Source organism: Sphingopyxis witflariensis, assembly GCF_002205635.1.
Taxonomy (GTDB): domain Bacteria; phylum Pseudomonadota; class Alphaproteobacteria; order Sphingomonadales; family Sphingomonadaceae; genus Sphingopyxis; species Sphingopyxis witflariensis.
Map to the genome: position 1 here is coordinate 1 of NZ_NISJ01000016.1, position 48,983 is coordinate 48,983.

Sequence of the window (48,983 nt, forward strand, 5' to 3'; positions counted from 1 at the left end):
GCGCCGGAGGCCGTTCCCTCGCCAGTGTTGCCCTCCGGTTCCGCTTCGCTCCACCTACGGCCAACACTGGCGAGGGAGGCGTCAATGCACTAACAATCCACCCGGACCACTCGGTGGGGGCCGGTCATCAGGACGATGGCCGCATCAAGCCCGTCAGCGCGCAATTCATAAACGGTGGCAGACAGGGTCTGCTGGACACCGGTCATGTCATCATAGGTGATCGTCGTGACGGAATTGACCGGTGCAAACGGAAGCCGCGCCAAATCGGTAAAACTGTCGCAACGCGCCACCAGCGTCCGCTCTGCGAATGCCGCGCCGCAATAGGCCTCGGCGTGCGCCCGTGCCGAGGCGATGTACAGATCAAGCGCGTCGTCTTCGTCTGTGCCAATGACCCGGCATTGTAATTTGGCATCAGCAAGACTGACCGGCTCGACCGCAGGCGCAACGGGAACCACCGGATACCAGCTCATGGTATCGTCTTCTTCCTGGCACCGGCACGCAGCTCGGGCACCGACTTCACCGCCCGCTCGACCTTGGGCGCGACGTCCGGCACCGCGAACCCGGCAGCGATCAAGCTGCAGGCTTCCTCGTCGCTACATTCATATGCGTCGCCCGCGCTCCATGCGCCGTTTGCGCCGGACAGGCTGGCAGTGAGTTTGACCTTCATCGGATGCTCCTTTTTCAAAAGGGCGCGGACACGCAGCTCCAGAAAAGGGCGGAGCCGGAGCCCCGCCCGATCCCGTTACGATGCTTTGGTGATGAGGTGCTTGACCGCAGCGGTGTCGCCCAACTCGCCATCGAAGCGGATCAGGCCTGCGATGCCCATGTCGGGCCAGAAGCGTTCACGAAGCACGCCGATGACCGGCGCGCCGACCTTGCGAACAAAATACTTCGAGAAGTCGCCGAACAGCGCGACCTTAGTCGCCGCCGCCACAGCGGGGATCGAGCCGACTGAGTCGTTGATGTGGTAATTATACCCGAGCAGGGCGCCGGGCGTGCCCAACTGGACGTTGCCCATCTGCCAGAGATAATTGCCTTCGCCGTCCTTCAGTTTGCGGAGCACTTTCAGGGTGGTGTCGTTGAACATGAAGCCGACCTTGGGGCCGGTGCGATAGGCGCGATTGACCGAATGGACGAGATCGATCAGTTCGTCGGCCGTGATCGCGGTGGCCGAAGCCGACGTGATCCCGAGCGAAGAGGCGGTGACGATGCCGTTCGGATCGTCGGTGCCGTCGCCAATGGTCAGTTCCTGATTGGCGATGCGGCCCAGGCGCTCGCCCAGCAACTGGCCCAGCAGCGACTCCATGTTGAAGATGCTGTCGGCGTCCAGTTCCCACGACCAGCGGATGAACTCGGTGTCATAGGCATAGGCATCGAGCGACTTCTGCCCGAACACCACGTCCTTGCCGCCATCGTCGGTGAGCGCGGTGGCCTCGGTGTGCTTCCCTGCCGTCGAGGCCGTGTCATCGACGGTCGGGATTTTGATCGGATTGCCGCTCGACGTGACCATTTCGGTGGTGACGCCGGGGTCATACATCGGGCCATAGGCGAGCATCGACTTGATGATCTGGTTCGCCAGTTCGGTCGGGACGGTGAAACCACCGGCCGTGGTGGTGCCTGCCGTCTGGGCGCGGAACTCGGCGCGATGCGTGTTCAGCACGGCGCGCTCTTCCTGCGTCAGATCTTCGAGCGGGCCGCAGATGGCCTTGGCGAAGGCGGTACGATATTCGACGCCCTCGACCTCATCAACGCCGCGCGCTTCACTGTCCTTGGGGTGCGGGCGCTGCCTGGCGCGCGCTTCATCGGCGCGGGCCTCGGCGGCTGCGGTGCGCTCTTCGCGGGCGATTTCCACTTCCACCTTGTCGAAGTCGGCCATGATCATGTCGTGGCGCGCCTCCAGTTCAGCGGTGCGGTTTTCGTCGGTGTTGGCCTTGATCTCGTCGAGGGCTTCGCGGGCCTGGGTAACGAGGCGGCCGCGTTTGTCGTTCAATTCAGTGGTCATGAGAATATTCCTTAAAGCAAAAAGGCCGCCAACACGGCGACCTCGATGCCTTTCCCAAGGGCAGGCGATGGGCTCCGCGTTGACGCGCGGGAATCTCGTTAAATCTTGCGGAATCTCTGTTCGGCAGCGGCCTTGCGCTCAGCAATGCGGGCCTCGGCGCGCTTGCGGTTATGGTCCGCGCGGGCTTGTCCGGCCGCCGTCCGCGCGGATTCAAGCGAGCGGAGCGCAAGGGACGTATCGTCATAGGCGGGGAAGGCGACGGCACTGACCTCGCGCAGATCGACGGCCTGGATAGTGCGGACCGGGATATCGCCGGTCTCGTCCCATAGCTGGCGGGTGACGATGAACCCGAACGACATGCCCGAGATGTCACCGCGGGCAATCAGCGTGGCAAGGTCGCGGCCATCCTGGGTGTCGGGCAGATCGATCTCGACCGCGAGGCCTACATCGTCTTCGGCGAGCCGCAACGTGCCCGCCGTGGTACGGCCGATCACGCGCCCGCTATCATGGTCTATCAGCGCGCGCACGTCACCGGCGATCGTGCCCCGGAAAGCCCCGGGCGCAATGATCTCCCGGAACTGCCCGCCAATGTCGGCGGCGCTACCGAACACCGCCGCATAGCCGGCGATGGTGGGGCCATCACCGGCCGATCGGACATCAAGGGGACGCACCAGCGCGCGTCGTTCCATCGTCATACGGTATCTCCATTGGGTACGGCAGCGGCGTCGCCGGCGCTGGCCGCATTGCTGCCGAGCGGCACGGTCGCGCCCTGGATGTAGAGCTGGTCCCCTTGCGGGCGCGGCGGCCGGTTCTCCAGCGCCCGGGCTTCATCGGGGGTAAGGATCGCATTCTGGATTCCCTGGGCGAGCCCGGCCATGCGGGCGGCAAAATCGCCGCGCATCAGGCCGTCGAGATTATGCTCGACATAGCGTGCACCGCCGCGGGGCCCGAACAGCTTGAGATTGAGCTCCTCCTCGAACGCCTTGGCCCATTGCGCGATGAGGTGTTTGACCAGGTGGAGGTCCTGCTGCTCGGTGTTGGAAAATGTGCCATGGGTCAGATCCTGCAGGAATACCGGCGGCAAATTATAGACCCGGGCAATCTCCTCGACCTGAAAGCGGCGCGCCTCGGTCATCTGCCCCTTGGCGGGATCGAACCCGACCTGTTTGAGCTCGTGGCCGGGCGGCATCGGAAACACCGGCTTGCGGCTGGCCTTGGCCGCCTCGATGGCGCGGTGGATATCGCCCATCGCCCGCTTCATTGCGTCCGCGCCCTGTGGCAGCGGACCCGACAGCGCGAGTGGCGGAACCCCGCCGCCCGCGAAGAAATCCCCGGCATAGTCGCCCATGGCCAGCGCTAGCGCGATCGCCTTGGCGCCGTTGATGATCGGGCTGTAGGAACCAAGCTGGTCGCGCTTCAAGAGGTACGGAATGTCGATGACGTCGGCGGCCGGATAGGCTGCCGCCTTGCCGGCAACGGCATAGAATTTGCGGCCTTCGACCCGCTTTACCGTGGTGGCAGCCGGATCCATCGGCCAGATACCGACGATATTGGCGCCGCTGCGCTCGATCCACGACACGCCGCGCCCACCGGTGAACACCTGCTGCCACATATATTTGCGCCAGCCGAAGCTGGTCCATTCCGGATTGGGGGCTTCATTGAGCAGCCGCTGGATGCCACTGCGGATCCGCTCTGCCCCGTCGCCCTTGGTGCGATAGGCATGGAGCGGCAGGTTCGCCATGCTCGACGACAGGAAGGTGACCGCCGCCGAGACCGCCGGCACGGTGAGCGCGCTATCGATGGTGACAGCTGGCAGATTGCCCGACTGGACACCGAAGAAGGCGAGGAAGTTTTCGGAACTTACCGGGATGGTCGGGTTCTCGATCGAAGCCCGCGTCTCGCGCCCGAGCCAGTCACGCCAGCCCATCACGCCACCAACCGGAAATTGGGGTCGTCCCATGGGGAGACGGGAATGGCGGCGACGCTGCCCATGGCCGCGCCCAGCGCCATGCATAGCGCCACCGCGCAATCGATCTTGTTCACGGCTCTCTCCTTGGCCAGCCAGTGGTTGCCCCAGCGGTCTTCATCGGTGACGGCCGACATGATGGCCGAGACAAGGACGGGACTGCGTCTGAGGCGCAGGCGCCGCTCGAGCAGCGCTTCCTCGACGAGCCGGACCGAGCCCGGCATCCACAGCCCCTCGCTCATCCCCTCGGCGGGCTTGCCGCGCCGGGTGCCGCCCTGGGGGTGCTCAACGAAAGGCAGGGCAAGCCCCAGTTCGGCGACTTCTTCCTCGAGCCTTCTGAACGCATAACGGTCGTAGGCGGCGACGCTGATGGCGAACATCCGGTCATAGTCGGCGAGTGCCTGGGCGACCTGCCGCAGGCTGATATTCTCGCCTCTGGGTGCATGCAGGAATCCGTCCCGCACCCATGTTGCGTAGGGCGCCTTGTCGCGCAGCTCGCGCGCGGCAAGTGTGTCGCCCGGCGTCCAGGCCTCCACCCAGCCATCGAACAGCGGTTTGCCGGCGTGCTCGCCAGTCTCCACCACGCCCGTTTGCACGATGGCAGCCAGAGCGGTGATATCCCTGTTCTGCGACAGGTCGATCCCCAGCGCCGCACGGGCGCCGGCGTGATCGGAAATCTCGAAGTCCGCGAGCGCGGGCTCCACCGTCGCCCGGGTCATCCAGGCGGTCTCGGCGTCGGTCCACACGCAGAAGTGGAGCCGCAGAATGCCGTTGAGTTGTCCCGGAATCGCCTTGGCCTGTGCGACCGTCTCGGTGAGATACTCCGCTGTGATGGTAACGCCGAGCAGCGGGTTGGCCTTGATCCAGCAGGTGGGATCGGTGAGCGGGTCATCGCCCTCGTCAAGCGCGCAGACGTAGCTGAAGGTCGTATCGTCGATGACCTCGCCGAGATAGGTGGGATCGGTCACGGCATCGATATTGCCCGCCGCGACCTTGATCGCGTGCTCATGCTCTTCCCACGCTACCGAATTGCGGTTGGAGCCCGAGTTGGTGATCATGAACAGCAGCGGGTCGCGGCGGAATTTGAAGCCGCGTTCCAGCATCTCGATGATTGAGCGGTCGGGCAGCTCGTGGATCTCATCGGCCAGCACGAAATAGGGCCGCGGCCCCGAGCCGGTCCTGCCGGTATCGCGCGACACCGGACGGAAGAAAGAGCCCGAGCCGTGGTGCGCGATGTTGAACTCGCGGCCCGCGCCGCCGGAAAACGCCAGACGCTTGGCAAGGGCAGGGGATTGACGCACCATCTTGACCGCGTCGGCAAACAGGATGCCGGCCTGTTCGCGTTTCGCCGCTGCGGCATAGATCTGGGCGCCAGCCTCATTGCAGGCAGTCATGCCGTAAAGGCCGATGCCGCCGGCGACCGGGCTTTTGCCATTGCCCTTGCCCTGTTCGATATAGGCCCGGCGAAAGCGGCGACGTCCGTCCGCACGCTTCCAGCCGAAGACCGAGCCGATGATGAAAGCCTGGCTCGGTTCGAGCCGGAAGGGTTGACCGTCGAACTGACCTTCGGACAGTTTGAGCACCTCCTCGAAAAAGCCAAAGGCGTGGGCTGCGGCCTCCGGGTCGAAGCGGATCCCATCGGTGCGGTTCAGGTCATCGAGATGCCGACGACAGGCGTTGCGGACATGCGGACCGGCGATAAACTCGCCGGCAATGACGGCCCGGGCGTAATCGGTGGTGCGATCAGCTGAAGAAGCGGTCGGCGGGATCTTCGCTTTGCGTCGGCGCTTCGGCTGCGATGCGGGTTCTGGCACTGGGCGTCATCCCGAATTCCGCAGCGTACGCATCCTGTCCGCCCAAAATCACAATATTGGGCGATATCCCCGACGTTCCGCTCCACCGATGATTAACAAATCGCCGATATATCGGCGGCATGAACGACATGCCCCGAGACTTACTGCCGCCTGAGCCGGCCAGCCGCGAGAAGGCGCTTCAGTCCGCGCATATCTTCCGAAGCAAATTGATCGAACGTTGCGCACAGGTCGAACGATGGATTGCCCAGATGATGGCCAGCATTACACCTGCGACATCCGGGAAAAGTCGTCCGGCGCTCGTCCTGCTTGGAAACAGGTTAGATGAAATCCGTGACTTGGCGCGCAAGAGCCCCGAACGATTCAAAAACCCTGGACGGATCATCGAAAAGATGGACCAGTTCCAGCCCTACGCGGAACTCCGCAGTGAACTTGCCCATGCGATGACTGATGCGCTCGTTTTGGAGGACGGAACAGTCCAGATCCAGTTTGATAATGCAGGTCTCGTACATCCCCTGATCGAACGACGGATTATATTGGGCGAAGAAAAAATGCGGGAAATCGCAAACGACTTGGCAAATCTGGTCAACCAGATCAGGCAGCTTGAACTGAAATAATCACCGTTTGATCCACCCGCCGATCAGCCGAAGAAGCGCTCGGCGGGATCCTCGCTTTCCGCCGGCGCTTCGGCTGCAATCCTGGTTCTGGCACTGGGCGTCATCCCGAATTCTGCGGCGTAACGCATCATGTCCGCGGCGGCCTTGTTGGCAGTTCCGACGAGCGGGTTCTGGATGGCGTTGCCGTTGGTGGTTTTGATCATCAGGCCGCCGGTGAGCTGGTCCTTCTCGGCCATTTTGGCGATGGCACGTTCTGCCTGGACCCAGCGGCCGTAAGCCTGGGCGTAGGCAGCAAGGGCGGCGCGATCGACCTCAGACAGGAGCCCGATACGGTGTAGCCAATGGGCGACCCGGTTCCATTCTTCGAGCGCATCGGCGGTGAGATGCGGCGGCGGCGTCGGCAATGCTGTGACGGTGCGGGGTTCCTTGGCGTTAAGCGGCCGCTTGCCGCGGTTGCCCTCGATCAGCTTCAGCTGGGTCGGTTTGGGTTTGGTGCCGGGTTTCACTGGGACGGTCCTTCAACTATGCGTCGTGACCAGCCTGCTCCCACCACCAACACCAAGGTCATGACGATTTTCAATTTTCTGCTGTTTGCCGTTGCGGCCGTCGCGCCCTCTGGGGAAACCTTCACCTGCACGCCGACCCGGGTGTGGGACGGCGACGGGCCGATCTGGTGCGCCGAAGGCCCGCGCATCCGCCTGTCCGGCATCGCAGCGCGCGAGGCAGACGGCAGCTGCCGGCCCGGTCAACCGTGCCCCGACGCATCGGCTGAGCAGGCGCGCGATGCGCTGGTAGGCCTGATCGGCCGCCCGACCGGCGCGTCCCGGGAGGGACATATACTGGTGACCGGTCCGGCACTGCGGTGCCGCTCCGTAGGTGGCGCTGGTGGTTCGCGGACTGCGGCCTGGTGCGTATCCCCGAAATCCGGCGACCTGTCCTGCGCAATGGTCAGGGGTGGCTGGGCGCTGCGATGGGATCGGTACTGGCGGAATCATCGATGCTAACGATAACGCCGATTGCATTAAAGTTCGTCTGGTACCTTCGAGGGTAGCGGCCTGGCCGGTGAAGCCCTGCTAATGTCAGTTCTCACCCAGCAGCGAACTATCGCTGCACCAATCTCCCATCTGCCGTCACCCACATTCCATCGCTCAGGTACGCGTCCTCCCCGGTATAATCGGTAGAAAATTCATTATGGACCGCCTTCATTTCTCGAAGCGCAAGGACCGAGATATCTTCGAAGCCTAATCGATCGAGAACCGTAGTGGCGACATGGACAAGATCTTTGGCGTCATTGAAAACCTCAGTCTCGAGGTACTGCCTACCAGCGTGGTCTTCTTTCAGAACGCTTTCCATATCTAAGTCAGCGAAGACGCTGAGCGTGGAATCCAGAAGACGCTTTTGGTCGTCGAAAGCGCGGTACTCGCCTGTATCCTCAGAAGCGGTAGCAGTCATGAGCCTGCACCTATTTTCGCCGACGATAACGCGAAAGAAAACGAACGATCCGGAGCAGACGCGGTACTCTTCTTGATCCGAGGACAGTTTGTGGGAGGTTTCAATAATGGGCATGATGCATTCCAATTGCTTCATCTGCAGCATACGCCTTTGTATTTCTGGATCAATATCCTTCAACCGTCCTCATCAAAGAATGCAGTGGGCTCCAGGCCGGCGTGGCCGGGATATCGCTGCCACGGCAGAGGAGGCTGGCAGCGGCCGTTCACGTCATTACTGCTACTGTTCGCTGAGTTCGGCGAAGGTCCGCCCGTCTCCATCAAGGGTGACGGCTTGGCCGGTGAAGTCTTGCCAACGCTTGATAGTCACGTCGACATAGGCCGGATTCAGCTCGATCGCGTGAACCGCACGCCCGGTCATCTCGCCGGCGATAATCGTGGTGCCAGACCCCGAGAATGGCTCGTAGATGGCCTGGCCCGCGCTGGAATTATTCTCGATCGGACGCTTCATGCATTCGACGGGCTTCTGGGTGCCGTGCCCGGTCTCGTTCTTCTTGGGCTTGGGAATATGCCAGATGGTGGTCTGCTTCCGGTCGCCGGCCCAATGGCCTTTGGCGCCCTTTTTGACGGCATACCAGCAAGGCTCATGCTCCCAGTGATAGTCGCCGCGGGATAGAACGAGCTGGCCCTTGTCCCAGATGATCTGGGAACGGAGTTGGAAGTCGCAGGCCGCAAGGCTGTCCCCAACGACACCGGCAAACAGGCCAGCGTGCCAGACATAGGCAACGTCACCCGGGAACAAAGCCCAAGCCTCGCGCCAATCTGCCTTGTCGTCGTTCAGCACCTTGCCTTTGGCGGAACCGCTAGCCGCGACGCCGGCCTGCTCGCGCCATGCCGGATCATATTCGACGCCGTAGGGCGGATCGGTGACCATCAAATGTGGGATGACCCCGTCCAGCGCTTTGGCGACGGTGTCGGCATCGGTGCTGTCGCCGCAGACCAGACGATGTTTGCCGAGAATCCACACATCGCCGGGCTTGGCAACCGGGTCGGCTGGCACCTCGGGAATCCCGTCGGGATCGGTCAGACCCTCGGTCTTGTCGGCGGTCAGCGCCGCGAGTTCGTCATCGGAGAAGCCGGTGAGCCCCAGATCGAAATCGAAGGCCTGCAAGTCCGTCAGCTCGAGCGCGAGCAGTGCGGCGTCCCAGCCGGCGTTCAGCGCTAGCTTGTTGTCGGCCAGTACATAGGCCCGCTTCTGGGCCTCGGTCCAACCGGCTGCGACCATGACGGGGATGTCGGCAATGCCCAGTTTGCGCGCAGCAAGCACCCGTCCGTGCCCGGCGATCAGACCGCCATCTTCGTCAACGAGCACCGGCACAGTCCAGCCCCATTCACGGATCGAGGCGGCGATCTGCGCCACCTGGTCCTCGCTGTGGGTGCGGGCATTTCGGGCATAGGGCACCAATGCCGAAACGCTCCTGCGTTCGACCTTATCTGCCGGCCAATTCATCATGTGACCCCCGGTCGTTAACTCGCGGCTGCGTGAAGTTCTGATCCCCGGCGGTTTCCCTACCGAGAGCGACTGAGAGCGAACCGCCCCCCCGGGGTCAGGCGCAGGGCCAACCGTCGGCATTGACCTCGATCCGCCTGCGATATCCAAACTGCTCGGCGGTGCGGACCTGGTGGCAGTCAGCACAAAGACAGCGGATATTATTGTCGTCGTCGCCGCCGCCCTGGGTGAGCGGGACGATGTGATCGGGCACGGTCGCTGCTGTGATGATGCCCTTGGCTTTACAATCGCGGCAGAGTGGTTCGGAACGGAGACGGCGCAGGCGCTGGGCAACCGCGCGGCGTCCACGCAATCGGTCTGTCATATCGCCATCCTTGCGTCAGGAAGCGGCCCGTAACTCGCCCAGGGCCAGCATGATCTTGGTCGCTACGACCTCTTCCGCACTTTGGCGCACCGAGGGATCACGCGACGCCAGATCGGCGCGCACGAGATCGGGAAGCTTTTGCACCACTTCCTCAATGACTTTCCTGAGGTCCTCGTCGGTCATGCCATTCCCATGTTGCAGGGCTGGACATCACGCAACCCGGAAACGAAACAACGCCCGGAAGCTGGGGGGCTCCGGGCGCAGTTCTTAACTCTCTATTTCGGAAGGTCTACGGCATCTGGCAAGATTGGTCAATGGAAAACGACAAATAATATAGTAGATTCAGTTTGTTACTGAACTTGGTAGGGGAGGGGACCCATCACGAACTGTCTCTGCGGTCCCCGAACAAACGCACCAGCGCATCAAGACCGTGGCCAAGGTTGACGATATCAGCCGCAGGCCAGTTCGCTGCGTCCACCTCATGACAAACCACCGCATGCACGAGGGTGCTGGGCTTGCGATCGACGGCGCCAGGCGCATCCGCGTCGGCGGTGCGCAGCATCATCATTGCCGCAGCAGCGCGGCGGCGAACCTTCTCGACCAAGGCCGGGTCATGATCAGGCGCGCTGCCACCGAAAATGCCCTCGTTGATCAGCAAGCCGGTCACGGAGCGGGGCTGGTCCATGGGCAGACCCATGACCGCACGGTTGCGGGCCACGATCTCGCCGTACATCTCGCCTGCCGCATATTGGTCAGCGGCAATCTTGCCAGCAAAGGAGAGGCGGCCCAGGGCGGTGCCCAGTCGCACGTCCCTGGCCTGCTTCGCCGTCACCCCATAATGGCGTTGGCGGGCCTGCAGCACCGTGGCGACTGCGTCGCGCTGGGTTTCGCCAACACTGGCCCGAACCAGCTTGCCGCATGGGTGCCGGCGCCCGGCTTTCCGCTTACGACCGCGCGCCATCGCTCGCACCTCCAGCAGCGGAAGCGTCGATGGCAGTTGTCACCAGTTGTCCCTTGTGCGGGCGCGAGGTGAAAACATCACGCGGGCGAAAAAGAGAGAAGAAGTTCAAAATATACTTCTGCTCGCGTACACAAGGGACAACTGGTGACAACTGGAACGAAAAACTGCCATTTTTTGACGCCACAACCGCCTCCACGCTAATTTTCATCATCCTATTCATCGCCGGCTCCCTTGGCTGACATTGCGATTGCATCCTTGATTGCCGCCTGCGCTTTTGCCCTGCGCGCCTCCTCTTTCGCCGACCGTTCGACGAACCGGGAATGCACAATCGGGTTGACTGCCCAGCGCGGCGTGTTGCTGCGGGCCACAGGTCCGGCCTCGATAAGCCAGCCCATGCTTTCCAGCTTCTCGCACAGCTTCCGGCTGTCATCGCTGGTGAGAGACCTCAGAGCCCGTCCTGCGCGCTGAATGACCCGGCTGTTCACCGTGTCGAGCTTATGCGTGACGATGTGCGCCGCGAGATCCACGAGCGTTTCATGGTCATCTGCAAGGCCGAGCATCCCGCAGTAAAAGGCCACCGCGTTCGGCGCGATATACTCGTGCATAAATTTGGCCACACGCGCTGCGGTGGCGGCTGTGATGACGCTGGGCGCGCATGGGAGCCCCTGCGCCTCGATACAGTGCCACAGGACGCACAGCCGGGCGAATATGCCGTCGTATTTGCCGAAGTGCGACGCCATCTTGGGAGAGATGACCTCGGTCGACATCATTTCGTGATGTTTTTCCTCAAGCTCGCGGCGTATTTCCTGCGCTAAGGGGTCGAAGCGCATAGCCTCCGCGCCATGATCGTGCGGCCGCAGCTGCCACATATCGACAACAAGCTGCTCATAGGCCTCGACCTCACCACTGCGGGGCGCGTCAATGCCGACAGATGCCCGGTGAAGCGGAATTGGCAACAGGCGCTGCACAAGGCCGTCATCGACCGATTCCCCTACCAGGCGACGCAGAGGCTCCGGCTGGATTCCTCCAAGGACGGATATGGATAGGTTCGGGATGAGCGCGGCCCCGCGAGCAACGCGGTTAAGCGCATATTCGCCGCCGTTGAAGGCTTGCAGCCAGAAGGCCCGGTCGCCCGCCGCTCCTTTGGCCGATCCATATTTATCCATGGCGCCGAACCAGCCGGATAGCTCGTCCTGCACCGACAAGATGCCATCAGGCGAGCCTTTCATGACCTCCTGGGCGGCTTCGACCGTCGCATCGCTGATACGCAATCGACGTTGCAAAGGCTTTTGGATGCCCTCGCGCTCGGTCTTTTTCCTCGCCTGATCCTCGTCATAGGCGTCCATTTTCACCATGTATTCGGCGAAAAGCTGGGCGTCCAAACGGTTGAGCGGGCGGGTGGCTGCGGACATGATCGGCGTTTTCTTGGCACTCGGAGGACCGATCAGCGCCACCCATAGACGGGCGCTTTCCTTCCACGAGGGATCGTGCTGTTTCACCTGTACGCAAATGCGATCCGAAATTACGGCGGAGCAGACGGCGAGCGCCGACATGGCAATGCCGCCGGGATCCACACCCATGAGTTCCGCCTGGGATTCCGCATATTTTTCGATGACGTCAGGGAGCAGTCCGCGCGGCAGAACGGCGGGATCATAACGCGCCCATAAATCTACCGGGTCGGGATAATCCGCTTCGTCGATTACGGCTTCTGGTTGGTCGAAAACCTCGCCACCCACCGCGTTCATCGAATCGATATCTTCGGCGCATATGCCCGGATCGTCAGGGTGCATCGCCGGCGGCGCGCTATATGGCTGCGGCTGAGCGGCGCGGCGCTCCTGATAGAGCGTGCGGAAAGCCGACTTATGATCGCCGCTATGCTCGAAATGGACGAAAAGGTCATAGGCGTCGCCGAAGCACCCCGCCTGGCATTTCTGACCAAGGCCGGACGCCACGTCGCTGGCCGACAGGCTGATCCAGGAATCCTCGACGATACGGGTCGCGTAGCTATCGCTCTGCTGGTGCGGCGAGCGCCAATCCGCCGGATTGCGCGGGCTTTGCTTATATCCGTAGAGTTCGAGCAGGTTCGCAACCGGAGTGCCGCGGTTGAACTCCTCCATGATCGGCGCGTCGTCATTGCGCGGACGATTGGCACGGCGCCGGGCTGCCTCCTCGCGCATCTGCTTGCGCTCTGCCTCATCGTCCTCGCGCTTGCGGGCGATCGCGGCCATGCCGGATGCGAGCGGGCCGTCTGTGGTCAGGCCTGGGGCATTGGTGCCGGTGGTCGCGCGTTTATAGAACAGCGGCGCCCCGTCATCGTCGCGGAGCAATTCGCCGGTTTTGGCATGGTGATCGGGGACGTTGGGTAGATAGACGGGCTGGCCGGCGCGATCGAGCGCGCGGTCCATATCGATGCCGCCATATTCCATGAAATTGAAAAAGGCGTGCTGCGCGTCGTGCCAATCATCAAAACCTATCGGCTGGGCAAGCGGGATGACAATGCGCCACCTTTTGTCATCGGCGCGGGCGTGGGCGGTCGAGAAGATCAGCCAGGCCGCGTCCCTGGCAAACCCGCGCACCATGGACTCGATGCGGTGCAGCGGGTGGTCACCATGGTCAACGTCGCCGCACAGAGCCACGAAGACCCCGTCAGACCGCTGGGTGGCGTGGCTGCGGGCGTCGTGGGCGCTGTAGCTGCTGGGGATGAATGCGAGCCCGTCCAGCTTGTCCGCATTGCCCGGTTCGAGCGCGAACAGGCTGGCGAGGGTCCGCGTGTCATATTCGCCGCCGGTTGTTATGCGCGTATCGTGCTGGCCGTTGAAGGTGACGACCTGGCGCGCGTTCCACGACGGCGCGAGCTTGTGAATGTTATCGGCCTCGGTCGCCATTATATGGACTCCCGATCACCCCGGCGCTGCAACTCCGCCGAAATGATCGGGAGAGTCATCAGCTGGCGCTCCTCTTCAGCGCCGATTTCACAGCAGGGTCGACGCCAGTCGCACCGGCCTCGCGGGCCATCTGGTACAAGCGCCTCAGTGCCGAGGCGCGACGGTAGGCCGCGGAGTATTCCTGATCGGCAGCGACGATCGCGAACGCGACATCATCGATGGTCGCGTCCACGAGGGGGAGCAGATCTTCGCTTTCGCATGCCGGATGCTGCGGAAACGTGATGGTATCGGGCAGGCCTTCGAGGGCGTAATGCGCCTTGCGCAGGCGCGCGACAGGGTTCGAGAACAACATGGGAGGACCTTTCATTTGGGGAGATCGCTGGCCTGGGAATCGGCCTCAGGCTCGCTGGAATAGACGGCCAATAGCGGGGTGCCGTCGGCGTGGGTGCCGGCCTCTTCGATGTGGTACCGGCGCTGAGCCTCGAAGATTTCCGGCAACTCCCAGCGACGGTAGAGGCCGGGGATCCGCTTCAGAGACTCAATCGGGATGGCAGTCGTATCGGTCATAAACTGGGGTTTCCTGTTTGTGAAAAGACGCTCGGTGCGTCCGAAGTTGAAAAGCCAACGGCGCGCACCGAGCGGGACAAAGGGTCAGGAATTTTCGTCGACATGATCGCGCAGGCGCTTCAACGCGCGCTGGAAGCGCTTGCGGGCTGCAGGTTCGGACAGGCCCAGATTCTTGCCGGCTTCGCCCTGCGTGTACCCGTCAACGACGACGCGGATGACGAGATCGGCGTCGGCGCCGATCAGACCGGTCAATTTGGCCAGCAGGGTTTCGGGAAGGGCATCAGCATCAACAGCATGGGTTGTCCCACCATGGATATCGGGATCGAACACGTCCTGCTGCCGTTGCAGGAGACTTTCCCGCTGATGTGCCCGGCGCACGTCGCGTTCAACATTCTGGAGGATGGTGGCCGCGATCCAGTTGACCTTCGTGAGATCAAGGTTCCGGACCCCGGTCGTTGCGCGGGCGAGGATTTCGGAGGCGAGCTCGTCCACATGGCCGAGACGTCGGGCTCGCGATCGACGGAATACACCATCGAGGCCGGGCCACAGCGCCAGCAGCATGAGCGTGAGCGCACAGTCACCGGCACGGTTGTCTGATTTCGCACTCCGGATCAGCGTGCTGAGCACGATGTTCTTCTTGTCCGAAGGAGCATCGCCACGGTGCAGGTGGTCCAGCAAAGCCGCCGGGTCCGCAAAACGGGTCAATTCCGGGTGTCTGGACCGCACCGTGGTGAAGCCGCGCTGGAAATTGAGGGTGGAAGATGAATGCATGAGATTCCCGTGGAAATCGTGCCATGTGAAGGACATTGGACGCCTGCCTTGCGGCCGGGCGTCCAGCGCCTCCTTCCGGCCAGGTCAGGGCGTCGAGCGCCTCTGCGTTTTTGGGATTTGGGTGGAGTTTGCGCGTCTCAGCGCAGCGCGGGGTTGGTCAGCGTATTCAGCGATCCGCAACCGCGGCAGGTGGCCACCACGGGAAAGCCCACGAGATATTCGTGCCCCCGCGCAAAGCGCAGGTGCATCTGGCCGTCACGGCAGACGCCGAGCAGCTTGGCGCAACTGCTGCAGCGCCATTCGCGGTCATTGGAGGGGGTATTTACGCCGGCGCTGTGGCTCTGATTGGCCACGCGGCGAGAGAGGTAGGGAGTCGTCATCGGGGTGCTCCTCGTTTCAGGGAGCACACCTGTTGTTAGGTCGTATCGGAGATGGTCAGCCCCCCCAAAGGGAGATCAAACGGAGATGGGCTCTCCGCAAAGCGCCCAATAAGCACGCTGCGGCGAATACAGATAGCGGCCGTTGATCTCACCCCACTCATCGCCAAACAACTGCGGAAGCTGGGAAAAACCGGCGTACTCCTTCAGCGCGGCAAGCTTCACGCCGGGCTCTCGGTCGTGGTGGGCGATGTAGAGGCGTTCGAATAATTTTACTTTTTTCGCGCCTGTGACAATGCGGGGATCCTGCCCCGGGACAGTAATTTGTGCCGCATCATCGCCCTGCTTCCGCAAGTGCACTGCGGTGCCACGCGCAGCCGGATCAATCGCTGCTTCATACGCCGAACGCACAGCCTCTGGATCGATCAATCCCGTCTCTTTGTCGATGTGATCCTTCAGGCTCAGGACGACGTTGCAACCGATGTAGGGGAACCGGATTTCCTGCGGCACGAAGACAACACCACGAATACGGTTGCCTTCGCCGCGGATCAGGCGGTCAGCCCCTTCGAGCAGCTTGTCATCGGACAGAGCCCGCGCGAGATAGATTGAAGCGCTGGCCAGCCCGATCTGTGCCGACCCGATCTGATGAACGTGGTTAGCCACCTCACGCACACGGCCTTTCAACCCCATTGGCTTGAGTACATCACGAAGGGCGTCTCGCAGATAATCGAATCTGATCTCGTATTGCGTGATGTCCTCGACCGGGATACGCGGCCCAGCCCCCCCTTCAATAAGAGTCAACGTCGCTGCGTCGCCGGTGCTATTTCCCTCCACATCACGGACGACGTCTCCGAGCTCGTCGTCATCGAACAGAACGACATTTGACCATCCCTTTCGGGTCAGGAACCCCGCGCCGGTCAGCTCGGCTGCGCCGATGCCTAGCTCGTCAAGCGTCTGACCCGATGCCTTCTCATCCGTGAAATCGTAAAGCGCGAGTAGCTGCGGGAGCTTCTCTTTGCGCTGGGGCTTTGACAGGTCGCCGATCCGTTCCAGTACGCCCCAGGCTTCCAGAAGATCGTAGCCCAACTCACGTTTAGCCGGATCGCGCTCGCTCTGTATGTTGGACTTGTTGCGGCCGAAGACATCGAACTGCAGCGTTCCTTTTCGTCCGCGTCCATCGATATATTCGATGTGAAAGCGCACCTTGGTTACGTAGCCGCCGCCGGAACTCGGAATGATCGCTCCGAAAACGGCGCGCGCGATCGCGTCGATGTCGTCCTCAGGCGTAACGCTGAGACTGACCTTTCGCGACCAGCCACCCAGTGCCACCTGGACTTCCGTGATATTCGCTCGGCGGACACGGTGTGCCTCTTCATCCGGTATAGGGAGCTTAAGCGAACTTTTGAAGCGGGAAAGATTGTATGTCTTCTGTGTCAGCGGTTTGTTGGAAACGTCGTGCTTCAGAGTGTCGGCCGCGAAGATGTTCGCGACCAGCTTGCGCTCAACCATATCGCGAGAGCAGACCTCGATGCGTCTGCGTGTCTGCGAATAGACGAGAAGCATTTCGTCCGGCGGTCGGAAGTAAAGTATCTCGGTGGATTTGTCCGGCCGCACGGTCTTCTGGCTGGCATAGGCGCCAAAGAAGGTGACCGCCACAAGCACGTCCTGACTCTCGCCGTTCTCTGCAGGCAGGTCGATTGCCTCGACCTTGCACCCGTCTTCGTGCTGCAGTCGATCCGCAATTTCGGCCGAAAGTGCTTCGTGATTAACCCCCTGGGCTACCAAAGGGATGGACGCGTCCAGCGACCAGGCTTCGTAGATCTTTCCGTGATCGCGATATACCCGCACCTGCATCGCGCGTTCAGCAGCTTCGAACAGAGGGTAGGTCTCGAGGTATGCCCAGAGGCTCCTCGCGATGGCATCTCGTTGCGCGTTCAGGCCTTGACTCGCGGCAAACCGCAGATCTTCGCCGAGCCGTCGTAGCATCGTTTCCGGCGTCTTGTCAGTCATCAACATGACACGCCGCGCTTCAATTTCTATTAGGTTTGTCCGGTCAGCTTTCAGGATTTTGATGGCTGCCGCTATGGCATCGCGACGTGCTTGCTCATCGGCGTCAACAGGAACTTCCGTCATCGCCTCTTCGAGAAACACCGAAAACTGAGAGTGTGAAAGGAATCCGCTAATCAGCTCGATTGGGGATTCGACAAACAAGCGCGAAAGCTCTGGCGCGCTGCGAAACAATGACCGTGCCACCCCGAACCCCTACCTGCTGCACTCTCAATATCTTCGTGCATGATTATCTGCCGATTTAATCGAGCAAAAACAAGGTTCAAATATAATGGAAGGAGTGGAACGGCGGCGAGGGCGTTCATTTCCGGCGTGATGTCCCAATCCTGCACGGCATCTGGCTTTTCCTGAGTGAAGTTCATTCTGCCGGAGACCTCCGTATGAAACACCCGAAGCCGACGCCATCTTCAAACATGACGCCCGACGCCCGGCTCGCCGAGTTGGGTCGCATCCTTTCCGCTGGCGTGCTCCGTCTGCGCGACAAGTCCAGTTCGATATCTGCTGACAGCGGAGATAGTTCACTCGCTATCCTGCCCACCAGGAGCGTCAGTCGTCCCCGGGCACGAGCCCGGATAGGAGAACGATGATGCAGAAACAGGACAATGCGCAGGTGCTGGCCAGACTGGCCGCGCTGAAGGCTATGACGGTCGGCGAACTGAAGGCGGAGTGGCAGACCCTGATGGGATCGGCGGCACCCAACAACAGCCGGTCGTTCCTGGAACAGCGGCTGGCCTACCGGATCCAGGAGCTGACCTGGGGCGGCCCGTCCAAGCCGGTCAGGCAGCTGCTGGACGCGCTGGCCGATGAGGTCGAGGGCAAGAAGGTACGCAAATCGGTCATCACCGACCCGCGCAACCCAGTCATCGGCACCCGGCTGGTCCGTGAGTGGGATGGCGCCGAGCACGTCATCACCGTGCTGAAGGACGGGTTCGACTGGCAGGGCCGCCGCTACAAGTCGCTGTCGGCCGTTGCCCGTGACATTACCGGCACGCAGTGGAATGGCTACCGCTTCTTTGGCCTGCGTGAAAACAAGAGGGCCGCGGCATGACTGAGATGACACCCCGGCGCCGGCTGCGTTGCGCCATCTACACCCGCAAGTCGAGCGAGGAAGGGTTGGACATGGAGTTCAACAGCCTCGATGCACAGCGCGAATCCTGTGAAGCCTATGTCGCCAGCCAGCGCGCCGAAGGCTGGGTCGGAATGCGCGAACGTTATGATGATGGCGGGTTCTCGGGCGGTACGCTCGATCGCCCGGGGCTTAAAACCCTGATCGAGGATATCGAGGCTGGGCTGGTCGACGTCATTGTCGTCTACAAGATTGACCGGCTGTCGCGATCCCTCATGGACTTTGCCAAGCTGGTCGAGGTGTTCGACCGGCACGGGGTCACGTTCGTGTCGGTGACGCAGGCGTTCAATACCACCACGTCGATGGGCCGCCTGACGCTCAATATCCTGCTGTCATTCGCCCAGTTCGAACGCGAGGTCACCGGCGAACGGATCCGCGACAAGTTCGCTGCCAGCCGCGCAAAAGGCATGTGGATGGGCGGGTTCGTGCCGATGGGTTACGATGTCGTTGACCGCAAACTGGTCATCAACGAGGCCGAAGCGGCTACGGTGCGCCACATGTTCCAGCGGTTTGTCGAACTGGGCTCGGCCACAACGCTGACCCGCGAACTGGTGGCGAACCGCACCCTTAACAAGCGTGGGCGCCCGATCGACAAGGGGTTCCTCTACAAGCTTTTCCGCAACAGGGTTTATATCGGCGAGGCCGTCCACAAGGGCACCAGCTACCCCGGCGAGCATCAGGCCATCATCACGCCGGAACTCTGGGATCAGGTGCTTTCCATCCTGCAGGTGAGCCCCCGGCAACGGGCGGCCAACACCCGTGCGCAGACCCCGGCGCTCTTGAAGGGGCTGATATTCACCACCACCGGCATCGCCATGACACCGACCGCTACCAAGAAGGGCGGCCGGCATTATCGCTACTATACTTCGATGGACGCCATCCGGAACCGGGCTGCCGAAGGCACCGACGGGTTCGTCCGGCTCAACGCGGGGATGGTGGAAACGGCCGTAGTCCAGCACATTCGGTCGCTGCTGCGCACGCCAGAGATCGTCACGCGGGCGGTTGAAGGTGCGCGCCGGACTGACCCGACCGTCAACGAGACTGAAGTCGTCACTGCGCTGTCGGACTTCGATGGGCTGTGGGAATCGCTGTTCCCGGCCGAACAGGCCCGCATCGCCCGGCTGCTGATAGAGCGGGTCACGGTCAGCAGCGACGGCCTCGCGGTCGATCTGCGCACCGAGGGTCTCGGATCGATCATCCGCGAAATGGTCACCCCGAAACAGGAGTTGGCAGCATGAGCGCCCCCACCACCATGCGGGTTTTCATCCCGCTCACCATCCGCAAGCGCAACGGACGGCCGAAGATCGTGCCTCCCGCCGACATGGCACCGGATATCGGCGGGGTGGATCCGCATGTGCTGAAGGCGATCGCCAAGGCGTGGAGCTGGCGGCGGAAGCTGGAGAGTGGGGAAGCGGCGACGATACAGGATATCGCGCAAGCCGAGGGCATTTCGGATCGTTATGTCGGGCGCATGCTGCGACTGGCCTATCTTGCCCCGGCCGTGCTGGAAAAGCTCCTGATCCAGCGCATGGCCCCGACCGTGTCGATCAAGGACATGACGGCCGCTGCCGAACTGCCGTGGGCGGAGCAGGAGGCGGTGGTATATGGTCAGGGATAAAGGTCCGCTTCGCCGCTCGATGTGGTCAAACAGGCGGCTCTCGATAGATCCCGAAAGCCGCCAATTTCAGGTTAGTTTCGAGCGTCGCCGATGATTCCAGGAGGTGAAAGCAGCGGGAAGCCGCGCGAGCACATCAAGGCCGGTGTATGGGATCGACCATCGCGCCGGCCGGGCCGACGCGCCGCGCTTTCTAGCTTTCAGTGAAGTCACGATGAATCGTCTTATCGACCGTTCATTTAGCGTACACCGATCGGCAAACGAGAATGTCATCAACAACGCTCCTTCAATCTGTTATCGGTTGGCTGCTTCGTTGAAACTGCAAGAGGATCTGCCGTGGGAGAATATCGCAAGTTATGGTGGACGCTGATCGCGGTCCTCGCCGTCACATTCAGCATATTGGGTTTCTACGGCACCGAATTCTATCGGAAGCCGCCGCCGATTCCGGCGCAGGTCGTATCGGCCAGCGGTACGGTACTGATGACCCGCGGCGATATCCTCGACGGACAGACAGCCTGGCAAAGCACCGGCGGAATGCAACTCGGGTCAATCTGGGGGCATGGCGCCTATCAGGCGCCCGACTGGTCCGCCGACTGGCTGCATCGCGAACTGACCACCTGGCTCGATCTCACTGCGCAGGAGACCGCTGGCAAGCCGTTCGATGCCCTCCAGCCGGGCGAGCAGGCCAAGCTCACCTATTGGCTGGAGCAGGAATATCGCCGCAACACGTACGACCTCGACACCGGCACCTTGACCGTTTCCGACCGGCGCGCTCGGGCGATGGCTGCAGTTGCCGACCACTATCAGCGACTTTACGGCAATGATCCGGCGCTGACCCAGCAGCGCGACAATTACGCCATGAAGGACAACACCCTGCCCGATCCGGCGCGGCGGGAGAACCTGACTGATTTCTTCTTCTGGACCGCCTGGGCGACCGCCACCGAGCGGCCGGGAACGAATGCAACCTATACCAACAACTGGCCGCCCGAGCCGCTGATCAGCAATCACCCGACACCCGAAAACATCATGTGGTCGCTGGCATGCGTCATGATTTTGATCGCTGGCGTCGGCGCGCTGGTCTGGGGCTGGGCATTCCTGCGCAGCCACGAGCCCGAACCCCAAGCGCCGGAAAACGATCCGGTCCTCGCCATCGGGCTGACCCCGTCGCAAAAGGCGGTCGGGAAATACCTCTTCGTCGTGATGGCGCTATTCGTCTTCCAGGTGTTCCTCGGCGGGTTGACCGCGCACTACACCATCGAGGGGCAGGGATTTTACGGCCTCGACCTGTCATGGCTCCCTTACTCCCTCAGCCGTACCTGGCATGTCCAGAGCGCGATATTGTGGATCGCCACCGCCTTTCTGGCGGCGGGACTATTCCTCGCGCCCATCATCAACGGCGGCAAGGATCCGAAATATCAGGCGCTTGGCGTCCATATCCTGTTCGCGGCGCTGCTGATCGTCGTCGTGGGATCGTTTGCCGGCAATTATTTTGCCATCGCCCAGATCATGCCGCCCGAGTGGAACTTCTGGCTTGGCCATCAGGGCTATGAATATCTCGACCTCGGCCGACTGTGGCAGATCGCCTTGTTCATCGGCATCCTGTTCTGGCTCGGCCTGATGCTGCGGGCGATGATCCCGGCCCTGCGCGGCGACGGGGACAAGAACCTCATCGCCCTGCTGTGCGTCTCGGTTGTTGCCATCGGGCTGTTCTACGGCTCCGGCCTGTTTTACGGCGAACGCACCCACATCACCATCATGGAATATTGGCGTTGGTGGGTGGTGCATTTGTGGGTGGAAGGCATCTTCGAAGTCTTTGCAACCACCGCCTTGGCGTTCATCTTCTCCTCCATGGGGCTGGTGTCGCGCCGCATTGCTACGGCGGCGGCTTTGGCCTCAGCGTCGCTGTTCATGGTCGGCGGCGTGCCCGGCACCTTCCACCACCTGTATTTCTCCGGCACCACGACGCCGGTGATGGCGGTCGGCGCGGCGTTCAGCGCGCTCGAAGTCGTGCCGCTGATCGTGCTCGGCTATGAGGCGTGGGAGCATTGGAGCTACAAGGACCGCGCACCCTGGATGGAGCGGGTGAAATGGCCGTTGATGTGCTTTGTCGCGGTCGCCTTCTGGAACATGCTGGGCGCCGGCGTCTTCGGCTTCATGATCAACACGCCGGTCGCGCTGTTCTATCTGCAGGGCCTCAACACCACCGCCGTCCATGCGCATGCCGCGCTGTTCGGCGTCTATGGTTTCCTGTCGCTGGGCTTCGTGCTGCTGATCCTGCGCTATCTGCGCTCGGAGATATTGTTCAACGAAAATTTGATGAAAACCGGTTTCTGGGCGCTGAACGCCGGTCTGGTGCTGATGATCTTCACCAGCCTGCTACCGGTCGGACTGTTCCAGTTCCAGGCCAGCACCAGCGTTGGCATGTGGTACGCGCGCAGCGACACCTTCCTGCAGCAGCCGTTCCTCGAAACCCTGCGCTGGATCAGGACCTTCGGCGATGTCGTGTTCATCATGGGTGCCGTGGCGATCGCATGGCAGGTGGTGATTCTGGGCCTGTGGCGAAAGGGTGCTCGCGCATGACGGGGGCCGCCACCGAACGGGATCGCAGCGCTGAAACACCGATATGGCTCCAGGGCAGCTTCCGGCTGCTTTTCACCGGCGCGGCGCTCTGGGCGCTGGTCGTCGTCGCGCTGTGGGTCGGTGCGCTGGATGGAGCGTGGTCGCTGCCGACCGTGATGGAGCCGCTTGCCTGGCACCAGCATGAGATGCTGTTCGGCTATCTCGGCGCGGTCATCGCCGGGTTCCTGAGCGCGGCCATCCCCAACTGGACGGGGCGGCCGGTGGTGACCGGCTGGCCGGTGGCGGCCTTTGTCGGCCTGTGGGTCGCTGCCCGGCTGGCGGTGCTGTTTTCCGCCTATGTGCCGCCGCTCGTCGGCGCCGTGCTCGACGTCGGCTTCCTGCTTGCGCTGTTCAGCTATGCAGCGCGGCAGATATGCGCCGCGCGCAACCGCAACAAGCCGATCCTGATCGTCCTGCTCCTGTTCGCCGCAGCCTGCGGGCTGGATCATGCTGCGGCGATGGGACTCACCGCCGACCCGGCGATCGGCATGCGGGCCGGCTTCGCGCTGATCCTCATGCTGATCGCGATCATCGGTGGGCGGATCATCCCGGCCTTCACCCGCAACTGGCTGGTCCGGCGCGGCCTGACGGACGGGTTGCCGATCATGGCCAACCGGTTCGACCATGCGGTGCTCGCAATCACGGCGATAGCCCTGGCAGGCTGGGTGTTCTCACCGGCGGCGCATCTGGTGGCGTGGCTGCTGCTTGGCGCCGGCGCGTTGCACGCCGCGCGGCTGACCCGCTGGGCCGGGCTGCGTGCGGTGGCCGACCCTTTGGTGTTCGTGCTGCATGTCGCCTACGCTTGGCTGCCGGCGGGGTTGCTGCTGCTTGGCGCGGCCACTCTGTGGCCGATCGTGCCCGTATCGAGCGCGATGCACGCGCTGGGCGCCGGCGCGATGGCGGCGATGACACTGGCGGTCATGACGCGGGCGACGCGCGGCCATACCAGCCGGCCACTGGAAGCTGACGGCGCGACGGTCGCGATCTATGTGCTGGTCAATCTGGGCGCACTGCTGCGGGTCGCCGCTCCGCTGCTGCCGTTCGACTATATGCTGAGCATCCGTCTGGCCGGCGGTCTGTGGGGCGGCGCTTTCCTGCTGTTTTTATTCATTTACGGCCGTATGGCGTTGGAACGGCTCGTCAAATCCTGATCACCGCGCCGGCGGCGTGTCGAACAATATCGTGAGCAGCAACCGTGCATCCTCGACGCACTGAACAGAATGATGATCGCCGCGCTCCAGATAGACCCAGTCCCCGGCGCCGAGTTCAATGTCCGATGGACCCAGTGTGACGCGGCCTTCCAGACAATGCAGCGTCAGATAACCGGACACATGGTGTGGCGGTATGGTTGATCCCGCGGGAACGACGAGGTGAATTGCCTCGAACCGATCCGTTTTGACCAGCGCGGCGGTCCTGGTGGCGCCCCCCTCGGCAGCTGACGCCTCCAGATGGATCACTTCGCCGGGCTTTACATGCTGGAGTGCCATCTCAACTTCCTTCGATATTTGGTACCGAAGGCCTATCAGCTGTCAAAATTTCTGGCGACCAAAATACGGTGGGGATTAGCGGACCGGATCGCTGCACCTTAGCGTCTCGAGCCGTCTCCCAGTTCGCACGCGTCTCTGCTTTCTGGCCAATCGCGTAAAAGAAAACAGGTCATTCGACTGCGCTCAGGCGCTGACAGTCACAGGCCCATACGCGCCGCTTCGCTGCAAACCGCCCTCCTCGGGTCTCCGGATGCAGGCGGGTGCCGAGCTCTCGCAGAAAATACCCGATGGGGCCACGTCGTTCAACCTAACGTAAATTAACGATATTTCTCGGCCGAACCCTTTTCGATGAGGTTCGGGTGAAAAGAGACAAAGGCCATTTAGAGACTGATTTTTGCGCTTCCGGCAGCCTCCGAGGTTCGGACGGCATAGCCAAAATGGCGCGGAAGCTGGAGGTTCTTTGGCCCCAAAAAGACCCATCTCATTGGTTCGCATTGAGATGTTCGCAGTCGACGCGATTATCGAACCTGACACTGTGTCAAGGTCAGCGGCTATTGACTCTGACATGGTGTCAAGCACCAGATTGCAGGCGATTGAAGGAGACGGTTGATGGCCGAGTCGAACCATAGCGCGCATTCCGGGGGCCATAGCTGTTGTGGTGGGGGCCACGGCAAGGCAGATTCCACGGTCCCCGTTGTCGATCCGGTTTGCGGCATGACCGTCGCTCCGCACAAAACAACGCACCATGCGGCCCATGCCGGTCATGAATATCATTTTTGCAGCGCTGGCTGCCGCGAAAAATTCATCGCGGATCCGGAGCGTTATCTGAATAAATCCACCGAACAGGTCGTGGACGCTCCGCCGGGATCGATCTGGACCTGCCCGATGCACCCCGAGATCCGGCAGGACCATCCCGGCGCTTGCCCCATCTGTGGCATGGCGCTCGAGCCGGAACTGGTTAGTGCGGACACTGGACCCTCTGCCGAACTGATCGACATGTCGCGCCGCTTCTGGATCGCGCTGGCGCTGGCTCTTCCCGTGTTTATCCTTGAAATGGGCAGCCATCTGTCTCCGGCGCTGCATCATCTCGTCCCCGTGAAGCTGTCGACCTGGATCCAGTTTGCTCTGGCGACGCCGGTTGTGCTCTGGGCGGGCTGGCCCTTCTTCGAGCGCGGCTGGGCCTCGCTGAAGACGCGCAACCTCAACATGTTCACGCTGATCGCGATGGGGACCGGCGTCGCATGGGGCTATAGCGTCGTCGCGACACTGGCGCCTGATGTGTTTCCGGCAGCCTTCCGGGCGGCCGACGGGTCGGTCGCTGTCTATTTCGAAGCGGCCGCTGTGATCACCGTGCTGGTGCTGCTCGGGCAGGTTCTCGAACTGCGGGCGCGCGAGCGGACCTCCGGGGCGATCAAGGCGCTGCTCAACCTGGCGCCGAAAACCGCGCGGCGTATCGCCGGGGACGGCAGCGAAGAGGAAATCTCGCTCGACCTGGTGGCGGTGGGGGACCGGCTGCGGGTGCGACCGGGCGAAAAGGTGCCAGTCGATGGCGTGGTCGAGGAAGGGCGCTCGGCGCTCGATGAATCGATGGTGACGGGCGAATCCATGCCGGTAACGAAAACGGTCGCCGACACGGTGATCGGCGGGACGATGAACCAGAGCGGCGCGCTGGTGATCCGCGCCGACAAGATCGGGCGGGACACCATGCTGGCGCGCATTGTCCAGATGGTCGCCGACGCGCAGCGCTCCCGCGCCCCGATCCAGCGTATGGCCGATCAGGTCGCCGGCTGGTTCGTGCCAGCGGTGCTGGCGGTCGCGGTCGTCGCTTTCGCCGCCTGGAGCATCTGGGGGCCGGAACCGCGCATGGCGCATGGGCTGGTCGCGGCGGTGGCGGTGCTGATCATCGCCTGCCCCTGCGCGCTGGGGTTGGCGACGCCGATGTCGATCATGGTCGGCGTTGGTCGCGGCGCGGGGCTTGGTGTCCTGATCAAGAACGCCGAAGCGCTGGAGCATATGGAGAAGGTCGACACGCTGGTCGTCGACAAGACCGGGACATTGACCGAGGGGAAACCCGCCGTCACCCGGATCATCGCGGCGGATGGTTTCGAGGAACGCGAACTGCTGCGGATCGCTGCCGGTGTCGAACGTGCGTCGGAACATCCCCTGGCGCTGGCGATCGTCAATGCGGCGCTGGATCGGAACATCGACATTCCATCTGTCAGCGGCTTTGATTCGCCGACTGGCAAGGGCGCACTGGGTATGGTCGAAGGCAAGCGGGTGACGCTTGGCAATGCCCGTTTCCTGAGTGAATCGGGGATCGACACCTCGTCCCTCGCGGCGCAGGCCGACCAGCTTCGTGCCGATGGCGCGACTGCGATTTTCATGGGGCTGGACAGTCGGGCCGCGGGCGTGTTCGCCATTGCCGATCCGATCAAGCCGACCACGGCCGAAGCATTGGCCGCTTTGCGCGCCGATGGCATCAAGGTGGTGATGCTGACCGGCGATAATCGCACGACTGCCGAAGCCGTCGCGCGTCAGCTCGGTATCGATGCTGTCGAGGCCGATGTGCTGCCCGATCAGAAAGCGGCTGTTGTTGTGCGGCTGAAACAGGAAGGACGGATCGTCGCAATGGCGGGCGACGGGGTCAATGATGCACCGGCGCTGGCGTCAGCCGATGTCGGCATCGCGATGGGACATGGCACCGACGTCGCCATGGAAAGTGCGGGCGTAACCCTGTTGAAGGGTGATCTCATCGGGATCGTCCGCGCCCGCCAGCTCAGCCAGGCGACGATGGCCAATATTCGGCAGAATCTGTTCTTCGCCTTCATCTATAATGCCGCTGGCGTGCCGATCGCGGCGGGGCTGCTCTATCCGTTCTTCGGCATCCTGCTCTCGCCGATGATCGCGGCGGCAGCGATGGCGCTGTCCTCGGTCAGCGTCGTCACCAATGCGCTGCGGCTCAATCGGGTGCGGCTGTGAACATCGGCGCGGCCTCGAACGCCAGCGGTGTCTCGCAGCGGATGATCCGCCATTACGAAAAGATCGAGCTGATCCCCGCGCCCCTGCGCCGGGACAGCGGCTATCGCGATTATGCCGATGCCGATGTCCATCGCCTCCAGTTTATCGCCAATGCCCGCGATCTCGGCTTCCCGATCGAGGATATCCGCGATTTGCTTGGCCTGTGGAGCAACAGCCAGCGCGCCAGCGCCGAGGTGAAAGCCCTCGTCATGGCCCGTGCCGAAGAACTGGGTCGCAAGGCAGAGGCCCTTCAGGCGCTACGCCACACGCTGCTGGAACTGGCCGAACGCTGCCACGGCGACGACCGCCCAGACTGTCCAATCATTGAGCGCATGTCTAACCACGCCAACAGCACAGCAAGAAACCGGTAGGGCAAAGCATTTTGCATCCCAGGCCCGGACCAAGCAGGCGCCCTTCAAACAATCTTGCTGTTGGCCGACCCCTCTCGAGCCTCCGGCTATTCTGGAACACCCACCTCGGGTTTTCTGTCGACACGCGCCAGCCGAGATTGGTGCTCAAAGGTACGGCTGCCGTTGATCGGAAAAACCCCGGAAATCCGTCATTTTCTGAACCCGAACCTTTTCCAACGGGGTTCGGGTGAAAAGAGACGAAAGCCGATCGGAGACTGATTTTGGCGCTTCCGTCAGTCTCCGAGGTTCGGATGGCAATGCCAGAACGGCGCGGAAGCTGGGGGTTTTCGACCCCCGAAAGACGCATCTCATTGATTCGCATTGAGATGTTGGCGGAGCGGGTGGGATTCGAACCCACGATACGCTTTTGACGTATACTCACTTTCCAGGCGAGCGCCTTCGACCACTCGGCCACCGCTCCGCATGCACTGGAAGAGGCGCCCTAATCGCTTGGCGGGGCTTTCGCAAGTCGCATGAACATGGCAGATCAAGGACATGAGACATCTGCTTCTTGCGGCCGTCGCCGCAGCATCGCTCGCCCTTCCGGTTCAGGCGCAGGAGCCCGCACCGGTCCCGTCACCGGGCGAGATTGCGGCTGCCGCGAAGGCTGACGAATGGATCGCCATCGCACCGTCGGACCTGCTGGTGATGGAGCTGGCTCCCGATGCGAAGGGCAAGGCACGCCGCGTCGTCATCCAGCTGATGCCCGCGCCGTTCAGCCAGGGCTGGATCGGCAATATTCGCAAGCTGGCTGCCGCGCATTGGTGGGACGGGACGAGCGTCAACCGGGTGCAGGACAATTATGTCGCGCAGTGGGGTGATGCGACGGAGAAGAAGCCGCTGCCAAAGGGGTTGGCGGTCGTGCCAGAGAGCGAATATATGTGGCCCTATCGTCCCGCCATGTTCACGAAAATCTGGACCTATGGCGCGCCGCAGGACGCGGTCATGCCAATATATCCGAGTCCTCCGGCCACTTCGCCCGTGACCAATTATACCGATCCCTACGCCCGGGCATTTGGTTTCTTCGGAGGCTTCCCTTTTGCGGCAACGATCAAGCAGAGCCGTGAGGGTGGAAATTACAAGCGTGAGCCGGAGAGTGTCTGGCCAATCCACTGCTATGGCGCGGTGGGCGTAGGGCGAAACATGTCGCCCGACACCGGAAGCGGCGCCGAACTTTACGTGGTAATCGGCCATGCGCCCCGCCATCTCGACCAGAATATTGCGGTCGTTGGCCGGGTGCTCGGCGGGATTGAGTATCTGTCGAGCCTGCCGCGGGGGACCGGTGCGCTCGGCTTCTACGAAGAAGCGGCCGAGCGTGTGCCTGTCAAGGCAATCAGACTGGCGATCGATCTGCCTGCGGACGAGCGGCCAAAGTTCGAATATCTGTCGACCGAAAGCGCCAGCTTCCTGCGCTATGCCGACGCACGAGCCAATCGACGCGACCCCTTCTTCATCAAGCCTGCAGCTGGGGCGGATATTTGCAACATTCCCGTTCCCGTGCGCGCCGTGACGGCGAAGTAGCCGAATGGACGATTTCACCGTCACGACCCCGCTGTGGCGCTGGCAATCCGCCACCGCGCCTGCCGCCTGGTATTTCGTCACCATCGCGGGCGATGTTGCCGACGCGATTCGGGTGGCCGCGATCAGCGGGCAGTGGCTCGACGGCCGGAAGGGATTCGGATCGGCGCGCGTTGACGTGCAGATTGGCGATACGCGCTGGAAGACATCGGTCTTTCCGCACAGGGAAAGCGGTGGCTGGCTGCTCCCCATCAAGGCGGCAGTGCGAAAGGCCGAGGGCATCGCCGAGGGCGACGCAGTGACGGTGACCGTCAGTCTTTAGGCTGATCGTCGACCTTTGCGTCACGCGCTTGCGCCTTGCGCTTGCGCAAATTGGCGCGCAGCGCCTCCGCCAGACGGCGTTCGCGTTCAAGGTCGGCGGGGGAGGGGGTCTTGCTCACGGCATAGCCCATCTTGCGAAATCGGCACGGCGTCAAGTCTCACTGCTTGACAGCGACAAGGCGCCCCGCCATAGGCCGCGCCTGCCCCGCTTACATGCGTTTGCGAGGCCCAGCTGCTGCTGTAGCTCAGTGGTAGAGCGCGTCATTGGTAATGACGAGGTCGGGAGTTCAATCCTCCCCAGCAGCACCATTCTTCCGAATATATTTCCGCGCTTTACGCGCGCTTGGCGGCCGGTTTAGAACCGGCGGGCGCCTGAATGGCGATTTTTGGAAGGGCGCGAGCATGGCGGGTAAGGACAAACGCGTCATAACGAACGATCGCTGGCCGTTTCTGGCCATATTGATCGTCGTGTCCGCTGCCTTCGCGCTGATCCTCTGGCCCTTTTTTGCTGCGATTCTGTGGGCGGTGATCGTCACCATCCTGTTCATGCCATTTTATCGCCGCCTGCTCGTCTGGATGCCGAACCGGCAAAATGGTGCGGCGCTGCTGACGCTCCTCTCCATCATCGGGGTCGTGATTCTTCCGGCGGCGATTCTGACTGTCGCATTGGTCGAAGAGGCGGCGACGGTTTATCAGCGCATCCAATCGGGTGATATCAATCCGGCCCAGATTTGGACGGGGTTCCAGTCGGGCATGCCGAGTTGGATGTCGACGGTTCTGGAACGGTTGGGGGTCGAGAATATCGCTGCCGCGAAAGCGATGCTCAGCGGCAGCGCGGCTGAGGGTGTCCGCGCGATTCTGACCCAGGCGCTGTCGCTGGGGCAGAGCTTGCTTGGTCTGTTCGTCAAGCTGATGGTGATGCTCTACCTCGCTTTCTTCCTGCTGCGCGACGGTGAAAGCCTGCAGCGCCGCATCCGCGAGGCGGTGCCGCTGCGCACCGATCATCTGGAACTGCTCGTCACCCGCTTCATCGTCGTGGTGCGCGCAACGATTAAGGGCAGCATCGTCGTCGCGATTCTTCAGGGATTGATCGGCGGGATCGTGCTGTGGGCGTTGGGGATTGAAGCGGCATTGCTGTGGGGCGTGCTGATGGGCGCGGCTTCGCTGTTGCCGGCGGTCGGCACCGGGCTCGTGTGGGTGCCGATGGCTTTCTATCTGCTGTTCACCGGCGCGATCTGGCAGGGCGTGGTGCTTATTTTCTGCGGCCTGTTCGTGATCGGGATGGTCGACAATGTCCTTCGCCCCATCCTCGTCGGACGCGAAACGCGTATTCCGGATTATGTCGTGCTGATTACGACGCTCGGCGGGCTGCAACTGTTCGGTTTCCACGGCATCGTGATCGGCCCGGTGATCGCGGCGATGTTCATCGCGGTTTGGGATATTGCGACGACGATGCGCGCTGAATCTCCGCCGCCCATCAGCGCGTAGCGTCCGGCCTTCAAATTTTCGCCGCGAGCAGCCAGTCGTGGAAGATCTTTACGGCGGGCTGGCGTAGCGCGCGCGGGCGGCACACGAACCAATAGCTGTACGGGCTGTCGACGTCGAAATCGAACAGGCGCACGAGGCGCGGATCGTGCGCGTCGTCGAAGTGATGGCCATGCATGAAGGCGACGCCGATACCCTGCGCCGCGGCCTCGAGCATCAGCGGTCCTGAATCGAAATAGTCGAACCCCGCAGGTTCCAGATAGGGCATGCCGATCGCCTTCTTCCACTCAAGGAAGGTCTCGGGCATTTCGCGGTGGAGCAGGATATTCATCCGTTGCAATTGTTCGGGCACAGAGATCGCCTGATCGCCGCTGGCCAGCGAGCGCGCCGCAATCGGGAAAATCTTGTCCTGGTCGAGCCGTGCCGCATAAAGCGCCGGGTCGATCGAGCGGGCGAGTGCGATCGCGACGTCGATCCCGTCGCCCAGTCGTGCTTCGGCGTGGGAGATGGTTTCGATATCGATGTGGAGTTCGGGGTGTTCGCGGCGCAATTCGGGCAGGCGCGGGAACAGGCGTTGCTGCGCGAATAGCGGCAGGACGTTGAGGTGAAGGCGCAGCGAGGCGTCCGGGCTGCTAATCTGTCCGATCACTGCGCGCAAATCGTCGAGGATCGGAGATAGCTGATCCTGCAATGCGCGCCCGGCTTCGGTGAGGCTCAGGCCATGGTGGTGACGGTTGAACAGCGGGCGGCCCACTGCATGCTCGAGCGTCTGGATGCGGCGCGACAGCGCGGGCATCGACAGGCCAAGCTCGGTCGCGGCCGCCTTGACCGTGCCGTGGCGGGCGACCTCCAAAAAGGCCTCCATGCTGCTGAGAGGAGGAAGGCGTGGCATGTTCGTAAGCGCAGGTTGATGACATGTTGCTGAAGAACATGCCAGAAATTTGTGCAGTGCGGCATAACAGGCTGCGAGGCAGGGGGTCGCAAATCCGGAACCACAATCCTATCTTCGCATTCTGACCTTATTGAGGGAGACGCGAATTGGCCGATGCAGAGGGTAAGGAAAAGCAGGTGAAGCTGCAGGTCGCCAGCGCGCGGGCCGAGGAAAGCGGCGGCGGCATCGCCCGCATCCCGCGCTCGGCGATGGCCGAACTCGGCGTGACCGAGGGGGACATCATCCAGATCAGCGGCAAGCGCCAGACCGCCTCGCGCGTCGTCGCACCCTATGCCGAGGACGAGGGGCTGGAGGTGATCCGCCTCGATGGTCTGCAACGCGCCAATGCGGGCGCGGGGGCCGGCGATATGGTGCAGCTGAGCCGCGTCGAGACGCGCCCGGCGACCCGCGTCGTTTTCGCCCCGGCGCAGGAAAATCTGCGCCTGCAAGGCTCGGCGATGGCGTTGAAACGCAGTTTCTTCGGCCGCCCGCTTGTCGCCGGCGATACTGTCGCGACTGCGGGACAACAGCGTGTTTCGGCGGGCGACATGCCGCCGCAGCTACGCCAGATGCTCAATGCGCCAGCTTATGCGCTCGCCGAGGTTCGTCTGCTCGTCGTGTCGGCGACTCCCAAAGGCGTCGTCTTTATCGACGAGAATACCGAGGTTGAGTTGCTCCCGGAATATCAGGAGCCGCATGACGCGCGCCGAACTGACGTCACCTATGATGATCTGGGCGGGCTTGGGGATACGATCGATCAGTTGCGCGAAATGGTCGAACTGCCGCTGCGCTATCCTGAACTTTTCCGCCGTCTCGGCGTAGACCCGCCGCGCGGCGTGCTGCTGCATGGCCCGCCGGGCACCGGCAAGACGCGTCTCGCGCGCGCTGTGGCCAATGAGAGTGAGGCGCAATTCTTCCTGATCAACGGGCCGGAGATCATGGGCAGCGCCTATGGCGAATCCGAAAAGCGGTTGCGCGATATTTTTGAACAGGCGGCGAAAGCTGCGCCGTCGATCCTGTTCATCGACGAAATCGATTCGATTGCGCCCAAGCGCGGACAGGTGACCGGCGAGGCCGAGAAGCGCCTTGTCGCGCAATTGCTGACGCTGATGGACGGGCTGGAACCACGCACCAATCTGGTTGTCATTGCGGCAACAAACCGTCCCGATGCGATCGACGAGGCGCTGCGTCGTCCGGGCCGTTTTGACCGCGAAATCATCATCGGAGTTCCCGATGAGGGCGGGCGGCGCGAGATATTGGGTATCCACACCCGCGGCATGCCGCTGGCGGAGGATGTCGACCTCGCCGAACTCGCGCGGACGACCTTTGGTTTTGTCGGCGCCGACATGGCGGCGCTGACGCGCGAAGCAGCGATCGAGGCGGTGCGGCGGATCATGCCGAAACTCAACCTTGAGGAAGGGACAATCCCGCCCGAGGTGCTCGAAGAACTGCGGGTCACGCGTGAGGATTTCAACAATGCACTGAAGCGTGTCCAGCCGTCGGCGATGCGCGAAGTGATGGTGCAGGCACCGACGACCCGCTGGAGCGACATTGGCGGGCTCGACGCCGCGCGTGACAAGCTGATCGAGGGGATCGAACTGCCGCTGAAAAATCCTGAGGCGTTCCGCCGGCTTGGCATCCGTCCGGCGAAGGGCTTCCTGCTCTATGGCCCGCCTGGAACCGGCAAGACCCTGCTCGCAAAGGCGGCGGCGCGCGAATCCGACGCCAATTTCATCTCGATCAAATCGTCCGACCTGCTGTCCAAATGGTATGGCGAGAGCGAGCAGCAGATCGCACGGCTGTTTGCCCGCGCGCGCGCGGTGGCGCCGACGATCATCTTCATCGACGAACTCGACAGTCTGGTGCCGGCGCGCGGTAGCGGGACGTCGGGCGAGCCGCAGGTGACCGAACGCGTCGTTAATACGATCCTTGCCGAGATGGACGGGATCGAGGAAATGCAGTCGGTCGTCGTTATTGGCGCCACCAATCGCCCGAACCTGATCGACCCCGCATTGCTGCGCCCGGGCCGACTCGACGAACTGATCTATGTCGCAGTTCCCGACAAGGAGGGGCGCCGTCGGATTCTCGAAATACAGACCGGAAAGATGCCGCTTGCGAAGGATGTCGATCTGGCGGCGCTCGCCGAACGGTCGGATCGCTTCACGGGCGCTGATCTTGAAGACCTGACTCGCCGCGCCGGGCTTGCCGCGCTCAAGCGCTCGATCGACAGCGATACGGTCACCATGGAGGATTTCGAAGCCGCGCTGAAGGATACCCGCGCCTCGGTGACCGAGGCGATGGAAAGGGATTATGAAAAGATCCAGGGCGAGATCAAGCAGAACGCGATGAGCGTCGATCCGATCGGCTTCTTCGCACCTGGCATGCTCAAGCCCGTGCGCGAGAGCAAGCACGACGGCGGCGTAAAGGACTAAGTGGTCGGCTGGTCCAGCCTCAGCGCGGACCAGCCCCACACCACCAACCAGCCGCAAAAACCTGCCATCAGGCCGTAGGCAACCATCGGGTGCCAATTATAGAGCAGCACTCCGATCGCGGGCGAGACGATATAAGCCGATCCGTTGATCGACGCGGTCATGCCTGCGACGCCGCCTTGGTCGCGGCGCGGGACCGACAGCGAAGCACCTGCGGTAAAGCCGGGTCGGAATAATCCAAATCCGAGCGAAGCGAGGGCGAAGCCGATGATGATGCCGTGGAGATCCTGCGACAGACCGGTCACGACTGCGCCCACCCCGCCGAGCGCGGCGCCAAACAGAACCGCAGTGCGTGCCGACATCTTCAGCAGAGGAATCAGCCCCCATTGTGCAAGCAAAGTCGCGAACGCTCCCGCCATCAGCACGATTCCGGTCATGGCCGCGCCCTCGTCGGGGCGCAGGCGCAGGTGCAGCCGGTCGAGGATCAAAAAGCCGATGACGCCCAGCATCATTGCCTGGGCCTGTCCGCCGAATAGCCCCGCGAGCATCCACGGTCGTACGCGGCGATCGGTCCAGCGTAGTGCTTCGGTGGGGGAGGTACGGTCGGTTTCATCCTCTTCGTCGCTGCTCGTTGCATCGGGGGTGCCGGCGGAGGTTGGATAGGAAACGATCGTTCCGCGCGCCGCGAACCGCGGTATGTCGTCGGGCAGGCGCCAGCGCAGCATGATCAGGACGATCAGGCCGATCAGCGCGAACACCAGCAGCGGCCCGGCTAGACCAACGAAGGGAAGGATGAAGAAAGGGGCGATCGCTGGCCCGATAACTGTGCCAAGCCCGAAGGATGAGGAGACGAGTGATAGCGCCTGCGTACGCTCTGCAGGATCGGTTCGTGCCGCGACATAGGCCTGCACCGCTGGCGGCGCCGCCGACCCGAGCGCGCCATAAAGGCTACGGAAGAGGGCGAAAATGACGAAGGTCGCGCCCGCGGCGAGCCAGCCCGACAGGCCTGCCCACAGGGTGAGGCCGCACAGCGCCATCGATGATAGGAAACCGATCACGCCTAAGGCCATCAGGGCCTTTCGCCCGCGCTTGTCCGACTGACGTGCCCAATGCGGCGCTGTCATCACCCATAAAAGCGCCGACCAGCTGAACGCGAGGCTAACCCAGACGTCGGGGATGTGAAGCTTGGCGCCGATAGCGGGCAGAATCGACTGCATCGCCGTATTGCCCGCCGCCGCGACGAGCATCACGGCGAAGAGGACGGCCATACGATCGGCTGGAATGGAAGGGGATTTTGTCGTCATATTTGCCCCGTCCCTCGTTGCTCATCGCTCGCAAGCTTGTCTCACCCTACAGCGGGAGGGCGGTCTGTCCAGAGTCAAGACCGACTCTTTCCTTGCGCCCGCGCGTCGATTTTGCCACGCCATGGGCTCCCGCAACAACGCGAAAGCTGTCATGACCAATCCTCGGGCTCAGGCCCAAGAAAAGAAAATCGCGCTGACCGACCGGATCCGCACCCGGTTGCAACGCTTTTTCGGACCATGGGGCATGTTTGTCCGCGGGTTCATCAAGCATCCGGTGATGGTGGGATCGATCGTTCCGTCCTCGCCGACGCTGATCCGGCACATGTTGCGGCCCGTCGATTGGAAGAACACGAAGCTGTTCGTCGAATATGGCCCCGGGGTCGGCACTTTCTGCCGCCCGGTTCTCGAACGCATGGCGGGCGATGCGATGCTGATCGCGATCGATACCAACGAAGATTTCATCGACTATCTGCGCAAGGATATTCGCGACAGCCGTTTTGTCGCGGTCCATGGGTCGGCCGCCGATGTTGAGGCGATTATCGCGGCGCATGGCTTTGAAAAAGCAGACTATATTCTTTCGGGCCTGCCTTTTTCGACGCTGCCCGCTGGTGTTGGCCCGGCGATCGCTGCGGCTACGCACCGCGCGCTGCGTCCCGGCGGCGCCTTCCTCGTCTATCAGTTCCGCGCCCGCGCCCGCGATTTCCTTGCCGCGCATTTTACCCGTATCGACAATGCGTTCGAATGGGTCAACGTTCCGCCATGCTTCCTCTTCTGGGGCTGGAAGGACTAAAGTTCCAGCCGTGGGTCGCTTTCGGTGAGCCCGAAGTTCAGTCGGCGCGTAACGGTATAATCGGCCAGGCCGACGACAAACCACGCCAGCGTCCAGCGCAGCCGCGTCAGAAAGGTGCCGCGCGCCTTGTGAACCGCAGGGGTGATGGGATCGCATTCGCCCTCAAGCGCAGTGATGAAGCCGCGCATTTTTTCGGCAAAGCCCGCGTCGGCGATGCGCAGCATCACCTCTACATTCATAAACAGGCTGCGCATGTCGAAATTGGCCGAACCGATATAGACGACATCGTCGACGATGATCAGCTTCATATGCAGTCGGCACGGCCGATACTCCCAGATCTGGGCCTTTTTGCGCAGCAGATAGCCATAGAGCAGGCGCGAGGCACCGATCGTCGCGGCATTGTCCGACTTGGCCGCCATCACGAAACGCGCTTTGCCGCGTCGCGCGACGCGACCGAGCCGCCGCAGCATGCCCTGACCGGGCGAGAAATAGGCCATCGCCATGTCGAGCCGCCGCGCCTTGTCGAGGTCGCCGCGCACGACGCGTGCCCAGGGCGAGAGGCGCTGGGTGGGGCCACCGACCAGCCATGTCACCGGCCCGTTTGCGACGGGCCATTCGCGGATCATCCGACGAAGAATCAGCAGTTTTCCGTCGTCCCGGACGGTATAGTCGTGAATATCCTCGAACCACTGGACGATGCGCGAGAGTGACGGGCCTTCGACGAAGAGGCCGAGGTCGAACCAGCAGGTTTCGCCTTCGCTGCTCAGATAGCCGTCGGCGATGTTGAACCCGCCGGTCACCGCGATGCGGCCGTCGATCAGCAGCAGCTTCTGATGGTTACGGATCAAATAGCTCGACCGCCAGTGGCGCGAGAAAAAGGTCACGCTGCCGCCCGCAGCACGCAGCGGGGCGAAGATTGTGTCGGGGGTGTCGGACGAACCGAAGCTGTCGATCACCGCGCGCACGCGCACGCCCCGCTTCGCCGCCGCGACCAGCCGATCGAGAAGCTGGGTCCCGGCGCGGTCGTGCTCGAAGATATACATGATGATATCGATGCTGCGCGCGGCGCCGTCGATCAGCGCGATCAGCCGCGTCAGCCGTTGGGCACCATCGAACAGCAGTTCGAGCCGGTGGCCAGCAACATCCGCCGTCAGCCGGTCAGGGGATGGGGAGAGGCCGGGCGTTTCGGTCATCACCCGCTCATAGGCGGTGCCGTGCAACCGGGGCAAGGGTGGTGGATGAGGGGTGGGCGGAGACGGGGTTTGATTGACATTTATGCGCACCGCTGATAGCGCGCAGCGCTTGCCGCCAGCCTTCCAAGCTGGCCTCTCCTCAATCAAGGAAACAACATGGCCCGCGTTACCGTCGAGGATTGCGTCGACAAGATTCCCAACCGTTTCGACCTCGTCCTGCTCTCCGCGCATCGCGCGCGGGAAATCTCGGGCGGTTCGGAACTGACCGTCGATCGCGACCGGGATAAAAACCCCGTCGTCGCGCTGCGCGAAATCGCCGAACAGACCGTGCGTCCGACCGATCTGAAAGACACGCTGATCGGTTCGCTGCAAAAGGTTGTCATCGACGATGACGATACGCCTGATGAAATCAGCTCGATCAGCCGTTCGGCTGAAGCTCTTCGTCTGACCGCCGCTGCGCCGCCGCGCAGCCCGGCTGGTGGCGGCAGCGACTTCGAATAAGCGCTGCGACCAAAGATCACCAACGGGGCCGCGGGAAACTGCGGCCCTTTTTGTTTGGGCGGATATTCTGATGCTAGAGTGACGGAGTTCTAGTCGGCTCCATGCTGAAATCGCCTCCGCCACTCTCGCGCTGGAACCTCATCTCACCCTCCGGCCGCGTAAGGATGAACGCCTTGTCGCGCGCCTGAAAACAGGCGCCATCAAACACCGCGACCCCGAAATCATTGGGCACCAGTCGCGCGTGCAGCTTCCCCTTGTCGGCCTCCACCAATTCGAACCGCGGCGCGGCGATGTTGTAGATCGGCTCGTTCAGCTCGACCCAGCGCGGGACGCGCGTGTCGCCCTCGGGCATCGTCCAGCCATAGACCTGCGTATAATCCTCGATCGGATCGCCCTGGTCGAAGCCGATCACGAAATCGACCCCCGCGACGCCGCGCCCGTTTGGCCAGCTGACGAAGATCGTCGGGACCGCGCCATCGACCTCGACGGGTGCGGCCTTGGCAAAGGCGGGCGGGACGGGCGTGGGTTCGGTGAACAGGCAGATCGCGTCTCCGCGCGCTTCCCAGCGCCCCTCGGCGCGTTCGTCCATCGCGCCGACCGTGAGGCCGTATTGGAAATGGCCGTCGGCGGCGATGCGCAGCCCGCCTGCGGCGTCGGGCCCTTCGCTCAGCCGATAGTCGCCCACCAAGGGCGATTCTTGCGCCGCAGCGGCGGAAGCGCACGAGACGGCGAGGGTGACGGCAAGCAGGATTTTTCGCATCCGCCGATACTGCGCCGGTTCGCCGGACCGCGCCAGCCCCTTCCCACAAACCGCGCCACCTGCTACCCGCCCGCGCCATGTCCCAGAACCGCCCCGACCGCCGCACCTTCGCCATCATCTCGCATCCCGACGCGGGTAAAACGACGCTGACCGAGAAATTGCTCGTCGCCGGCGGCGCGATCCATATCGCGGGCGAGGTCAAGGCGCGCGGCCAGGCGCGGCGCGCGCGGTCCGACTGGATGAAGATCGAACAGCAACGCGGGATTTCGGTCACATCGTCGGTAATGACCTTCGAGCATCAGGGGCTGGTGTTCAACCTGCTCGACACCCCGGGGCATGAGGATTTCAGCGAAGACACCTATCGCACCCTGACAGCCGTCGACAGCGCGGTGATGGTGATCGACGCCGCGAAGGGCATCGAACCGCAGACGCTGAAACTGTTCGAGGTCTGCCGATTGCGCTCGGTGCCGATTATTGCCTTTATCAACAAGGTCGATCGCGAAGGCCTGCCGCCGTTCGAACTGCTCGACGAGGTTGCCGAGCGGTTGGCGCTCGACGTGTGTCCGATGAACTGGCCGGCCGGGATGGGCGGACAGTTTGAGGGGATTTATGATCTGGTCGATCCCGCGATCATGAAGCCGGGTGGCGACGCGTCGCGGATATACGAAGGTCACCGCGCCAAAGTTGCGGGGCTGGACGACCCGGCGCTGGCAGCAGAGCTTTCGGAGCGCGCTCTCGCGCTGCTCAAGGAAGAAACCGAGCTGGCATCGGCCTGCTACGCGCCCTTCGACGTTGCGGCCTACCGCAACGGTGACCTGGCTCCGGTCTATTTCGGATCGGCGCTGAAAGAATTCGGCGTCATCGACCTGCTTTCGGCGCTCGCCAACCACGCGCCGGGACCGCAGCCGCAGCCCGCCGAACCCGCGCCGGTGCATCCCGACGACGATGCCGTCACCGGCTTCGTGTTCAAGGTGCAGGCGAATATGAACCCAGCGCACCGCGATCGCATTGCTTTCATGCGGATGTGCTCGGGCAAGTTCGAGCGCGGCATGCGCCTGACGCAGGGCGGGACGGGCAAGGCGATCGCGATCAGCCGCCCGATGTTGTTCCTCGCGCAGGATCGCGAAATGGCAGAGGAAGCCTGGCCGGGCGATATCATCGGTATTCCGAACCATGGCACGTTGCGCGTCGGCGATACCTTGTCCGAACGCACCGACATCACGATCACCGGGCTGCCGAACTTCGCGCCCGAACTGCTGCGCCGCGTCGCGCTGGTCGATCCGACCCAGACCAAGAAATTGCGCAAGGCGCTCGACGATATGGCCGAGGAGGGGATTATTCAGGTCTTCTACCCCGAGATCGGCGCGAATATGATCGTCGGGGTCGTCGGCCAGCTCCAACTCGACGTGCTGATCAGCCGTCTCGATGCCGAATATAAGGTCGCGGCAAAGCTCGAACAGTCGCCGTGGGACACCGCGCGTTGGATCGCCAGCGACGATGCTGTGGCGCTGAAGGCGTTCCAGGCCGATCATCGCGGCGCCGCGGCGACCGACCGCGATGGCGCCCCGGTGTTCATGGCGAAGGATGCGTGGGAAGTTGGCTATGTCACCCAGCGTCACCCCGCGATCCGCTTTACCGCGACCAAGGAGCGTCGGTTCGCGGTCGAATCCTGACCGCGTTAGATAAGACTCAGCAGGTCGGCGGGTGCTGCCACTTCGTCTTCCTCATCCTCTTCGCCCTCGAATTTGCTGAGCGTCACCCCTAGCAGCCGTATCCCCTGTGCCGTCGGAAGCAGGGGGTCAAGGATCGCTTCGCCCGCCGCCAGCAGCGACGAGCCATCGAGGATCGGCGCCGGGGTCGATTTCGCCCGCGTGATCGTCTGGAAATCGGCGTAGCGCAGCTTCAGCGTCACCGTCCGCCCGCGCGCACCTTTCTTGGCAGCGCGGTCCCACACCACGGTGCAGACATGCGCCAGCGCCTCGCGGATTTCTGTGTCGCTGATCAAATCGTTGAAGAAGGTGCGCTCGCCGCCGAGTGATTTGAGCGGCCGATTCGACTTCACGCGCCGATGATCGATCCCGCGCGCCAGATTAAACAGCCATTCGGCGCTGTTGCCGAAATGGGTCGCGAGCCAGAGGCCATCCTTTTCCGCGAGATCGGCGCCCGAAAACACCCCAAGCCCCTCCATCTTCGCCGCAGTCACCGGGCCGATGCCGTGGAAACGCCGAATCGACAGCATCTGGACAAAGGCGGCGCCTTTGCGCGGCGGGATGATCGTGATGCCGTCGGGCTTGTTCTGGTCCGACGCCAGCTTGGCGATGAACTTGTTATACGATACCCCGGCGGAGGCGGTGAGGCCGGTTTCGTCGTAGATTCGCTGCCGGATCAGCCGCGCGGTCGCGGTCGCGCTGCCGAGCCCCATCCTGTCGGCGCTGACGTCCAGATAGGCTTCATCGAGCGACAGCGGCTCGACTTCATCGGCATAGTCGCGAAAAATCGCGCGAATCTGATGTGAGACTTCGCGATACGCCTCGAAGCGCGGCGGCACGAAAATCAGGTCGGGGCATTGGCGCTTTGCGGTGATGCTCGGCATCGCCGATCGCACCCCGAACTTGCGTGCCTCATAACTCGCCGCCGCGACGACCCCGCGCCGCGATGACCCACCGACTGCGACGGGTTTGCCGCGCAAGGCCGGATTGTCGCGCTGTTCGACCGACGCGTAAAAGGCATCCATATCGACATGGATGATCTTGCGAACGGGTGCGTCCGCCGCATTGCCGGGTTCGACTTCGTCTTCCACGCCGATGGATTAGCATGTTGCCACGATGTTCTCAATGACGTGCGGCGTGGCCTATGACCGCAAACGCTTGACGCGGGGCAGGCAAAATGGCAATCGCCGCCACCTTGGAGATGCGGGTATAGCATAGTGGTAATGCTCTAGCCTTCCAAGCTAGCTAGGCGGGTTCGATTCCCGCTACCCGCTCCAAGATTTCATCCGACATCGTCCGACATTGTCTTTGAAAACCGCAGAAAACTCCGGTATATTGCCTTTCTTTTTCCGATGGTATCCGGCGCTATCCGGTGGCAGCCGAGCATGTCTGGGGGCCACTTAGGGGGCCTCGTCATCGGGGACGAATTCGGGTGGCCCCCACCGTGGGGGCCACTTGGTGGAAAGGCCCATGAAATAATGCCACTTTCTGATGTCGTCATCCGCAACGCTAAGCCGCGCGAGAAACCATTTAAGATGGGTGATTCGCTCGGACTGTTTTTGCTGGTTCAGCCGAGTGGCGGGAAATTGTGGCGTCTCAAATATCGTATCAACGGCCGCGAAAAGAAGTTCGCGCTAGGCGTTTATCCGGATGTGAGCTTGAGCGATGCCCGCCGTCGCCGCGACGAGGCACGCCGGTTGCTCGCAGATGGCAAAGACCCCTCTATCGAAAAGCAACGCGAGAAGACGCGCTCACGAATCGAAGCGAACAATACCTTCGGCGCAATCGCCGAAGAATATTGCCGCAAGCGGCGACGTGATGGAGAGAAGGCGTGGGCAACTTCCACCGCGACGCGAAGCGAGTACCTACTTTCGCAACTCGCCATTTCGATTGGCCGCGTGCCGGTCGCGGAAATCGGACCCGCGGACGTTCTCGCTGCTGTGCGCAAAATGGAGGACAAGGGAAATCTTGAAAGCGCGCGCCGGACGCTCCAACTCGCCAGCAGTGTCTTTCGCTATGCCGTCGCCACGGTCCGTCTGACTTCCGACCCCACGCGGGATTTGCGGGGCGCGCTGATTTCACCGAAGGTGACGCACTATGGCGCGATCACCGATCCCGCAAAGGCTGGCGAACTGCTTTTCGCGATCGACGGCTATGACGGTCATGGCGTCACCAAGCTCGCGTTGCAGATCTCACCGCATGTCTTCGTTCGTCCCGGCGAATTGCGTCAAGCCCAATGGGGAGAAATCGACTTCGCGTCCGCTTTGTGGACCATCCCCGCGGAAAAGACGAAGATGCGGAAGCCGCACCATGTTCCGCTGTCAGGTCAGGCGGTCGAACTGTTCCGGTCGCTGCAATCGCTTTCGGGGACGAGCGGCTATGCGTTTCCCTCGATCCGCACCCGGAAACGCCCGATGTCGGACAATACGCTCAATGCCGCGCTGCGTCGGCTCGGCTATTCGAGCGATGAAATGACGGGGCATGGCTTCAGGGCGATGGCAAGCACGCTGCTCAATGAATCCGGGTTATGGTCTCCCGATGCAATCGAGCGGGCGCTGGCCCATGGCGATAGCGACAAGGTTCGCGCGGCCTATCATCGCGGCGCACACTGGAAAGAACGCTTGAAAATGGCGCAATGGTGGAGCGACTATCTGGACGGTTTGCGGAAGGAGGCTCAATCCCGAACCCCATCCACTCGGCTTGAGGGTATCCAGTACAGATGATCCGACCGGATATGGAGAACGGATGGTTCTCCAATCGGGTTTGCCCGATGTCCTCGCTTTATCGCCCCATGACGCCGCCTTCATGCGATATCGATCGGTAAAGCTGAAAAAATGTTTCGCTAAAACAGAACGGAAGAGCTCTGCTTGTGCATCTTACTTCTGAACGCGCGCTGCACAGGACGGACCGCGCGTTCGCATCATCCCGGGCCTGAAAATCGCCCTGGTTCTTCAGACGCACCAATCACAAAGGGATCATTCTCCAATGCGTAAAATTGTTTTTCCGATCGTTGCTGCTGCCGCCTTCGCCCTGTCGCCCATAGTCGCCGCGCAGACGACCGAACAGCCCGCCAACGCCGAGCAGGCCGAACCCACTGCGGAGCCTGCTGCCGAGCCTACTGAACCTGCCGCTGAACCCGCTGCCGAACCGGCGGCGGAACCTGCGAAAGAACCGGCGAGCGACGAGCCGGCGGCCGATCCGAGCCGCTAAGGGGGCCAGGAATGCGAAAAGGGCGGGTCTTTCCCGCCCTTTTTTATTTGCCGACAGGGAATCCGAAAGGGCCGCGACCATGCTATGTTGGCGGCGCATAAAAATAATTCGCTAAAACAAAACGGAAAATCTCCCCTCGTGCATCGTACTTCTGAATGGAGGCGCGAAGACGCATGTCGTGAACCGGGAGAAGCGCGCAAAGATCATGGCATGGGTGGGGAAGGAAGTACTTCCCCACGAGGCCGACGTGCGCGCATGGCTCCGGCGCACGCTCGATCCCGAAGACCTCGAAGATGTCATCCAGGAAACCTACTGCCAGATCGCCGCGCTCAAGGATGTCGGCCATATTCGCAGCGGCCGCGCCTATTTCTTCACCGCCGCGCGGAGCATCGTCCTGATGCGATTGCGCCGCCAGCGTATCGTCAGCATCGAATCCGTTACGGAAATAGAGAGCCTGAACATCGTTGGAGATGAACCGTCGCCCGAACGGATCGCCGGGGGCCGCCGCGAACTGGACCGGGTGCGCCGACTGATCGAGGGATTGCCGGATCGATGCCGCAGGATATTCGAGCTTCGCAAGGTCGAAGGGCTGCCGCAAAGAGAAGTCGCGGAGCGGCTGGGGGTGACCGAGCATGTCGTCGAGAATGACGTGACCAAGGGTTTGAAATTGATTTTGCAGGCGATCGCCCAAGGTGAGCAGAACGCCGAACAAGCTATGGCAAGAATGGAACATGATGAGCGAGCGCGAAACAGCACAAGCGATCAATGATCGCGCGGCCGCATGGGTCGCCCGCATGGACCGCGAGGGCGGAGACCCTGTCGTGCGCGCCGAACTCAAGGCGTGGCTCGCGGGCGACGATCGCCGCCGCGGCGCCTATTTCCGCGCCAAGGCGGCGTGGACCATGCTCGACCGTGCGAGCGTGCTCGGCGCGGGGCAGGCTCCATCCTATGAGGTGGCCGCCGCTGGCGGCACGCGGTTTCCACGGCGGCGGCTTCTCTGGGGTGGGGGCGGCGCTATCGCTGCCGCATTGGTGCTCGGCATTACTGGCCTGGATTTCCTTGCTACGCCCGACCAGAAAATTCAGACGGCGATCGGAGAAATAAGGCGCGTCCCGCTGAGCGACGGCTCGCTCGCCGCGGTGAACACCCAGACGACGCTCGACGTCACGATGAAGCCCGAGGTGCGGCAGGTCGCATTGAAGGACGGCGAGGCCTGGTTTCAGGTCGCCAAGGATCGCGCGCGGCCCTTCGTCGTCGAGATCGGTGATGTGCGGGTGCGAGCGGTCGGTACGGCCTTTGCGGTCAAGCGCACGGCGGCTGGCGTCGATGTGCAAGTGACCGAGGGCGTCGTCGAGATTTGGCGCGTCGGCGACGAGGCCAATATCCAGCGCGTGAAGGCAGGGGCGCGCGCGTTAATCGCACCCGATCGGGCGGTCGCGCCTCTGGTTGCCGCGACTGAAGAAATCGACAATGCGCTCGCCTGGCGAACCGGCCAGCTCGTCTTCGACGGCGATAGCGTCGCCGAGGCGGTCGCCGAGTTCAACCGCTACAACGTCCGCAAGATCGAGGTCGTGGATGCGGGGTTGGGACAACAGAAAATGGTCGGTCGCTTCCGCACCAACGAACCCGACGCCTTTGCCCGCGCGGTCGCGACCTTGATGAAGGCGCGCGCCGAAATGCACTCGGATCGGATCATCTTGTCGCAGAACTGAAATAAATTCGGTCGGCGAAAACGGAAAACTCTCTCCCGCGCATCGTGTCCATGTGAGTCCGAATAATCGGGCCGGTTCATATGGGGAGGGATTTATGCGGTATCGCGATCTTCGCGGCGCTCTTGCGTCTTCGGCAGCCATCTGTGCGGTGGCAATCGCCACGCCGGCCATGGCGCAGACCAAGACTTTCGACGTGCCGGCGCAGTCGGCCGCGACGGGCATTCCCCAGCTCGCAACGCAGGCCGATGTGCAGATTCTCGTCAGCGCCGACGCCGTGAGTGGAAAAAGTATCCGTGCGATCAAGGGGACGATGACCGTCGATCAGGCCGTCCGCCGGGCTGCGGCCGATGCCGGTCTGCGTGTCGTGTCGAGCGACGGGCGGACTTATACGCTGGCATCCGCGACAGCGGCGGACACGGGAAACGCCGCGACACTCGCCGCCGATGACTATCGTGGGGAGGAAATTATCGTCACAGCTCAGAAGCGGACGGAATCCGCCCAGAATGTGCCGATTGCGATCACTGCCTTGTCGCAGAAAAACCTCGACGAGCAGAAGATCGAAGGTGGTCCCGACATTATGCGCGCGGTGCCGAACCTGACATTCTCAAAATCCAACTTCACTGGCTACAATTTGTCGATTCGCGGCGTCGGCACCAAGGCCATTTCGGCGACCAGCGATCCGGGTGTCGCGATCGCCTTCAACAATGCCGGCCTGATCCACAACCGCTTCTTCGAGCAGGAATTCTTCGACATGGAGCGGCTGGAGGTGCTGCGCGGGCCTCAGGGCACGCTATATGGCCGCAACGCGACCGGCGGCGTCGTCAACCTGATTTCGGCCAAGCCCAAACTGGGTAGCTTCGAGGGCAGGATCAAGGGCGAGGTGGGCAATTACGACAGCCGCCGCATGACCGCGATGCTCAATGTGCCGATCGCCAAGGACGTGCTTGGCATCCGTATCGCCGGATCGATGACCAACCGTGATGGCTATGACTATAACTCCGGGACCGACAACCGCGTCAATGGCCGCGATCTCTGGTCGCTCCGCACCACCGTCGCGTTCGAGCCCGCCCCTTGGTTTCGCGCCAATGCGATCTGGGAGCGGTTCAGCGAGAACGACAACCGCTCGCGCACGGGTAAGCAGCTTTGCACCAAAGATCCCGGGCGGACGCAGTTCGGGGCGAGAGATTTGAACACCTTGCCGGACGCCAATTTCAGAGATCGCGACACAAGCGATGGAATACGATCATACTTCCAGCAGGGCTGTTTGCCCGGAAGCCTCTATGACGAGGCAGCGTTTGGCGTGGTCAGCGGCTATGGAATATCGTTCGTTCAGGCGCCATTGTCTTTGGGGAATCTGGGACTGGCGATCGGTGGGTTGAACGGGCCTCAATATGGCTTTCCTGATGGAGCATTGGTATCTTTCCTTCGTCCAGGCGATCCATTCGCGGACGTTACGCAATCGCAAAATCTCCGCGAGATTGCTTCCATCCGTGATCCCAAATATCGGGCGAGCGCGGACTTGCTGCAATTGAATATCGAGGTGGATTTTTCGCCATCGCTGACCTTCGTTTCGCAGACCACTTATAACGAGGACAAGGTCTATTCCTTTCAGGACTATCTACGGAACGCCAGCAATCCGGCTTTCGTCGATACGAGCACGCTGCTGACTGGTGGCGCTACTGGGGCTACAAATCCTAGCGGTTTCCGAAGCCTCGCGCCCGGCGGCGTCTTTTGCGATCCCCAGATCGGTTGCTCGGATCGTATCGGCATCTTCGACGTGTCGCAGGCCAAGAGCAAGCAGTTCAACCAGGAAGTTCGCCTGCAATCGGACTTCGACGGTCCGCTGAACTTCAGCATCGGCGCGAACTACACGCGCTTCAAGACGCTGAACGATTATTATGTGATGTCCAACGTCCTGACAGCGTTGTCCTATTCCTTCCCATTCTACAACGCCACGCTTATGCCGTTGGACCGAAACATCTGCCCGCAATCCAACTACAAAGGCGGACTTTCGCCCGTGCCGATGGATGATCCGACGTCGAGCTGTATCTATGTCGATCCCAACCCGCTCGATTCGATCAACGGCGAGGGACATAATTATTTCCGGTCCAAGAATCCCTATAAACTTCGCTCCTATGCGATGTTCGGCGAAGCCTATTGGAATGTCAGCGACGATGTGAAGCTGACCGCCGGGCTACGCTACACCGACGACCGGAAGTCCTTCACGCCGATCCCATCGCAGGCCTTGCTGTTTCCGAGCATTCTCGGAGGCGGCACCGTCAACAAGGGTTATCCGGAGAAGCCCGACATTGTGCAGAGTTGGGGCGAGTTCACTGGGCGGATCGGCGTCGACTGGCAGCCGCAGCTCAACTTCACAGACGACACCCTGCTTTATGCCTTTTATTCGCGTGGCTACAAAGGCGGCGGCGCCAATCCGCCGACGCCGGGCTATGCAACCGAGGAAGAGACGATCGCTATCGCGAAGGCGGCGGGCGTCAGCGACTTCACTTTTTTCCTTTGGGACGCGATAGGATATCTGCCGAGCTTGACCCTATTCGCAAACGAATATGGTTCGACCTTCAAGCCCGAATTCGTCAACGCCTTCGAGATCGGCGCGAAGAACACCCTGTTGAATGGCGCACTCACGCTCAATGCGACCGCCTTCTACTATGATTACAAGGATTATCAGGTCTCGCAGATCAGGGACCGCACAGCCGTGAACGAGAATTTCGACGCCAAGGTCTGGGGCGCCGAACTGGAGGCGCGCTTCGCACCGACGCGCAACTTGCGCTTCAACGCCAATGTCGGTTATCTTAAGACAAAGATCGCCAAGGGCGAAACTTCGATCGACATCATGAATCGGACGCAGGGCAACTCCGACTATGCCGTGGTGAAGCCTTGGGTCCAACTGCCGTCGAATTGCGTGCTTCCAGCCTCGGTAATCGAACAAATCAACTTCTCCGCAACCCGGCCTCAGATTATGTGTCCCGGCGTTCGCGGTCCGCTAGTTCTTACATCGAGCCCAGTGACCGATCCGGCAACCGGTGCACCGTTCGATTATGCCAATTATCCCGAACTCAATGGCGGTGCCGGGCTATCGGCCGACCTGTCCGGCAACGAGCTGCCCAACTCACCGCGCTGGACCGTCAACCTCGGCGCCGAATATACGTTCGACTTTGATCAGGACTGGAGCGCGACCATTCGGGGCGACGGTTATTGGCAGGCGAAAAGCTGGCACCGAGTCTATAATCTCGCGCCCTACGACCGGCTGCGTAGCTGGAAGAATTTCAACATCTCGCTTCGCGTCGACGGCCCGGACGATCTGTCGATCGAAGCCTATGTGAAGAATGTCTTCAACAAGTCGCCGATCACTGATGATCTGCCCCCTTCTGAGTGGTCCAAAATTGATGATATTTTGGATTACGAAGGAGATTATGAATGCCGAGCAAGAAGCATCGCCCGGAAGAGATTATTGGCAAGCTGCGTGAAGCGGAGGTTG

Annotated in this window: 47 protein-coding genes, 3 tRNA genes and 1 pseudogene; 24 read left to right on the forward strand and 27 right to left on the reverse strand. The window is 62.2% G+C overall.

Translation table 11 applies throughout. From position 1 onward, the window contains the following. A partial coding sequence (locus tag CDQ91_RS21105; protein WP_144036679.1) for an integrase catalytic subunit occupies window positions 1-93 on the forward strand: 93 nt, incomplete at its 5' end. On the opposite strand, the gene CDQ91_RS19440 is transcribed toward CDQ91_RS21105, so the two are convergent. The 6 genes from CDQ91_RS19440 to CDQ91_RS19465 all read right to left on the reverse strand — a co-directional run bounded on the left by CDQ91_RS19440 (window position 90) and on the right by CDQ91_RS19465 (window position 5,782). After that, window positions 90-470 carry a head-tail connector protein gene (locus CDQ91_RS19440; RefSeq protein WP_088474368.1) on the reverse strand — a complete coding sequence of 127 codons (381 nt, stop codon included), beginning with the start codon at window positions 468-470 and terminating at the stop codon, window positions 90-92. The two genes, CDQ91_RS21105 and CDQ91_RS19440, sit on opposite strands and share 4 nt — an antisense overlap. Then, on the reverse strand, window positions 467-667 hold the full coding sequence (locus CDQ91_RS19445; protein ID WP_088474369.1) for a hypothetical protein: 201 nt from the start codon (window positions 665-667) through the stop codon (window positions 467-469). The genes CDQ91_RS19440 and CDQ91_RS19445 overlap by 4 nt, the downstream gene beginning before the upstream one ends. A 75-nt stretch (window positions 668-742) precedes the next feature. Next, window positions 743-2,002: a phage major capsid protein gene (locus CDQ91_RS19450; protein WP_088474370.1), complete on the reverse strand. Its 1,260-nt coding sequence runs from the start codon at window positions 2,000-2,002 to the stop codon at window positions 743-745. 98 nt (window positions 2,003-2,100) lie between these two features. Continuing rightward, window positions 2,101-2,697, reverse strand: a complete 597-nt coding sequence (locus CDQ91_RS19455) for an HK97 family phage prohead protease (protein ID WP_088474371.1) — start codon at window positions 2,695-2,697, stop codon at window positions 2,101-2,103. After that, window positions 2,694-3,929, reverse strand: coding sequence for a phage portal protein (locus CDQ91_RS19460; RefSeq protein WP_088474372.1), 1,236 nt, complete (start codon window positions 3,927-3,929; stop codon window positions 2,694-2,696). The genes CDQ91_RS19455 and CDQ91_RS19460 overlap by 4 nt, the downstream gene beginning before the upstream one ends. Next, window positions 3,929-5,782: a terminase large subunit gene (locus CDQ91_RS19465; RefSeq protein ID WP_201791922.1), complete on the reverse strand. Its 1,854-nt coding sequence runs from the start codon at window positions 5,780-5,782 to the stop codon at window positions 3,929-3,931. The genes CDQ91_RS19460 and CDQ91_RS19465 overlap by 1 nt, the downstream gene beginning before the upstream one ends. Before the next feature lie 119 nt (window positions 5,783-5,901). On the opposite strand from CDQ91_RS19465, the gene CDQ91_RS19470 reads away from it, so the two are divergent. Then, complete coding sequence (locus tag CDQ91_RS19470; RefSeq protein ID WP_088474373.1) at window positions 5,902-6,396, forward strand: hypothetical protein; 495 nt, start codon at window positions 5,902-5,904, stop codon at window positions 6,394-6,396. Between the two features lie 23 nt (window positions 6,397-6,419). Here CDQ91_RS19470 and CDQ91_RS19475 read toward each other — a convergent pair whose 3' ends face one another. Continuing rightward, a complete protein-coding gene (locus CDQ91_RS19475; protein WP_088474374.1) occupies window positions 6,420-6,902 on the reverse strand; it encodes a phage terminase small subunit P27 family in 483 nt (160 codons plus the stop codon). An 18-nt stretch (window positions 6,903-6,920) separates the two neighbouring features. Here CDQ91_RS19475 and CDQ91_RS19480 point away from each other — a divergent pair, with 18 nt between their 5' ends. Then, on the forward strand, window positions 6,921-7,400 hold the full coding sequence (locus tag CDQ91_RS19480; RefSeq protein ID WP_419722575.1) for a thermonuclease family protein: 480 nt from the start codon (window positions 6,921-6,923) through the stop codon (window positions 7,398-7,400). Window positions 7,401-7,497: 97 nt separating this feature from the next. Here the strand turns inward: CDQ91_RS19480 and CDQ91_RS19485 are convergent, their stop codons facing one another. The 12 genes from CDQ91_RS19485 to CDQ91_RS19535 all read right to left on the reverse strand — a co-directional run bounded on the left by CDQ91_RS19485 (window position 7,498) and on the right by CDQ91_RS19535 (window position 17,532). Beyond that, on the reverse strand, window positions 7,498-8,025 hold the full coding sequence (locus CDQ91_RS19485; RefSeq protein ID WP_144036827.1) for a hypothetical protein: 528 nt from the start codon (window positions 8,023-8,025) through the stop codon (window positions 7,498-7,500). A 99-nt stretch (window positions 8,026-8,124) separates the two neighbouring features. Further along, window positions 8,125-9,309: a site-specific DNA-methyltransferase gene (locus tag CDQ91_RS19490; protein ID WP_201791923.1), complete on the reverse strand. Its 1,185-nt coding sequence runs from the start codon at window positions 9,307-9,309 to the stop codon at window positions 8,125-8,127. A gap of 142 nt (window positions 9,310-9,451) precedes the next feature. Continuing rightward, on the reverse strand, window positions 9,452-9,718 hold the full coding sequence (locus tag CDQ91_RS19495) for an HNH endonuclease (protein ID WP_088474378.1): 267 nt from the start codon (window positions 9,716-9,718) through the stop codon (window positions 9,452-9,454). A 15-nt stretch (window positions 9,719-9,733) separates the two neighbouring features. After that, window positions 9,734-9,901 (reverse strand): hypothetical protein, encoded by a 168-nt coding sequence (locus tag CDQ91_RS21360; RefSeq protein ID WP_158213731.1) that lies wholly within the window; start codon window positions 9,899-9,901, stop codon window positions 9,734-9,736. A gap of 196 nt (window positions 9,902-10,097) precedes the next feature. Continuing rightward, entirely contained in the window at window positions 10,098-10,679 is a 582-nt protein-coding gene (locus tag CDQ91_RS19500; RefSeq protein ID WP_088474379.1) for a hypothetical protein, read from the reverse strand. Continuing rightward, window positions 10,663-10,899, reverse strand: a complete 237-nt coding sequence (locus CDQ91_RS19505) for a hypothetical protein (protein WP_144036828.1) — start codon at window positions 10,897-10,899, stop codon at window positions 10,663-10,665. Before CDQ91_RS19505 ends, CDQ91_RS19500 begins: the two co-directional genes overlap by 17 nt. Further along, a complete protein-coding gene (locus CDQ91_RS19510) occupies window positions 10,892-13,564 on the reverse strand; it encodes a DUF3987 domain-containing protein (RefSeq protein ID WP_088474381.1) in 2,673 nt (890 codons plus the stop codon). Before CDQ91_RS19510 ends, CDQ91_RS19505 begins: the two co-directional genes overlap by 8 nt. A 58-nt stretch (window positions 13,565-13,622) precedes the next feature. Continuing rightward, the gene (locus tag CDQ91_RS19515) at window positions 13,623-13,916 is read right to left on the reverse strand and encodes a hypothetical protein (protein ID WP_088474382.1); all 294 of its coding nucleotides are present in this window, start codon (window positions 13,914-13,916) and stop codon (window positions 13,623-13,625) included. Between the two features lie 11 nt (window positions 13,917-13,927). After that, window positions 13,928-14,131, reverse strand: a complete 204-nt coding sequence (locus CDQ91_RS19520; protein WP_088474383.1) for a hypothetical protein — start codon at window positions 14,129-14,131, stop codon at window positions 13,928-13,930. An 84-nt stretch (window positions 14,132-14,215) separates the two neighbouring features. Further along, window positions 14,216-14,938, reverse strand: a complete 723-nt coding sequence (locus CDQ91_RS19525) for an RNA polymerase sigma factor (RefSeq protein WP_088474384.1) — start codon at window positions 14,936-14,938, stop codon at window positions 14,216-14,218. 101 nt (window positions 14,939-15,039) lie between these two features. Further along, window positions 15,040-15,282, reverse strand: a complete 243-nt coding sequence (locus tag CDQ91_RS19530; protein ID WP_144036829.1) for a hypothetical protein — start codon at window positions 15,280-15,282, stop codon at window positions 15,040-15,042. A 75-nt stretch (window positions 15,283-15,357) separates the two neighbouring features. Then, the gene (locus CDQ91_RS19535) at window positions 15,358-17,532 is read right to left on the reverse strand and encodes a hypothetical protein (protein ID WP_144036830.1); all 2,175 of its coding nucleotides are present in this window, start codon (window positions 17,530-17,532) and stop codon (window positions 15,358-15,360) included. 397 nt (window positions 17,533-17,929) lie between these two features. On the opposite strand from CDQ91_RS19535, the gene CDQ91_RS19540 reads away from it, so the two are divergent. From CDQ91_RS19540 to CDQ91_RS19560, 5 genes are all read left to right on the forward strand, one after another. Next, window positions 17,930-18,394, forward strand: coding sequence for a DUF2924 domain-containing protein (locus tag CDQ91_RS19540; protein ID WP_237246069.1), 465 nt, complete (start codon window positions 17,930-17,932; stop codon window positions 18,392-18,394). Beyond that, window positions 18,391-19,710 carry a recombinase family protein gene (locus tag CDQ91_RS19545; protein ID WP_088474387.1) on the forward strand — a complete coding sequence of 440 codons (1,320 nt, stop codon included), beginning with the start codon at window positions 18,391-18,393 and terminating at the stop codon, window positions 19,708-19,710. The genes CDQ91_RS19540 and CDQ91_RS19545 overlap by 4 nt, the downstream gene beginning before the upstream one ends. Next, a complete protein-coding gene (locus tag CDQ91_RS19550) occupies window positions 19,707-20,090 on the forward strand; it encodes a hypothetical protein (RefSeq protein ID WP_021245831.1) in 384 nt (127 codons plus the stop codon). Before CDQ91_RS19545 ends, CDQ91_RS19550 begins: the two co-directional genes overlap by 4 nt. Before the next feature lie 333 nt (window positions 20,091-20,423). Further along, a complete protein-coding gene (locus tag CDQ91_RS19555; RefSeq protein WP_088474388.1) occupies window positions 20,424-22,667 on the forward strand; it encodes a nitric-oxide reductase large subunit in 2,244 nt (747 codons plus the stop codon). Next, a complete protein-coding gene (locus tag CDQ91_RS19560) occupies window positions 22,664-23,857 on the forward strand; it encodes an NnrS family protein (protein WP_158213732.1) in 1,194 nt (397 codons plus the stop codon). Before CDQ91_RS19555 ends, CDQ91_RS19560 begins: the two co-directional genes overlap by 4 nt. Here the strand turns inward: CDQ91_RS19560 and CDQ91_RS19565 are convergent, their stop codons facing one another. Further along, window positions 23,858-24,193 (reverse strand): cupin domain-containing protein, encoded by a 336-nt coding sequence (locus CDQ91_RS19565; RefSeq protein ID WP_088474390.1) that lies wholly within the window; start codon window positions 24,191-24,193, stop codon window positions 23,858-23,860. A 609-nt stretch (window positions 24,194-24,802) separates the two neighbouring features. On the opposite strand from CDQ91_RS19565, the gene CDQ91_RS19570 reads away from it, so the two are divergent. Beyond that, the gene (locus CDQ91_RS19570) at window positions 24,803-27,172 is read left to right on the forward strand and encodes a heavy metal translocating P-type ATPase (RefSeq protein ID WP_088474391.1); all 2,370 of its coding nucleotides are present in this window, start codon (window positions 24,803-24,805) and stop codon (window positions 27,170-27,172) included. Next, the gene (gene cueR, locus CDQ91_RS19575; protein ID WP_021245825.1) at window positions 27,169-27,582 is read left to right on the forward strand and encodes a Cu(I)-responsive transcriptional regulator; all 414 of its coding nucleotides are present in this window, start codon (window positions 27,169-27,171) and stop codon (window positions 27,580-27,582) included. Before CDQ91_RS19570 ends, cueR begins: the two co-directional genes overlap by 4 nt. A 369-nt stretch (window positions 27,583-27,951) precedes the next feature. Here cueR and CDQ91_RS19580 read toward each other — a convergent pair. Next, a tRNA-Ser gene (locus tag CDQ91_RS19580) sits at window positions 27,952-28,042 on the reverse strand. Window positions 28,043-28,116: 74 nt separating this feature from the next. Here CDQ91_RS19580 and CDQ91_RS19585 point away from each other — a divergent pair. Both CDQ91_RS19585 and CDQ91_RS19590 read left to right on the forward strand, forming a co-directional pair. Further along, window positions 28,117-29,142: a peptidylprolyl isomerase gene (locus CDQ91_RS19585; protein WP_088474392.1), complete on the forward strand. Its 1,026-nt coding sequence runs from the start codon at window positions 28,117-28,119 to the stop codon at window positions 29,140-29,142. Window positions 29,143-29,146: 4 nt separating this feature from the next. Beyond that, window positions 29,147-29,461, forward strand: coding sequence for a DUF1905 domain-containing protein (locus CDQ91_RS19590; RefSeq protein ID WP_088474393.1), 315 nt, complete (start codon window positions 29,147-29,149; stop codon window positions 29,459-29,461). Here the strand turns inward: CDQ91_RS19590 and CDQ91_RS21920 are convergent. Continuing rightward, a complete protein-coding gene (locus CDQ91_RS21920) occupies window positions 29,451-29,579 on the reverse strand; it encodes a hypothetical protein (protein WP_272897626.1) in 129 nt (42 codons plus the stop codon). The two genes, CDQ91_RS19590 and CDQ91_RS21920, sit on opposite strands and share 11 nt — an antisense overlap. A 115-nt stretch (window positions 29,580-29,694) precedes the next feature. Here CDQ91_RS21920 and CDQ91_RS19595 point away from each other — a divergent pair. Then, window positions 29,695-29,769: transfer RNA gene (locus CDQ91_RS19595), tRNA-Thr, on the forward strand. Between the two features lie 93 nt (window positions 29,770-29,862). After that, window positions 29,863-30,948 (forward strand): AI-2E family transporter, encoded by a 1,086-nt coding sequence (locus CDQ91_RS19600; protein WP_088474394.1) that lies wholly within the window; start codon window positions 29,863-29,865, stop codon window positions 30,946-30,948. A 10-nt stretch (window positions 30,949-30,958) separates the two neighbouring features. Here CDQ91_RS19600 and CDQ91_RS19605 read toward each other — a convergent pair whose 3' ends face one another. Further along, a complete protein-coding gene (locus CDQ91_RS19605; RefSeq protein WP_088474395.1) occupies window positions 30,959-31,837 on the reverse strand; it encodes a LysR substrate-binding domain-containing protein in 879 nt (292 codons plus the stop codon). Window positions 31,838-31,983: 146 nt separating this feature from the next. Between CDQ91_RS19605 and CDQ91_RS19610 the strand changes: the two genes are divergently transcribed. Next, window positions 31,984-34,308, forward strand: a complete 2,325-nt coding sequence (locus CDQ91_RS19610; protein WP_088474396.1) for a CDC48 family AAA ATPase — start codon at window positions 31,984-31,986, stop codon at window positions 34,306-34,308. On the opposite strand, the gene CDQ91_RS19615 is transcribed toward CDQ91_RS19610, so the two are convergent. Continuing rightward, window positions 34,305-35,609, reverse strand: coding sequence for an MFS transporter (locus CDQ91_RS19615; protein ID WP_088474397.1), 1,305 nt, complete (start codon window positions 35,607-35,609; stop codon window positions 34,305-34,307). The two genes, CDQ91_RS19610 and CDQ91_RS19615, sit on opposite strands and share 4 nt — an antisense overlap. Before the next feature lie 151 nt (window positions 35,610-35,760). Between CDQ91_RS19615 and CDQ91_RS19620 the strand changes: the two genes are divergently transcribed. Beyond that, entirely contained in the window at window positions 35,761-36,399 is a 639-nt protein-coding gene (locus CDQ91_RS19620) for a class I SAM-dependent methyltransferase (protein WP_088474398.1), read from the forward strand. On the opposite strand, the gene CDQ91_RS19625 is transcribed toward CDQ91_RS19620, so the two are convergent. Further along, window positions 36,396-37,592, reverse strand: a complete 1,197-nt coding sequence (locus CDQ91_RS19625) for a phospholipase D-like domain-containing protein (protein WP_088474399.1) — start codon at window positions 37,590-37,592, stop codon at window positions 36,396-36,398. The two genes, CDQ91_RS19620 and CDQ91_RS19625, sit on opposite strands and share 4 nt — an antisense overlap. A gap of 156 nt (window positions 37,593-37,748) precedes the next feature. Here CDQ91_RS19625 and rpoZ point away from each other — a divergent pair, with 156 nt between their 5' ends. Next, window positions 37,749-38,093, forward strand: a complete 345-nt coding sequence (gene rpoZ / locus CDQ91_RS19630; protein WP_088474400.1) for a DNA-directed RNA polymerase subunit omega — start codon at window positions 37,749-37,751, stop codon at window positions 38,091-38,093. A gap of 73 nt (window positions 38,094-38,166) precedes the next feature. Here rpoZ and CDQ91_RS19635 read toward each other — a convergent pair whose 3' ends face one another. Beyond that, a complete protein-coding gene (locus tag CDQ91_RS19635) occupies window positions 38,167-38,853 on the reverse strand; it encodes a hypothetical protein (protein WP_088474401.1) in 687 nt (228 codons plus the stop codon). 77 nt (window positions 38,854-38,930) lie between these two features. Between CDQ91_RS19635 and CDQ91_RS19640 the strand changes: the two genes are divergently transcribed. After that, window positions 38,931-40,526, forward strand: coding sequence for a peptide chain release factor 3 (locus tag CDQ91_RS19640; protein ID WP_088474402.1), 1,596 nt, complete (start codon window positions 38,931-38,933; stop codon window positions 40,524-40,526). A 5-nt stretch (window positions 40,527-40,531) separates the two neighbouring features. Here CDQ91_RS19640 and dinB read toward each other — a convergent pair whose 3' ends face one another. Further along, a complete protein-coding gene (gene dinB / locus CDQ91_RS19645; protein WP_088474403.1) occupies window positions 40,532-41,653 on the reverse strand; it encodes a DNA polymerase IV in 1,122 nt (373 codons plus the stop codon). 112 nt (window positions 41,654-41,765) lie between these two features. Between dinB and CDQ91_RS19650 the strand changes: the two genes are divergently transcribed. The 6 genes and pseudogenes from CDQ91_RS19650 to CDQ91_RS19675 form a co-directional block, all read left to right on the forward strand. Then, window positions 41,766-41,839, forward strand: a tRNA-Gly gene (locus CDQ91_RS19650). A gap of 201 nt (window positions 41,840-42,040) precedes the next feature. Then, the gene (locus CDQ91_RS19655; RefSeq protein WP_088474404.1) at window positions 42,041-43,285 is read left to right on the forward strand and encodes a tyrosine-type recombinase/integrase; all 1,245 of its coding nucleotides are present in this window, start codon (window positions 42,041-42,043) and stop codon (window positions 43,283-43,285) included. Window positions 43,286-43,547: 262 nt separating this feature from the next. Further along, complete coding sequence (locus CDQ91_RS19660; protein WP_088474405.1) at window positions 43,548-43,772, forward strand: hypothetical protein; 225 nt, start codon at window positions 43,548-43,550, stop codon at window positions 43,770-43,772. Window positions 43,773-43,977: 205 nt separating this feature from the next. Continuing rightward, complete coding sequence (locus CDQ91_RS19665; protein ID WP_088474406.1) at window positions 43,978-44,541, forward strand: RNA polymerase sigma factor; 564 nt, start codon at window positions 43,978-43,980, stop codon at window positions 44,539-44,541. Then, window positions 44,504-45,484, forward strand: a complete 981-nt coding sequence (locus CDQ91_RS19670; protein ID WP_201791924.1) for a FecR family protein — start codon at window positions 44,504-44,506, stop codon at window positions 45,482-45,484. The genes CDQ91_RS19665 and CDQ91_RS19670 overlap by 38 nt, the downstream gene beginning before the upstream one ends. A 310-nt stretch (window positions 45,485-45,794) precedes the next feature. After that, a pseudogene (locus tag CDQ91_RS19675) lies at window positions 45,795-48,347 on the forward strand (TonB-dependent receptor); the annotation flags it as partial. Window positions 48,348-48,983: the final 636 nt, after the last annotated feature.

Bases quoted from the DNA above. Each gene is read 5' to 3' on its own strand.
- CDQ91_RS19570 (WP_088474391.1), top strand. From the start codon at position 24,803: ATGGCCGAGTCGAACCATAGCGCGCATTCCGGGGGCCATAGCTGTTGT.
- CDQ91_RS19500 (WP_088474379.1), bottom strand. From the start codon at position 10,679: ATGGCGCGCGGTCGTAAGCGGAAAGCCGGGCGCCGGCACCCATGCGGC.
- CDQ91_RS19665 (WP_088474406.1), top strand. From the start codon at position 43,978: ATGGCATGGGTGGGGAAGGAAGTACTTCCCCACGAGGCCGACGTGCGC.
- CDQ91_RS19605 (WP_088474395.1), bottom strand. From the start codon at position 31,837: ATGCCACGCCTTCCTCCTCTCAGCAGCATGGAGGCCTTTTTGGAGGTC.
- CDQ91_RS19620 (WP_088474398.1), top strand. From the start codon at position 35,761: ATGACCAATCCTCGGGCTCAGGCCCAAGAAAAGAAAATCGCGCTGACC.
- CDQ91_RS19470 (WP_088474373.1), top strand. From the start codon at position 5,902: ATGAACGACATGCCCCGAGACTTACTGCCGCCTGAGCCGGCCAGCCGC.
- CDQ91_RS19560 (WP_158213732.1), top strand. From the start codon at position 22,664: ATGACGGGGGCCGCCACCGAACGGGATCGCAGCGCTGAAACACCGATA.
- CDQ91_RS19625 (WP_088474399.1), bottom strand. From the start codon at position 37,592: ATGACCGAAACGCCCGGCCTCTCCCCATCCCCTGACCGGCTGACGGCG.
- CDQ91_RS19550 (WP_021245831.1), top strand. From the start codon at position 19,707: ATGAGCGCCCCCACCACCATGCGGGTTTTCATCCCGCTCACCATCCGC.
- CDQ91_RS19510 (WP_088474381.1), bottom strand. From the start codon at position 13,564: ATGGCGACCGAGGCCGATAACATTCACAAGCTCGCGCCGTCGTGGAAC.
- CDQ91_RS19545 (WP_088474387.1), top strand. From the start codon at position 18,391: ATGACTGAGATGACACCCCGGCGCCGGCTGCGTTGCGCCATCTACACC.
- CDQ91_RS19450 (WP_088474370.1), bottom strand. From the start codon at position 2,002: ATGACCACTGAATTGAACGACAAACGCGGCCGCCTCGTTACCCAGGCC.
- CDQ91_RS19615 (WP_088474397.1), bottom strand. From the start codon at position 35,609: ATGACGACAAAATCCCCTTCCATTCCAGCCGATCGTATGGCCGTCCTC.
- CDQ91_RS19530 (WP_144036829.1), bottom strand. From the start codon at position 15,282: ATGACGACTCCCTACCTCTCTCGCCGCGTGGCCAATCAGAGCCACAGC.
- CDQ91_RS19440 (WP_088474368.1), bottom strand. From the start codon at position 470: ATGAGCTGGTATCCGGTGGTTCCCGTTGCGCCTGCGGTCGAGCCGGTC.
- CDQ91_RS19505 (WP_144036828.1), bottom strand. From the start codon at position 10,899: ATGAATAGGATGATGAAAATTAGCGTGGAGGCGGTTGTGGCGTCAAAA.
- CDQ91_RS19600 (WP_088474394.1), top strand. From the start codon at position 29,863: ATGGCGGGTAAGGACAAACGCGTCATAACGAACGATCGCTGGCCGTTT.
- CDQ91_RS19445 (WP_088474369.1), bottom strand. From the start codon at position 667: ATGAAGGTCAAACTCACTGCCAGCCTGTCCGGCGCAAACGGCGCATGG.
- CDQ91_RS19480 (WP_419722575.1), top strand. From the start codon at position 6,921: ATGCGTCGTGACCAGCCTGCTCCCACCACCAACACCAAGGTCATGACG.
- rpoZ (WP_088474400.1), top strand. From the start codon at position 37,749: ATGGCCCGCGTTACCGTCGAGGATTGCGTCGACAAGATTCCCAACCGT.
- CDQ91_RS19515 (WP_088474382.1), bottom strand. From the start codon at position 13,916: ATGTTGTTCTCGAACCCTGTCGCGCGCCTGCGCAAGGCGCATTACGCC.
- CDQ91_RS19635 (WP_088474401.1), bottom strand. From the start codon at position 38,853: ATGCGAAAAATCCTGCTTGCCGTCACCCTCGCCGTCTCGTGCGCTTCC.
- CDQ91_RS19540 (WP_237246069.1), top strand. From the start codon at position 17,930: ATGATGCAGAAACAGGACAATGCGCAGGTGCTGGCCAGACTGGCCGCG.
- CDQ91_RS19670 (WP_201791924.1), top strand. From the start codon at position 44,504: ATGATGAGCGAGCGCGAAACAGCACAAGCGATCAATGATCGCGCGGCC.
- CDQ91_RS19660 (WP_088474405.1), top strand. From the start codon at position 43,548: ATGCGTAAAATTGTTTTTCCGATCGTTGCTGCTGCCGCCTTCGCCCTG.
- CDQ91_RS19640 (WP_088474402.1), top strand. From the start codon at position 38,931: ATGTCCCAGAACCGCCCCGACCGCCGCACCTTCGCCATCATCTCGCAT.
- CDQ91_RS19565 (WP_088474390.1), bottom strand. From the start codon at position 24,193: ATGGCACTCCAGCATGTAAAGCCCGGCGAAGTGATCCATCTGGAGGCG.
- CDQ91_RS19590 (WP_088474393.1), top strand. From the start codon at position 29,147: ATGGACGATTTCACCGTCACGACCCCGCTGTGGCGCTGGCAATCCGCC.
- CDQ91_RS19455 (WP_088474371.1), bottom strand. From the start codon at position 2,697: ATGACGATGGAACGACGCGCGCTGGTGCGTCCCCTTGATGTCCGATCG.
- CDQ91_RS19460 (WP_088474372.1), bottom strand. From the start codon at position 3,929: ATGGGCTGGCGTGACTGGCTCGGGCGCGAGACGCGGGCTTCGATCGAG.
- CDQ91_RS19495 (WP_088474378.1), bottom strand. From the start codon at position 9,718: ATGACAGACCGATTGCGTGGACGCCGCGCGGTTGCCCAGCGCCTGCGC.
- CDQ91_RS19655 (WP_088474404.1), top strand. From the start codon at position 42,041: ATGCCACTTTCTGATGTCGTCATCCGCAACGCTAAGCCGCGCGAGAAA.
- CDQ91_RS19520 (WP_088474383.1), bottom strand. From the start codon at position 14,131: ATGACCGATACGACTGCCATCCCGATTGAGTCTCTGAAGCGGATCCCC.
- CDQ91_RS19585 (WP_088474392.1), top strand. From the start codon at position 28,117: ATGAGACATCTGCTTCTTGCGGCCGTCGCCGCAGCATCGCTCGCCCTT.
- CDQ91_RS21360 (WP_158213731.1), bottom strand. From the start codon at position 9,901: ATGACCGACGAGGACCTCAGGAAAGTCATTGAGGAAGTGGTGCAAAAG.
- CDQ91_RS19525 (WP_088474384.1), bottom strand. From the start codon at position 14,938: ATGTCCTTCACATGGCACGATTTCCACGGGAATCTCATGCATTCATCT.